Below are 57,671 nucleotides of genomic sequence, written 5' to 3'. Positions count from 1 at the left end.
CAATTACTTTTTGGGGTTCTAATTCCTCTACAAGTTGGTTCCAGGCACCACAATTGGGACAACGTCCTAACATTCTTGGCGAAATATAACCGCAATTTTGACAGACATATCTAGTTTTTACTTTGGCCACTTTATCTCCTTATTTACCTGATGAACCAAAACCGCCGTTACGCTTGATAGTATTTTGGACATCATCAGTAGTAATTAAATACTTCGTAAAAATACCTTGACAGATCCGCTCACCTTTATGAATCCAATAATCCTGCGAAAAGAAATTTAACATTTGCACAAAAATTTCGCCTTCATTATTTGGATTATTATAATAGTCAGCATCAATCACCCCCACAGAATTAGGAATAACTAATCCCCGCTTTAAAGGACCGCTAGAGCGGCTAACCAATAATAATACTTCATCTGAAGGTAAAAACACTTTAATACCGGTAGGCACCAGCACTGGTTTGAGAGCGGCTGGTGTAGGCAAAGCCCCTGAACGCCAGATAGAAGGTACTAAAAAATCTTCTGCTGCTTGCAGGTCATAACCGGCAGCAAATTGCGTTTGTCTTTGCGGTAACTGGATCTGCTGCTTGTCATAGCGAGAAACAATTTCAAAGCCACGTTTTTTCAATTAATTTTCTCCTTAATAGTAACATTAACATTATATTGAGGTATGATTAATATAGCAAGTTTTTGACTGGAGGTGAGCTTATTGCAGCTTAAGGCCGAACCAGGGTGCTTTTCTTATTTTGATTCGAAGCAGAAATTAATTGGTGAAATTACATTTACTTCAATTTCACCTACTTGTATTAGTATTGATCATACTTTTGTTCATCCGGATTATCGCAATCAAGGAATTGCTCGCCAATTGCTCCAATTTGTATTGCAGTTGGCAAAGCAAAAGCACTGGCAAATTGTTCCTGTTTGTCCTTATGCTAAAAAAGTCCTTCAATCGGAAATACAGCTCCACCCATTCTTGAAAAATTCAATAAATAACAGGAGGAATTCAAAGAATGATCCAAAACGAACTAAAAAAGGCTGTTGGAATTAAATCTGTGGATTTAATTCAGCCACACATGACTGTGGGATTAGGAACTGGCTCCACCGTTTATTACATGGTTGAAGAATTAGGCCGGCGTGTCCAAGAGGAAAATTTAGCAGTGGAATGTGTGACTACTTCCAACAGAACCTGGAAGCAAGCAGAAAAACTTGGTATTCCTCTGAAAAAGTTAGATGAAGTTCATACAATTGATTTGACAATTGATGGTGCTGATGAAATTGACCAAAACTATCAAGGTATTAAAGGCGGCGGTGGTGCCCATACTCGTGAAAAAATAGTAGCGCTGAATTCCCACCAAAATGTTTGGATTGTAGATCAATCCAAAATGGTTTCACATTTAGGAAAATTTCCCTTACCTTTAGAAGTCAATCCTTTTGGTTCGCAGCAACTCTTTGAGCGGCTGCAAGCTGAAAATTTACACCCGGTTTTTCGTGTGGATGATCAAGGCAATCAATTCTTAACTCACATGAAAAATTATGTGATTGATCTTCATTTAAAAGAAATAAAGCATCCCCATTTATTAGCTGATTGGCTGGATCATCAATCAGGTATTATTGAACACGGATTGTTTTTAGATGTCGTCAATACTGTAATTATTGGCAGCGATAATGGTCCTAAAATTATTGATCATATCCGCTAAGTAACTAGACTAATAAACAAAATTAATATAAAGTTAATTTACATTTATTTTTAAGTCTAAAGGAGGAATATTATAAATGGGACAAGCTATCGACTCAGCAGTTTTGAATAAATTCAATGCTGATTTCAATAAAATACCAGCTGCTCAAGTAATTAAAAACAGTGTGGCCAACAACGGTATTTATAAATCTAGTACTACTCTTCAATCCAAAATTGCAATGGACCCGACTTTTTCAATTGAATTGGAAACCGGCAAAGTGGCTGACCAAAAACAGTCCGGTTTGTGCTGGGTTTTTGCGGCCTTAAACACTCTGCGGCATCCAATGCAGGCAAAATTTAAAATTAAGGATTTTGAATTATCACAAGGCTACATCTTTTTCTGGGACAAGTTAGAAAAATCCAATTATTTCTATGAAAATGTTATTAAAACTGCAGATTTAAAAATCGGTGATCGCAAAATTGATTTTCTTATGACTACTCCTCAACAAGATGGTGGCCAGTGGGATTTAATCTGTGGTCTTTTAGAGAAATATGGTGTCGTTCCAAAAAGTATTATGCCGGATACAGCCAGCCGCATTAATTCATCCGAATTAAATCATGTACTCAACTCTAAATTACGTAAAGACGCCGTTCAATTACGCAAATTAGTCAATGATGGAGTTTCTTTGAGTGAAGTTGAGGCCACCAAAGAAAACATGCTTAGCGAAGTTTATCGTATGCTGGTTTATACAATTGGAGAACCTCCAACCAAGTTCAACTGGTCTTATCGCGATGATAATCAGCAATTTCATCAAGTAGAAAATATTACTCCCCAAGAATTCTATAAACAATATATTAATCTCAATTTAGCGGATCATATTTCTACTATCAATGCTCCTACCACTGATAAGCCTTATAATCATGTTTATACAGTAGAATTATTGGGCAATGTTGTTGGTGGACGGCAAGTACGACACTTAAATTTAGAATTACAAGATTTCAAACAGGCTGCAATTAAACAATTACAGGCTGGCGAAGCGGTTTGGTTTGGTAGTGATATTGCCCAAATGTCTGATCGCAAAACTGGAATTATGGATACCAAACTCTATGATTTAAATGGGCTTTTTAATATTGATTTAAACATGACTAAAGCTCAACGTTTAGATTATGGAGAAAGCATGATGAATCATGCTATGGTTATCACGGGTGTTGACTTAAACAACGATCAACAACCTACTAAATGGAAAGTTGAAAACTCCTGGGGAGAAAAAGTTGGCAACAAAGGCTATTTTGTAATGAGTGATGCCTGGTTTGACCAATTTGTTTATCAATTGGTAATAGATAAAAAGTATCTTCCAGAAAAATTACAACAAGTTTATGAACAAGAAAAAGATGCACCTAAAGTCTTAGCCCCTTGGGATCCTATGGGAGCCTTGGCTTAGAAAATGTCTCTTTTTCTAATAACCATGATTTATTAACCGTACGCTAACAAGATGGAACTCTTAATAATTTAAGAGTTCCATCTTTTTAATATCTAATCTCATCCAGGAACATTTAGAATACCTGTTGATAAATTTTCTTAACTAAATTAATGGTATTAGTACCATACGGATTATGCCGGTTGCTAAATAATATTATGGCATTTTGTGCATTATTGGACATCAAAAAGACAGTATCGAAACCTTGTTCTACGCCGTGTGCATAAAAATAATGGTTAGACTTATCATTATAGACTCCACCATTATAGCCATTAGTAGGATTAGTAGGCGGTACTTGCCGAAATTGACGAATAAAATGACGGTCAACAATTCTTCCGTTAACGATAGCAGCCTGTATCCGATAAAATTCTCCTACATTAGAATAGAGTTGGCCTGCACCTCCTTCAAAGTTTAAGCGCTGTTGATTTAAGCTTAGAGGGTGGCTGTAATCTACTGGCTGCTTATTGACTGCATAAGCTAATACATGATTGGGATTAAAAGCAAATTGATTATCAACATCAGTATCTTTTAAATGCAATCTTTGTTTAAAATAACGCTTAAATAAGGTTTGATAAGAACAATGATAAACCTGCACTAAAATTCGGGCTAACAAAATATAATTAACATCACTATAATGCCACCGATTCACGTAATGACTATCAAAACTAGTGTGAGTATTCAAATAATGATCTAATTTTTTACCCCGTAAATTAGAAGTAGGTTCTGTTGTCAAATTTAAACCTGATTGCATCTGCATTAAATGGGTTAAAGTTAAATTGGCACTGTAAGGTATTTGTGGAAAATATTGCTGTAAAGAATTAGTCAGTTCCAATTTATGTTGAGTTTGCGCTTTGATAATTAAAGTTGCAGTGATAGATTTTTCTAAGGAAGCTAATTGATAAACAGAATCTTTATTAAGTAAACGTCTCTGCGCATAATTGGCATAGCCGGACTGTTGCTCAAACCAATAATGCCCCTTTTTAACGATCAGTAAATTACCACTGAAATTATTTTTTTGCAAAAGATCGTCTATCTTTGGAGCCACTATATTGGCTGCCTGTGCTGGCGGCGTTGATAGATTTATAATAAAACTCACACACACCAACAAAAAGAGTATGATCTTTTCTTTCTTGAACATCAGAATGCCTCATTTTCCTTATATTTTGAAACACAGAACAAGCAGCCACTTCTAATTTTTTCTGCTATAATGCTAATAGTTTAATCTATTATATTTAAAATATAAATATCTCTGCATGGATAATAATTGGAGAAGTGTAAGAAGAAAATGAAATTACAAAATTCTTTGAATGCCCCGAAAAGTTCCCATAACAAAATGACGCTGGCTGGTATTCTTGTGGCCCTCGGTGTAGTCTATGGCGATATTGGAACTTCCCCCATGTATACTATGTCATCTTTAGTTGCTGGAAATGGTGGTTTGCAAAATATTTCTACAGACTTTATTCTAGGTAGTATTTCTTTAATTTTCTGGACGTTAACTATTATTACTACTACTAAGTATGTTCTGATTGCACTTCGCGCCGACAATAACGGTGAAGGTGGCATTTTTGCGCTGTACACGTTAGTCAGAAAAAAGGCTAAATGGCTTTTGATTCCCGCGATGATTGGCGGGGCCACTTTTCTTTCTGATGGTATGATGACTCCGGCGGTGACTGTTACTACTGCAATTGAAGGGCTCAAAGGGCTTAACATTAATAATCATGTTTTAATTACGAATCAACAAACTGTTGTTTTAGTAACCATTATTATTTTATCATGTCTTTTTTTTATCCAACGTTTTGGCACTGAAGCCTTAGGTAAAGCTTTTGGCCCCATTATGTTACTCTGGTTCACTAGTCTGGCTGTGGCCGGATTGTATCGTTTGGCTGGAGATTGGAGTTTTCTCCGTGCTTTAAATCCCTATTATGCTTTTCAAACTTTAATAAGCCCTGCTAATAAAAACGGCATTTTTATTTTAGGCAGTATTTTCTTAGCAACTACAGGTGCCGAAGCCTTGTATTCTGATATGGGCCACGTCGGCAGAAATAATATCTATGGCAGTTGGCCTTATGTTAAAATCTGTCTGTTAATTAATTACTTGGGTCAAGGCGTTTGGCTCAATCAAGTCAAGGATCTAGTCAGTTATCAAAATATGGATACTCTCAATCCTTTCTTTGAAATGGTTCCTGCTCCATTTCGTCTAGCAATGACTATCATCGCTACTCTAGCAGCAATTATTGCTTCACAAGCACTTATTTCCGGTTCTTATACCTTAGTTTCTGAAGCCACTAAATTAAAATTGCTGCCGCGTTTGCGGATGATTTATCCGACCAACTTTAAAGGTCAACTGTATATTCCCGCAGTTAATAATATTATTTGGGTTTTATGCATTGCGATTGTTATTTATTTTCAAAATTCTGAACGCATGGCTGGGGCCTACGGTTTAGTTATTACGATTACAATGTTAATGACTACAATTCTTCTAAATGCTTGGCTTCTAACAACTAAGCATAATCGTTTCCTTTCTGAATTAATCATTGTCTTCTTCTTAATAATTGAAACAATTTTTCTTATTTCCAATAGTGTGAAATTCTTTGAAGGCGGTTATGTAACTTTTACAATCGCCTGCATTTTAATCATGATTATGATCATTTGGCAGTATGGCGAATTGCTTAAAAATGATAATACCTTTCATCGCGAATACGTTTCTTTACTAGCTTATAAAAGACAACTAAAGAAATTAAGTGAAGATGATACACTGCCATTATATACTACGAATTTAGTCTACCTCACTAAAATTCATGAAGGCTATAAAGTTAAAAAAGACATTTTATATTCTATTTTGGATAAACGCCCTAAAAGAGCGAAAGTCTATTGGTTTGTCACTGTTAACGTCACGGATAATCCCTATACAACCGAATATAGCGTAGACACTTTTGGCACTGATTATATGGTCAATGTCCAGCTGTATTTAGGTTTTCGAATGGAACAAAAAGTGAATTTCTTCTTGCGGCAAATTGTTAATGAAATGATGATTAAAGGCGAATTGCCACGTCAGCCTCAGACTTATACAACCATTCCCGACCGCAATGTAGGTGATTTCTCGTTTGTGCTAATTCAAGAGGAATTATCACCAGATACTCAATTAAATAATATTAAAAAAAGTATTATCCAGGCCCGCTTGTGGCTGCAACGCTATACAGTGACTCCTGCCATTTGGTTTGGACTTTCTTATAGTGACGTTGTTATGGAACGAGTTCCTCTTATTCTTGGGCAATTGCGTTCTGACAGACTAAGATTAATCAAGCGAGATCCCATTATTAAATATTATGATGACGGGGATGATGATGAGTAACAAAAAAGCCGATGAGAATGATTCTTCTCACCGGCTTTTTAATATCAAATTCATTAAATCTTTTATGAATGTAATGTCCGTTTTGTTATGATTTGTAAATCATGATTAAATTCATAAATAATTGGTTGAGCATTTTTTACTTCAACACCATCGATATCCTGATCACTAATATTTTCTAAGTATTTAATCAGTGCTCGTAAAGTACTCCCGTGAGCCACAACCAACTGATTTTGATTGCTTTTTAAGCGTGGTGCTATCTGATCTTGAAAATACGGAATAGTTCTTTTTAAAGCCATCGCTAAACTCTCTGATCTTGGTAAAATGCTTTGGGGATAACGTTGATACGCGCGAATATGAGTATCTACTTGTTGCAATTTTGGCGGTATACTAAAATAACTACGCCTCCATAAAGCCACCTGATGGGCGCCATATTTTTGCCTGGTGTAATCTTTATTTAAACCGCGCAAAGCTCCATAATGCCGTTCATTTAACCGCCAAGACTTATAAATAGGAGTTGCTAGAGCTTGACACTGTTCTTGGATCAAATAGGCCGTAATAATTGCTCGTTGTAAAACTGAAGTGTGCACAGCCGCAAATGAAACTTGCGCCTGCTGTAATAAGCGTCCAGCAACAAGAGCTTCTTGACGCCCTCGTGTGGTTAAAGGCACATCTGACCAACCGGTATATTCATTTTGCGCATTGGCAACACTTTGACCATGACGCACTAAAATTAATTTAACCATTATTTTCCTCATCAAAAAATACGCGTAACTAAATTCATTAAAATGGGAACAACAATAAGACTTAAAATGGTAGTAGTGGTAACCATCACGGCAGCATAGTCTGAATCAGCATGATACAATTTAGCTACTACCGGGGCGTTAGTCATAACCGGCATCGCCGATTGAATCACAAAAACTTCTTTCATAATAACTGGAACTGGAGCTGATAAAACCAATGCAAAGGTCAATAGTGGCGCTAAGAAAAACCGGCCACAGCAAATTCCCAGCATATCACGGGAAAAATGAATATTTTTAATTCCGACCTGGGCCAATTTCATACCTATAAAAAACATTGATAAAGGAATTGTTAAATCTCCGATATACTTAGTATCAGTTAGGATAAAACTAGGTAAATTTATATTAAACAAGACTAATAATACCCCTAGTATAAAACCTAACAAGGGCGGCGAAAAGATTTTTTTTAAAATTTCCCCAATACTCATGCGCTCTTGGGAATCTCCATCTTTACGAATTAAATAAACTCCTAAAGTCCAAAAAAAGGTAGTATTAGCCATATAATAAATTAAAACGTAGGGCACACTTGCTTTTCCAAAAAGGGCCATATTCACTGGCAAACCTACAAACACCGTATTAGAATTGGAGAACATCGACTTAAATAACCCCCGATGCTCTGGCTCAATCTGCAATAAAAACTGTACGAAATAAGAAACCAGAAACAATAATGTCATTGACAGAATGGGAAATTTCAAATCCGGAAAAATACGAAACAGTTCTGCACGGGAAAATTTAGCAGTTATCGTGTTAATCATATAACAAGGAAGCGCAATTTGGGTAACTAATCTGGAAGTAATCCGACTATAGCGTTCATCAAACCATCCGACTCGTGTCAGAATATATCCCACTATAATCATAACTAAAATTATTAACACACCGCTAATACTATGAAATAACAACTTAAAAAACCTCGATTATGGTAATCTTTTTTCTTTTTTCTATGTTAACATTAATTTGATATTCTTACCGAGAATTTTTTACATATTATATTCGGAAAATCTTATAAGGAATAATTCTTATGTACAAGTTAAAAAAGTTGAGATCTTATCTTCAAAGTAAATTACACTCTAATCTTTATTTAATAGCAATAATAAGCGGTTTATTCATTACAGTAATTATTCTGACCTATCTGATTGTTAATGTAGTCTGGATTAATGGTGAAGTTCGAGGAAAATCAATGCAACCCAATTTTTACAACGGTGACCGCTATTTTGCCTCGCCCACCGCTCCTATTCATCGTGGAGATATTATCATTATTGATCCGCCTGGATCCACCGCAAATAAACCCTTTATCAAAAGGGTAATTGGTTTGCCTGGAGATAATATCACTTCCAAAAACGATGTTACTTACATCAATGGTAAAGCTTTAAATGAACCTTATTTAGATCCCTATAAAGCCAAGTTAAAACCAGGCCATCTCTTAACTCCTAATTTTAAGATGCAAGATGTTTTTGGTACTAAGAAAGTTCCGGCTCATTCCTATTTTGTTTTAGGAGACAATCGTCCCCGATCTGTTGATAGCCGTACTTTCGGTTTTGTCAGTCAGGACCGGATCATTGGAGTGGTCAAATTACGTTTTTGGCCTATACACCGTATCACTTTTTACTAACTTCTTTTACTAACTTCCTGATGATAGACTAAATGTTCATTAATTCCGCGCTGACATTCAGCCTGCAAAGTGACATGATTAATTCCATATTTTTCTTTTAATAGCTGCTCGATTCGTTGATACAATTCTTCCAATTGTTCTATAGTCTCATTGGAACGTACATTAATATGGGCATCAAATGCGACTAAATGTTCATCTATTCGCCATAAATGCACATGATGCACATTCACAATATCGGGAATCTGCATTAAAGTCTGCTGTACTTGCGGCAAATCTATATTAGGACCGGCAGCTTCCATTAAAATTGAAACCGTCTGTTTAATAACTCCATAGGATTCTTTCATGATCCAAGCCGCAGTAATTAAGGTCAACACCGGGTCGGCCCACATCCAATTAAAAAATTTAATCAGTAAAGCTGCAATGATTACACCTACTGAAGACAAAGTATCAGCAGCCATATGTAAAAAAGTAGCTTTAATATTAAGATTGTGATGTGAGTCAGCTTCCATTAATAACATTGAAAATAAATTAGCTGCTAAGCCGACTATCGAAACAATAAGCATAATCCCGCCGTCAATTTTTTGCGGATGACCTAAGCGTTGAATGCCTTCAATAATCAACACAATAGTAATAGCAATTAAAATAGCAGAATTAACAAAGGCCGCCAAAATTTCAGCCCGCTGATAGCCAAAGGTTTGACGCTCATTATTATCTTTTTTCCCAATTAAATGAGCCACAAAGGATAAGACAATTGAGAGCGTATCTTCCATATTATGAAAACCATCAGAAATCAAACCGAGACTGCCGGAAACAATTCCACCGACAAATTCTACTATCGTAATTATGGCATTTAGAGCGGTTACGCTTGCAAATTTAGTATCAGACATATTGCCGTTATGATGTTCATCCATCTTACTGCCTCCTATATAAACAGATTTTAGGCTATCTTAACTTTTATTGCAACGAGCAATTTTTATTTAATTCCAGATTATTTCTCAGAAAATTTTGCCAAAATAAAAGATGTACAAAATACTAAATTCTGTACATCCACTCTAAAGAATAATTTTAAAATATTCAACCTATCGGCTTCAAAAAGGCCGCTGTTTTTACTTTTCATTAACAGATTTAACAACTACTTTAATCGGGCGATTTAAATCTAAAGATTCATGATAACGATCTTGAATAATTTGTTTCATATGTTCCGCTGCCTCACGTTTAGAAACATTATGACAAATCCTTTTAACAATAACTTGCTCACCAGAAATCATCTTACACATTACAACAACTTCATAGTCACACACACGACGACCAATAAGGTCAGCAAATAACATGATTTATTCCTCCACAATTAAGTTCAATTATTGCAACCAGACTGTTATATCACTTTTAGAATCTTAATTCAACCGAATTAATAAAATATTTTTTAAATTTATTGTAGAAATAGTCCTCAGGCTTTCATTGACGCTGGAAATTGTATAATATTAGTAATAGATGAGGAGGTCTTGACATGCCTAACCAGAATTCCCGTGGACAACACCAGTTTAAAACACGGAAAAACAATATCAATCGCCAGTCGCCAATGCCACAAGGGGTAAATCCTAATAACCAGCTGCAACCGGGAAATAATTTTAATAATTATCCCCAGCCAGTTCCTACTAACTATCAAGGTGAAATACCGGAATCGACAGCAGCCGATAATTTTGTTCCAGCAAATAATACTGCTAATCATCCTGTAATCAATCCTAATGCCGGACAAATGCCGCAAACACCGGCCAATCAAACATCTTATCCTCCTGTTAATCAGCCCCAGCAACCCAATAATTCTAAATTTAATACTCATCAAGATCAAGTACCTTTTAGTCAACCGACCGTAACGATGCCTGTAATTAAACCCCATCAGTATAATGCTGCTGATGGTCAAACCGCAAAACCACCCTATCCGAGCAATAAACAGCCCCAATATCAACCCACAGTCAATCCTAATCTCCAATCTCCGCAACAAGCTAAAAAGACTGCGGTTCGTTTTTGGAAACGTCCAGTGGTGTGGATTGTTATTGCTATTATAGTATTGGCAGCAGTGGGCATCATCCTTTTCTTATTATTACAGCCACCTACCAAAAAAGATACTTCTAATTCTAGTAGACCTGTAAAAACTGAAAAAGTTACTGATTCTCCTGATAAGGCGCTTCATGCTAAAAAACATCCGGCTAAAGACGTTGCTAAAAAGCAAAACAGTTTGCAGGCGGATAAAAAAGCCCTGCAGCCAAAAGCACGCGAATGGAATAATTCTGGTTCTTATGATGATATGAAATACGATACAGATGACTTCACGATTCAATTGAATAATTCTTCTAATGGAGTGAAGTTAATACCTGATGCCAATAATAAGCCGGCCTTATTTATTGAATATACCTTTACTAATAAAAGTAAGCAACCGCAAAAACCCGCTGACATTGTTCATCAGGATATCCAGTTGAAACAAAACGACCAGGCCTTAGAGACAACCACGCCTGCCAGTGATAACCACGATGCACAAGACAAATTAAACGCGGGTCAAAAAGAAGTTGCCCCAGGGCAAAAGATTGACACAGCGATGATATATACTACGAAGGATACCAAAAATACAATTTCTATGTACTTCATGGATCTTAAGACCCATCAACTTTTAAATACTAATCAGCCTTTCAAGCTGTAGTAAAAAAACTCAAGATAAAATTTTATCTTGAGTTTTTTGGTTATTTTACTATTATGGTTTAATTACTCGAATTTTCTTTTGTAATAATCTGTAAAAGATCTTGTGGGTGTTGTAATTGATAATCAGCTTGCTCAAATTCTGAATGAAATTTTGCCCCCCAGGTAGCCAAAGCAAATTTAGTCCCGGCGGCTTTGCCGCTGCGTAAATCATAAACAGCATCGCCTACATAAATAGCTTGTTCGGCTAAAACCTGTAACTCGTCCAAACCCTTTAAGACCGGTTCCGGATTAGGTTTATGTTTGAGCGTGTCCGACGCTGTAATCACTGCTTGAAAATAAGAATTCAGTCCAAAAGGAGTTACTTCATCTACAAATTCTGATTTATTTTTAGAAGTAACAATCGCCAATAATAAACCCTTCTCTCGCAGTCCCTCTAACAAATCAATAATTCCGGGAAATATTTGAACATCTTTAAAATTAGTTTTCATCTTACTTTCCCAACTCTGAAGTAACTGGTCACTTTCAGAATCCGAGTCGGCAAAATCTGCTACTACTTGTTTTCCCGGGATCCCTAAAGTATAAAATAAATCCTCGGCAGCTACTTGAAATCCTTTTTGTTCGCGTAAGGTCTCTTGTAATCCGGCTATCACTTGCTTTTCTGTATCTAATAAGGTTCCATCAATATCGAATAAAACTGCCTTAATCATCAATAATCTCCTTTAATTTTGCATGAGGTAAGAAAGCTCTTCAACAAAATATTCTGTCTTCGATTGCGTTTATTATTAAATATAACAAAGCACTTTCCTGAAGGAAAGTGCTTAAATTATTAACAAGCTAAGTAAGCAGGAAAAATATCTGAGTGTTGAAAAAATGGTTTTATTTCTTACTAAACTTATATGACAAGCCAGAACCATCTTCTTTAGCACCAAAATTCCTTTCGACAATTAGATACTGGGATTAAGTAGTTTCATGAAAAACACTATCAAACTCCGACTCTCTGAATATACTTAGTGGATTCCCCACGCTACCAACATTAATTAGATTTTTATTAAATGGAAAAATTTGACTATTTAATATTTTTTCCACGTCAAAAAAATACCCACAACAGCTCCAATAAAAATAAAAGGGGATATGCGGACAAATAACTATTCGAATGCGTGAAATGCACTCAATACTTATTCTCATATACCTGAAAAAGCACAATGAAATGCGGCAGAAAAATTTATTACCTATATTGGCTTATAATCTGATGGAATACTGTCATTACCTTTTCCATGACCACAACGAAAAAAGACACCTTCTCGCAATGAGAAAGTGTCTGCAATCTTGATATAATAACGATTAACGTTTTGAAAATTGTGAAGCTTTACGAGCTTTCTTGAGACCTGGCTTCTTCCGTTCCTTCATTCGCGGATCACGAGTTAACATACCCGCACGCTTTAATGGTCCCCGAAAATCGGGATCAACTTCTAACAAGGCCCGTGCAATACCATGACGGATCGCACCAGCTTGACCAGAAAAACCACCACCACGAACATTAACTAAAACATCATAGCTATCTGTTGTTTCAGTAATATCTAGTGGTTGTTTCAAATCTTTGATTAAACTTGCAGAAGGGATATAATCTTTTGCATCCCGTTTATTAATAGTAACGTTACCTTTTCCAGGTACTAAACGAACACGAGCCACAGAGTCTTTACGACGGCCAGTTCCAGCATAAGATAATTGTGCCAAATTCTTTTCCTCCTTAAATCAACTGATTAATGTCTAAAACTTCAGGTTGTTGAGCCATATGATTGTGCTCTGCACCAGCATATACATGAAGTTTCTTAAATTGTTGACGGCCAAGGGAATTTTTTGGCAACATTCCGCGAACAGAAATTTCAATTAACTTTTCTGGAGTATTCTCGCGAATCTGACCAGCAGTTTTAACTTTTAAACCACCGGGATGATTACTGTGATGGTAATAAAACTTCTTTGTAGCCTTTTTCCCAGTTAATTTAATTTTATCAGCATTAATTACAATAACATGATCACCCGTATCAATATTTGGGGTAAAGATCGGTTTATTTTTGCCACGTAAAATTGTAGCAACAACAGTAGACAATCGTCCTAAAACGACATCAGTTGCATCTATAAGATACCATTTACGTTCAACTTCGCTTGGTTTAGCTAAAGGTGTTGTACGCATGTAATTTCCTCCAATATCTGTGTCTGTTTACACACTCAATAAGTTTTCCGGGGCCTATCGTGGGGTAAACAATACCATTTACAAATATACTACTTCTCTATATATTAGTCAATATTACTACTTGGATAAAAAACTTTTTTTAAATAAAGGCCGCTGGCAGGAGCGGTCAAACGTGCCTGTTGACGATCCTGAACTTGATAAAGACGCAAAAAATCATGCACATCCCGCCGACCACTGCCAATTTCCAATAAGGTTGCTACCATAATCCGCACCATGTTATATAAGAAACCATCACCGTGAAAAATAAATTTTATTTCTTGTGGATAGTTAGTAGTATCCAGATCGGCTGTATAAATGGTCCGCACCTTATTGCGAATAACTCCACCGCTAGCTTCAAAGCTGGCAAAATTATGCGTTCCTATAACATCTAACAACGCAGTTTGAATTTTTGATAAATCCAGTGCAAACGGATAGTGGCCTGTGTATAGCCGCAAAAAAGGATTCGTATAACGTCCCAAGGCAACCCGATATTCATAAATTTTACCTAAAGCATCAAAACGGGCATTAAAATCAGGTACAGCAATCACGCCGCCAACAAATAAAATATCTCGCGGCATTAAACTATTTAAGGCCTTTACCATCTTATCCGCGGGAATATTTCCCGGATACGCAAATGAAATCACCTGCCCTAAAGCATGAACACCAGCATCAGTTCTTCCAGCGGCCACCAAATTTACAGGTTGGCCTTTAGTCATAATTGCTAAAGCTTTCTCAATAGTCCCTTGAATAGTCAACAAATTAGGCTGACGTTGAAAACCATGATAACGAGTACCATCATATTGTACGGTCAATTTATAAACTGTCATCCAACTAACTCCGAAATATAATTAACAAAATTGTCAAAACTATAAATAATAATATTACTAAAGAATCAGCACCTTGCCAATGTAATTGCCGGTATTTACTGCGATGAGAACTGCTTTGATAGCCGCGTGATTCCATAGCAATCGATAGATCATAAGCAATATTAAAACTGCTCACAAACAAAGGAATTAAAATTGGAACGATAGCTTTCAGCTGTTGAAAAAGATTGCCATCACCAAAGTCCACTCCCCGCGCGCGTTGGGCATTCATAATTTTAGTAGTTTCATCTGATAATAAAGGAATAAATTGCAACGCAATTGAAAGCATTAAAGCTACTTCTTCTACAGGAAAATGCACCACTTTTAAAGGCTTGAGAATTGCTCCCACGGCGTCAGACATTTGCAGCGGTGTAGTAGTAATGGTTAATAAAGTAGAAATCAAAATGATCAGTAAAAAACGCATGAATATAAAGATACCGTTTTTAATGCTCAAATTTGATAACGAAAAAATCCACCATTGCCAAAAAGGTTGACCCCCTGGAGTAAACAGCACTTGTAAGGCCACAGTAAATAAAATCAAAAAAATCATGGGCCTGATTCCTCTAATAAAAAAGCCTAGGGAAACCTGTGAAAAAGCTACTGCTACTAAAACAAAAATACTCAAAATCAAATAAGTTAACCAATTATTAGCTAAGAAAACAATTGCTACAAAAATAAAAGTAGCAATAAATTTACAACGCGGATCCAATTGATGAATTATTGAGTTTCCAGGCAAATAACGGCCAATAATCATTTTACCCATAATGGCCTCCTAATTGGGGAATTAATTGCTGAGCCAATTGCTCTTCAGTAATCGGCAGTTTATTAAACTTAAATCCCTTTTGTGCTAACTGACGCGCAAATTGAGTGCTTTCCGGCTCCAATAAATTATGCGCCTGTAAAAAAGCACGATCATTAAAAATAGCTTGGGGCTGATCATCCCGAATTAAATGAGCTTGATCCATTACCAGGACTTGCTGGGCGTAGCGAGCCACATCTTCCATTTGATGAGAAATTAAAATAATTGTGGTCCCTTGTTGGTTCAATTGATAAAACAGATCCATTAATTCTTGATGCCCTTGTGGATCCAAACCAGCGGTTGGTTCATCTAAAATCAATACTGTTGGTTGAGAGGCCAGTACACCGGCAATGGCAACCCGGCGCATTTGACCACCTGATAAATCAAAAGGTGATTTTGAAGCCACACTTGCTGGTAAACGGACTAAGTCTAACATTTGATAGGCGGTTTTCTGTGCTTGTTGTTGGGTCATGCCAAAATTTTGGGGACCAAAACTGATATCATCCAGAACTGTTTCGGCAAATAATTGTTGTTCTGGTAGTTGAAATACCATGCCCACCTGTTGGCGCAAAGGTTTTAGATGCTTATTTTTGGTTTCCGATGTAATAATACGTTCGCCAATTTTTATTGTTCCGGAGGTTGGCTTCAATAAAGCATTGATATGTTGAACTAAAGTTGATTTACCACTACCTGTTTGACCGATAATAGCAGTAAAACAACCATCTGGTATTTCAAAGCTAACATTAGTCAGTCCTTCATATTCTAAAGGTCCTCCCGGTTGATACACATGTGTTACGTTTTTAAATGTAATTGCCATAATTCATCTGCCAATCTCTGTTTGGTTTGATAAGCTGTTGTTAACGGAATCCCGGCTTGCCGTAGCAATACTTGCAAACGGCTCGTAAAGGGAGGCTGTAAGCCAATATTGGTTAAACTATCTATATCGGAAAATAACTCCTGTACAGTCGTTTGCTTTTGAATTTTACCATCCTTTAAAGCTATAATTAGATCAGCTTGAACAATTTCTGCCATATCATGGGTAATCGATAAAATAGTTATTCCCAATTGCTGCTGCAAGTTTCTCATAATTTGTAGGATATCTTGCCGGCCGTTGGGATCCAACATACTTGTAGATTCATCCATAATAATAATTTTTGGTTGCAAAGCAATAATTCCAGCAATAGCTACCCGCTGCTTTTGCCCTCCGGATAAGGTTTGCGGAGCTTTATGAGCAAACTCAGTCATATGCACTTGGGCTAAAGCCCATTTAACGCGCGCAACCATTTTGGTTCGTGGCATATTTTGATTTTCTAATCCAAAAGCTACATCGTCTTCTACTGTGGCTCCGACAAATTGATGATCGGGATTTTGAAAAATAATTCCAATATCGCGGCGAATATTCCAGACCGTTTGTTCAGACAATACTTTTCCTGCAATTTTAATAGTACCAGAATCAGCCGGTAATAGCCCATTTATAAGTTTAGATAAAGTACTTTTGCCGCTTCCATTTAGGCCTACAATTGCTACCCATTGCTGCGGTTGTATTTGAAAAGTAATTTCACTTAAGGCCGGGTGTTGGGCATTTTCATATGTAAAAGTTACGTCTTGTAAAGATATTATTGGATCCATAATCTTCTCCGTCAATAATAGTTTTCTAAAGTATAATATCATAGTCTTAAGTTAAGGAGTAGAACTATGTCGCTTTTTGATCCCCTAAACATACTGGTCAAAGTCTATCAATCTGAAATTTCCGGATGGTGGCAATATGATAATCCCAATCAGATTTTAATGGAAGCCATTTTAATCCAGCAAACTACCAGCCATAATGTCGAACAGGCTATTAAAAATTTGCAGGCCTATCATATCTTTGATCAACCCTATAATCAAACTTGGGTTCGGTTGCAAAAATTGAACAAGGAACAATTAGAACAGGCCCTTTACCCCAGTGGTTTTTATCATGTAAAAGCTGCACGTTTGCAGAGTTTTGCCCATTGGCTGGCACACTACTACTACGATCTCAACTTATTCAAGGACGCAACTACAATCCAACTGCGCCAAGAACTAAATAAAATTAAAGGGATCGGACCGGAAACTGCCGATGTCATGATTCTCTATGTCTTTAAACGACCGGTTTTTGTACCTGATAAATATTGTCTGCGTTTTTATAGCACACTAAATCTTCTTCCGCCAAAAATAACATACTTAGCTGCCCAAAAATATTTTGAAAATCAGCCTGACATGACAACTGATTATCAACAAGCTCAACAATGGCATGCGGCTTTAGATGAATACGGTAAAAATCCTCAGAAGTTACAAAAAACCAGATATAAAAAAATCATTCCCGAAAAGTAGCGCAGAAGCATTAGAGCTAGACTTAGTTTTTGACCAACATCGTTACGCTCACTACTAATCGAAAGAATGATATTAAATAACTATTTCAAATAATTAAATAAGACTAAACCAACTCAATAATTGCCATTGGTGCTGCATCTCCACGTCTTGGAGCAGTCTTTAAAATACGGGTATAACCACCTTGACGCTCTTTATAACGTGGTGCAATGTCACTAAACAACTTTTGCAAAGCTGATTGAATAACAACGGCGTCATCTTCTTCGCTAATATTAGCTACTTCTTTACGAATGTAACTAGAAACTAAACGCCGAGAATGTAAGTCGCCTTTTTTTGCTAAAGTAATCATTTTTTCAGCAGTTTTTCTGACTTCTTTTGCCCGTGTTTCAGTAGTAACTATTCGTTCATGAATGAATAGATCTGTCGTCAAATCACGTAACATTGCATTACGGACATCGGAAGATCGCCCTAATTTACGATAACTCATTGTCTCTTTGCCTCCTTTTCAACTAATCATCCTGACGTAATGACAAACCTAAATTAGCCAATTTTTCCTTAACTTCTTCTAAGGACTTGCGGCCCAGATTTCTCACTTTCATCATGTCTGATTCAGTTTTATCAGTTAGTTCTTGAACTGTATTGATACCGGCACGCTTTAAGCAATTATAAGAACGTACAGATAGATCCAGCTCTTCAATAGTCATTTCGAGTTTTTTCTCTTTACGAGTTTCCTCTTTTTCGATCATCATATCTGCATTTTTGGCTTCATCAGTCAAGTCGACAAAAATAGTCAAATGTTCAGTTAAGACTTTAGCAGCCAAACTAATTGCTTCACGTGGATCAATCGAACCATTTGTCCAAACGTCCAGAGTTAATTTATCGAAATCGTTACGTTTCCCTACTCGAGTATGTTCAACCTGATAGTTGACACGAGAAACTGGGGTAAAAATTGAATCTACAGGCAAAACACCAATTGGAGTTTCATCAGTTTTATTCTGTTCAGCAGGAGTATAACCCCGACCGGTTTTCACAGTCATTTGCATATGAAAATGCCCGCCATCGGCTACAGAACAAATATACTGATCAGGATCTAAAATTTCTAAATCTGCATCAGTTTCAATATCTGCTGCTGTCACCCGCTTAGGTCCATCAACATTAATTTCAACTTTCTTTTCATCGCTGTGCAATTTTAGAGATAACTTTTTAATGTTTAAAACAATTTCTGTTACATCTTCTAAAACGCCATCAATAGTTGAAAATTCATGCAAAACTCCGTCAATTTGAATATCTGCCACTGCAGAACCAGGGAGCGAAGCCAATAAAACTCGTCTTAAGGAATTACCTAAGGTCGTTCCATAGCCGCGTTCCAAAGGCTCAATAACATATTTGCCATAATTATCTGTTTCATCAATTTTTGTAATAACCGGTTTTTCGAATTCAATCATTATTTATGTTTTGCCCCTTTCAACAACGATTTTTAGCAACAAAAAATTTTATGCTTAAGGTCAAAACTATACTCTACGGCGCTTTGGAGGACGAGAACCATTATGTGGCACAGGAGTAACATCTCTAATAGCAGTAACTTCCAAGCCAGTTGTCTGCAAAGAACGAATAGCAGCTTCACGACCAGAACCAGGCCCCTTAACAGCAACTTCAACTGTCTTCATACCTTGTTCCATAGATTCCTTAGCAGCTGCTTCCCCAGCCATTTGGGCTGCAAAAGGTGTTGATTTACGACTTCCTTTAAAGCCCAATGCTCCAGCTGAAGACCAAGAAATCGCGTTTCCACGAACATCTGTGATCATTACGATCGTATTATTGAAAGTGGAATGAATATGTGCTACACCAGATTCAACATGCTTTTTCACACGACGCTTACGCGTAGTTTTCTTATTTGGCATATTTTTACCTCCTTATCTATTTTTTCTTACCAGCAATACTCGTCTTTTTACCTTTACGCGTGCGAGCATTATTTTTCGTATTTTGTCCGCGTACGGGCAAGCCACGCCGATGACGCATACCACGATAAGAACCAATTTCTTGAAGACGTTTAATGTTTAAGCTAACTTCACGGCGTAAATCGCCTTCCACTTTGATATTATCAACCTCGGCCCGGATTTTTTCTTCCTGATCGGGTGTCAAATCACGTGTTCTTATATCTTCAGAAATTTGGGCATTTTTTAAAACCTTTTGAGCAGTAGTATTTCCAATACCATAAATATAGGTAAGCGCAATTACTATTCGTTTATCACGAGGTAAGTCTACACCTGCAATACGTGCCATATGCTATTAACCTCCTTTTACTAACCTTGTCTTTGTTTATGCTTAGGATCAGCTGAACAAATAATCATTACGCGACCCTTACGCTTGATAACTTTGCAATGCTCACACATTGGTTTAACTGATGGTCTTACTTTCATATTAAATCCTCCCATCTAAAACTGACGGATCTGCTTTATACTAACACTATTATCTGAAACGGTAAGTGATACGTCCCTTAGTTAGATCATAAGGAGACAATTCAACAGTAACCTTATCACCAGGAAGAATTCGAATATAATGCATCCTGATTTTCCCTGAAACATGAGCTAAAATAGTTGCTCCATTTTCTAACTTAACCTTGAACATTGCATTTGGCAAAGTATCAGAGACAGTTCCCTCAACTTCGATTACATCATCCTTAGCCAAAAAAGTATCCTCCTCGTTCCTCTTTGAACACAAAAATAGTGAGAGCTTGGCACTCACTAGTCAATATACCAGCTGAGTATACCACACAATAATGATATTGCCAAGTATTAATTGATTTTACTTAAAACAGCATCAATTTCCGCAAATACCTGATCAATTTCTTGTGCACCATTTATTTTATTTAACAACCCTGCTTTTTGATAATAACTAATAAGCGGAGTATTCATTTCAATATTCACATGCAAGCGGTTCTTAACAGTTTGGGGCTGATCGTCTTCACGCTGATAAAAATCATGTTTTCCACAACGATCACAAGTACCAGCTACTTTAGGTGGATTATACAATTTATGATAAGTTGCACCACAATTTTTACAGATGAAACGTCCAGATAAACGTTCTACTAATAATTGCGGATCAACTTCAATATCAATCACTGCGTCTAATTTTTTGTTTAAATTAGCATTAATCTCATCTAAAGCTTGCGCCTGCTCTAAATTCCGTGGAAAACCATCTAACATATAACCAGCTTGATTGATATCAGCTTGGGCTAATCTTTCCTGAACGATTTGATTAGTAACTTCATCGGGAACCAATTCCCCCTTATCAATAAAAGACTTGGCCTTTAAACCTACTTGGGTCTTATTAGCTATTGCCTCTCGGAACATATCTCCAGTTGAAACATGAACCACATGATATTTGTCAACAATTCTTTCTGCCTGTGTACCTTTACCGGCTCCAGGCAAACCCATAAGCATTAAATTCATACTAACATCTCCTCATTTTCTACTATTACCGAATGAAGCCGACATATTCCCGCTTCATTAATAGTCCTTCTAATTGGCGATTAGCTTCAATTGCTACCCCGACAACAATTAATAAACTCGTTCCGCCCAAACCAATTGATTGGGGCAGACCAAAGATATTAGTTGCTAATTGTGGTAATAAAGCAATTAAACCTAAGAATACAGAACCGACAGTTGATAGACGTAATAATAGACCTGAGACATACTTAATTGTTTCATTTCCAGGCCAGATACCTGGGATATAAGCTCCCTGCTTTTGTAAGTTTTCAGCTAATTTTTCGGGATTAACTTGAACAAAGGCATAAAAGAAAGTAAACAAAACAATTAAAGCAGTATAAACTAACGCTCCTGTTGTTGTTTGTAAACTAAAGACGTTTTGCAAAACTTGGAACCAAGTATCACCGGCATGCGATTTTTGAAAAGCAGTTAAAATAGTCGCCGGTGTAACAATCAACGAACTGGCAAAGATAACAGGAATAACACCCGCTACATTAACTTTTAATGGTAAATAACTTTCAGAACCACCACTAGTAGCACGGCGAGTATATTGAATTGGCACTTTACGATTGGCCTGCTGTACATAGGTGGTAAATTGTGTTACTAACAGAACTAAAACAAGAATAATAACAATGAAAAGAATGTTTAACCAAATTTCATTACCTTTGGCACTAACAACTTGTTCACGTATTAACTGATAAAGTCCTTGAGGTAACCGCGCTACAATACCAGCAAAGATAATCATCGAAACACCATTACCGATACCCTTATCAGTAATCTGTTCACCCATCCAAGTGAGCAGCATTGAACCACCGGTCATAATAATCCCTAGAGTAATGAAAGTTTGGACACTAGGTTTAGAAACCAACCCCATTCCACTAAGGGCATTAAAACCAGCAGTGATTCCGATTGATTGCACAAATGCTAAAACAATTGTCAAATAACGAGTAACTTGATTTAATTTTCTGCGACCAACTTCACCTTGTTTGCTCCACTCAACAAACTTAGGAACAATGTCAGTTTGCAGAAGTTGAATAACGATTTGGGCAGTAATATAAGGGGAAACCCCCATCGAAAAAATAGAGTAATTAGCCAAACCGCCACCACTAACAGTATCTAGTAATGGAATTAAACCTGTAGAACTAAGTTTTTCCATTGCAGAAATATTAATACCTGGAACTGCAATCTGTGCTCCCAAACGATAAATAGCCAAAATAAATAATGTGAAAAAGATTTTCTTTCTTATTTCTTTAACCTTGAGAGCATTCCTCAGTGTTCCTAGCATTAAATCACCTCGATTGTTCCACCCGCAGCTTCAACGGCTTCTTTAGCAGCCTTTGATACTTTATTTACTTTAACAGTCAATTTCTTCTTTAATTCACCATTAGCTAACAACTTAATACCGGACAATTCTTTCTTAATAACACCGGCTTCCAGCAAAACCCGTGCATTAACTTCACTGCCGGCACGAAATTGATTTAAATCATCAAGGTTAATAATAGCATATTCTTTACGATTAATGTTATTAAAGCCTCTCTTAGGCATACGCCGGAATAAAGGCATTTGTCCACCTTCAAAACCAAGGCGAGTTTTACCACCACTACGTGCTAATTGGCCTTTTTGTCCACGACCGGCAGTTTTGCCGTAACCAGATGAAGTACCACGACCAACGCGTTTACGGGGACGACGAGATCCAGGACTTGTTTGTAATTCATGCAATTTCACTTTCAGGGCACCTCCTCTTTGTCTTATTTTACTTCTTCAACATCAACTAAATGAGCAATCTTCAAAACAGCACCACGAATGGCCGCGTTATCCGGCTTAACAACAGAACTATTTATCCGGCCAAGGCCCAATTCTTTAGCAACTTTACGTTGAGCGGGAATTCGGTGTGCAACACTACGCTTTAAAGTAATTTTAATTTTATTAGCCATTGTACACTCTCCTAACCTTGTAAATCTTCTATTGAAATACCGCGTAAAGCAGCAATTTCTTGTGATGTTTTCAATTTTGATAAACCATCAATTGTAGCACGAATCATATTAATTGGTGTATTACGGCCTAAAGATTTAGTCGTAATATCATCAATTCCGGCTAATTCCATTACGGCACGTACAGAATCACCAGCAGCAATTCCAGAACCAGCAACAGCTGGTTTTAACAGCACGCGGCCGGCACCAAATTCACCGATGATTTCATGAGGAATAGTTGTACCGACTTTCGGTACTTCAATTAAATTCTTTTGCGCATTGTCAACACCCTTGCGGATAGCTTCCGGAACTTCTTGTGCTTTACCTGTTCCTAAGCCAACGTGACCATTTTTATCACCTACCACAACAATAGCAGCAAAGCGCATGCGGCGACCACCCTTAACAACTTTAGTGATACGATTAATAGCCACCAAACGGTCTTCCAATTCTAATTGAGATGGATCTACAAAAGCCATAAGTTTTATTCCTCCTTTCTAAAATTTTAATCCATTTTCCCGAGCAGCTTCAGCTAGGGCTTGAACACGCCCTTGATAAATATAACCGCCCCGATCGAAAATAACATTTTCTTTACCAGCAGCAATTGCTCTTTGCGCAATCATTTTGCCCACTGCACTGGCTTGTTCAGTCTTATTAGTAGCAGTAATTTCTTTATCCAAAGTTGAGGCACTTGCAAGCGTGACACCCGCTACGTCATCAATTACTTGAGCGTAGATGTTTTTATTAGAACGAAAGACATTTAAGCGTGGGCGCTCAGCAGTACCAGAAATTTTATTGCGGACACGTGCATGACGTTTAATCCGGATTTTATTTCTATCTGGTTTTGTAATCACAATTTTCACCTCATAAATTTAATCAGTTAACCGGCTTATTTACCAGTCTTACCTTCTTTACGACGAACATGTTCATCAGCGTATTTAATACCCTTGCCCTTATAAGGTTCAGGTGGCCGAACATCACGAATTTCAGCAGCAAATTGACCAACTGCTTGCTTGCTGATACCACTAACATTAATTTCTGTATTGGAAGGTACATCAACGTCAATGTTATCTGGAGTAGTTATTTCCACAGGGTTAGAGTAACCAACATTCAAAATTAAGGTAGTACCCTTCTTTTGGGCACGATAACCAACCCCGACTAATTCCAAACTCTTTTTAAAGCCAGTAGTAACGCCGACGACCATGTTATTCACATTAGCTCTTGTAGTTCCATGAATAGCTTTATCGTTGTCGTTATCACGTTCAAATTTCAATTGATTACTGTCTTGTGTAATCTTAATTTTAGGACTAACTTGTCTTGTTAATTCACCCTTGGGGCCCTTAACTGTCACATTATGATTATCTTCATCTACCGTAACAGTGACACCCTCTGGTAAATCAATAAGTTTATTTCCGATACGACTCATACTAGACGCACCTCCTTATTCATGATTTGAATTACCAAACGTAAGCAATAACTTCGCCGCCAACGTCCTTAGCCCGTGCTTCCTTATCAGTAATTACACCTTCAGAAGTGGAGAGGATGGCGATACCCAAGCCATTTAAGACTTTCGGGACTGCATCAGCCTTAACATAACTACGTAAACCTGGTTTAGAAATTTTCTTCAAGCCTGAGATTACACGTTCGTTATCTTTACTATATTTCAAGTAAATCTTGATCATACCTTGTTTATGATCGTCAATTACTTCATAATCACGAATAAAGCCCTCACGTTTGAGGATTTCTGAAATACTCTTCTTCATGTTAGAAGCTGGAACTTCAACTGAAGCATGACGTACCATATTCGCATTGCGAATCCGAGTTAAATAATCCGCAATTGGATCTGTCATAGACATTTGCTGACCTCCTATTTAAAATTTTTACCAGCTAGCTTTTCTCATACCAGGAATTTGACCCTTATGTGCTAATTCACGAAGGCAAATACGGCAAAGTCTAAACTCACGATAAACTGAACGGGGACGACCGCAGCGTTCACAACGTGTGTAAGCTTGAGATGAAAACTTTGCTGGACGATGATTGCGAGCAATTTGTGATTTCTTAGCCAATAGCTTGACCTCCTAATTTATTTAGCAAACGGCATTCCAATTTGAGTTAATAATTCTTTAGCTTCTTCATCAGTAGCAGCAGTGGTAACAATAACCACATCAAGACCGCGTACTTTATTAACTTTATCATAATCTATTTCTGGGAAAATCAATTGTTCTTTAATTCCTAAAGTATAGTTGCCCCGACCATCAAATGCACGAGCACTTACACCGTGAAAATCTCTTACTCGAGGTAAGGAAACATTGATTAACTTATCCAAAAAATCATACATCCGCTGACCACGTAAAGTAACTTTAGCACCAATGGCCATTCCTTCACGTAAGCGAAAACCGGCAATAGACTTTTTAGCCTTAGTAATTAACGGTTTTTGGCCAGAGATAAGTGTTAATTCTTCAACAGCACTATCTAAATTTTTGGAGTTTGAAACAGCATCTCCAACTCCCATATTCAAAACGATTTTTTCAATATGAGGTACTTGCATAACTGATGAATAGTCAAATTTCTTAACTAAACTAGGAACAATTTCTTTAACATACTTAGTGTGCAAAGCATTATCCATTTTCACTAAGAACCTCCTTTCCTACTTATTTCTCTTTATCTTCTGTTTTGGTTGATTTTTTAGTTGCAGCTTCCTCAGCAGCACTAACAACTTTAACATTAGATGCATCAAGTGGAGCTTCTACATCTTTAATGCCACCATTAGGTTCTGTTTGGGAAGGTTTTTGATGCTTTTTAATCATATTAACACCCTTAACAGTTACCTTATTGGTTTTAGGGAAAGCTTGAACAACAGTTCCAGTCTTACCCTTGTCTTTTCCCGCAATGACTTGAACATTATCGCCAGTTTTGACAAACACTGTTCGAGCACCTCCTTTTAAGCTTCCAAATTATAATACTTCTGGTGCTAATGAAACAATCTTCATAAAGTTATTATCACGTAACTCCCGCGCTACAGGTCCAAAAATACGTGTACCTTTAGGAGTCTTGTCAGCATTAATAATTACAGCAGCATTATCATCAAATCTAATGTAGGAGCCATCAGGACGATGGGAGCGAGCAACTGTACGCACAATAACTGCCTTGACCACGTCACCTTTTTTGACAACGCCACCTGGTGTTGCTTGTTTAACAGTTGCAACAATGATGTCACCAACACTAGCGACCTTGCGACCTGAACCACCTAAGACTTTAATGGTTAAAATTTCTCGTGCTCCTGAGTTATCAGCTACACGAAGACGGGTTTCTTGTTGAATCAAGATTGGATCCTCCTCTCATAGTTTTTATGGATAAATAGAGCCTAAACCCTAACACCCTTCTGAACAATTTCTAATAGACGAAACCGTTTCAAACGGGATAACGGACGAGTCTCCATAATTCGAACAATATCGCCAACATTAGCTTCATTTTTATCGTCTTGAGCATAAAATTTCTTGGAGTATCTGAAGCGTTTGCCGTAAACAGGATGTGTCTTGTAAGTTTCTACAGAAACAGTAATAGTTTTATCCATCTTGTCAGAAACTACACGTCCTTGATATACCTTACGATGATTACGAGTATTATCTGTTGTGCTCAATTAGTTTCGCTCCTTTCTTATTTACTCTCTAATTCCTGCTGATGCAATACTGTCTTAATGCGGGCAATATTTTTCCGAACTTTTTTAATTCTTGCAGTATTTTCTAATTGCCCAGTTGCCTGTTGAAAATGAAGATTAAAAAGTTCTTCTTTGTATTGCTTTTCTTTATCATGCATTTGAGCAGTGGTTAATTGTCTAATTTCACTAGTTTTCATCAGATTCGCCACCTACTTCCTCACGCTTAACAAACTTGGTTTTAATCGGTAGTTTGTTGGATGCAAGCCTCAAAGCCTCACGAGCGACTTCTTCGGAAACACCGCCAACTTCAAACATGATTTTTTCACGTTTAACGGCAGCAACCCATCCAGCTGGGGCACCTTTACCAGAACCCATCCGGACTCCAACACCTTTAGCAGTATAGGATTTATGAGGAAAAATCTTGATCCAAACTTTACCGCCACGTTTCATATAACGAGTCATTGCAATCCGGGCAGCTTCAATTTGGCGATTAGTAATCCAATGAGATTCCAAGGCTTGTAAGCCGTATTCACCAAAAGCTACTTCGCGGCCGCCCTTCGCTGCACCACGCATTTTACCACGAAATTCACGGCGGTGTTTTACACGCTTAGGTACTAACATTGATTAGTTTCCTCCTTTCGCTCCATTATTGTTACGGCGATTATTGACTCTCGGTTTGTCAGGTAAAACTTCTCCACGGTAGATCCAAGTTTTTACACCCAAATTACCATAAGTTGTAGCAGCTTCAACCCATGCATAGTCAATATCAGCACGCAAAGTATGCAACGGCACAGTTCCTTCAGTATGCCATTCCACTCGAGCCATATCCGCACCATTTAAACGACCTGAAACTTGAGTTTTCACACCCTTAGCACCGGCACGCATGGAACGTTGTGTAGCCTGTCTTTGAACCCGACGAAAAGCAATACGAGCTTCTAGTTGTCGAGCCATACTTTCACCGACTAATTTAGCATCTAAATCTGGCTTTTTAATTTCCACAATGTTAATGTGAATGTTTTTGCCTGTTAAAGAGTTGATTTCTTTACGTAACTTTTCAACTTCTGATCCGCCTTTACCAATGACCATTCCTGGCTTTGCAGTATGAATTGAGACATTGATTTTTTTGGCTGCACGTTCAATTTCAATTCTGGAAACTGAAGCGTTAGCTAATCTTTTTTCAATAAAACGGCGAATTTTAATATCTTCTAGTAAAAATTTTGAAAAATCCTTTTTATCAGCGTACCACTTAGCATCCCAATCACGAACAATGCCAAGACGAAATCCGATAGGATTAATTTTCTGACCCACGTTTTTCCCTCCTTATGAAATTTATTCTTCTTCTGATACAACAATCGTAATATGGCTGGTACGTTTATTGATTGGTGATGCTGAACCTTTGGCCCGTGGGCGGAAACGCTTCAAGGTTGGTCCTTCATTAACGTAAGCCTCACTGACTACTAAGCTTTGCGAATCCAAATCATAGTTATGTTCAGCATTGGCAATTGCTGATTTTAACACTTTAGCAACAATTGGTGAACCTGAACGCGGTGTAAATTGCAAAATTGCCATAGCTTCAGCAGCACTCTTGCCTTTAATAAGCTCTAGGACAAGGCGAGCCTTACGAGGCGCGATTCGAACTGTCTTAGCAGTAGCTGATGCACTGGTTATTTGTTCTGCCATCGTGTAATCTCTCCTTTCTATGCTCCAGTTTTCTTATCATCTTTACTGTGACCGTGGAATGTCCGTGTCGGTACGAATTCACCCAATTTATGACCGACCATGTCTTCTTGTATATAAACCGGGACGTGCTTTCTTCCATTGTAAACAGCAATTGTATAACCTACGAAGCTAGGAAAAATAGTAGAACGCCGTGACCAAGTTTTAATGACTGATTTCTTTTCTTGGTCAGCTTGTGCTTCAATCTTTTTCATCAAATGAGCATCAGCAAACGGTCCCTTTTTCAAACTACGACTCATCAGACAACCTCCTTTTTTGTTATCTTTTACAAAAAATTATTTTCTCTTATTCTTACGATGACGTACGATAAACTTCTCAGATTGAGCACGTTTAGAACGGGTCTTCTTACCAAGAGTCTTCTTACCCCAAGGTGACATTGGAGATGGATGTCCGACTGGTGCTTTCCCTTCACCACCACCATGCGGGTGATCATTAGGGTTCATTACGGAACCACGAACGGTAGGACGAATTCCCATCCAACGCTTACGACCAGCTTTACCAATATTAATTAATTCATGTTGTTCATTACCAACTGCTCCAATGCTGGCCCGTGCAGCAGATAAGATCATCCGTACTTCACCAGAAGCCAGGCGCACCAAAGTGTATTTACCATCACGGCCCAAAACTTGAGCAGAGGTTCCAGCTGAACGAACTAATTGTCCACCTTTGCCAGGTTTCATCTCAATATTATGAATAACTGTACCTACAGGAATGTTGGCTAAAGGCAATGCATTGCCGACTTTAATATCAGCATTAACGCCAGATTGAATTTTTTGACCTACTTCTAACCCTTTAGGAGCCAAAATATAAGACTTAACACCGTCATCATAATGTAATAATGCAATGTTAGCAGAACGGTTGGGATCATATTCAATTGCCTTAACTGTTGCTACTACATCATCTTTATTACGCTTAAAGTCGATCATACGGTACTTTTGCTTATGACCACCACCACGATGACGAACAGTAATCTGACCATAAGAATTACGTCCAGCAATGCGTTTTTGGGATTCAAGCAAGGTCTTTTCCGGTTTTGTTTTTGTGATTTCAGCAAAATCAGAAGCGGTCATATTCCGACGTCCGTTTGTAGTCGGTTTATATTTAACAATACCCACGCTTTTTTACCTCCTATTTTATTATTCGTTTTCGAAAATCTTTATTTCCTTAGAATCTTCAGTTAATTTAATAATTGCTTTACGTCTTTTATTAGTTTTCCCAACATAGCGTCCTACACGCTTTTTTTTGGGTTTAACATTCATGATGTTGACTTTTGCTACTTTTACATCAAATAATTCTTCAATAGCTTGGCGAACTTGAATTTTGTTAGCATTAACTGCAACATCAAAAACGTACTTTTTATCATCCATATCTGCCATGGAAGCTTCCGTGATTACAGGACGTAAAATGATATCTTGTGCTGCCATTATCCAAGCGCCTCCTCAATTTTGGCTAATGCTTTTTGAGTAACAATCATTTGCTGATTATTAATTACATCTAAAACATTAACATTTTCTACAGTAATTGCTTTAACTTTATCAATATTACGAGCCGATAAAATTGCATTATCATTACCGGATTCAACAACCACCAAAGTACGACCCTTGGCTTCTAATTTATCCAATAACTGTTTAAAAGTTTTAGTGCTTGGCTTATCAAAATCCAAACTGTCAACAACGATCATTTCTTGATCAGCAACTTTTTGTGATAAAACAGATTTCAATGCCAAACGCGCCACTTTACGGGGCAATTTATAAGCATATGATCTTGGTGTTGGTCCAAAAACGACACCACCACCGCGCCATTGTGGAGCTCTGATAGAACCTTGACGCGCACGACCAGTTCCCTTTTGCCGCCATGGTTTACGACCACCGCCACGAACAGCTGAGCGGTTCTTAACTGCATGAGTTCCACGACGTAAAGAGGCTTGTTGCATAATCACCGCATCGGCAACAACATGGTTATTAGGTTCAATCCCAAAGACTTCCGCTTTCACTTCAGTTGTACCATTTTTAGTACCAGTTTGTTGATATACATCTAATTGTGTCATTAACTAATTGCCTCCTTTCCTATTTTTCTGTAGCTTCGGCTTCTTGTGCAGAAGCTGTTGTATCTGAAATTATTGAACCAATATTCTTTTTACCCTTAATACCTTTAAGAGTTGTTTGAATTTTAATTAAAGATTTGTTTGCACCAGGAACATTTCCACGAATCATCAATAGATTGTTTTCGGTATCAACCTTAACAATAACAAGGTTTTGAGTAGTAACTTGGTTGCCACCCATTCTACCAGGTAACATTTTGCCTTTGAAAACGCGATTAATGATCGTACCCATTGAACCTGGGATTCTATGGTAGCGAGAACCGTGTGTTTCCGGACCCCGTGATTGTCCAAAACGTTTAATATTGCCTTGGAAACCATGGCCCTTAGTAATTCCAGTCACATCCACTACATCGCCACTGGTAAATGTATCTACTTTTACTTCGTCACCGACTTTATAATCACCCAAGTTTACATCACGAAATTCGCGCAGATAATGTTTGGGAGTTGTATCGGCTTTTTTTGCATGACCTTGTTGAGGCTTATTAGTTAGAACTTCACGACGATCTTCAAAGCCTAATTGCACAGCTTCATAACCATCATTTTCTTTAGTTTTAAGCTGCATCACAATATTGGGCGTTGCTTGAATCACAGTTACTGGAATCAGTTCGCCTTTGTCAGTGAACAACTGTGTCATTCCAACTTTTTTGCCAAGAATTCCTTTTCTGGTCATGATCACACCTCCATTAATTGATTTTAATTGTTAATAAAAATTATAATTTGATTTCAATATCAACACCGCTTGGCAGATCTAACTTCATTAATGAATCAACTGTCTTTGGTGATGGATTTATAATGTCAATTAGACGCTTATGGGTCCGGATTTCAAACTGTTCACGTGAATCTTTAAATTTATGTGGTGAACTGATAACTGTGTATAAAGCCCGTTCAGTAGGTAATGGAATTGGTCCAGAAACTTCTGCTCCAGTTCTCTTTACTGTTTCAACAATTTTATCAGCTGATTGATCAATAATCCGATGTTCATAAGCTTTTAAACGAATACGAATCTTTTGACTTGCCATGGAATTCCCTCCTTTTTGCATCTTTTAAGATACCGGCTCTGCGAAAATTACCGACCACCCTGTCGTGGCAAAGCTCCCGGGCGTGTCGCAACCTCTCGCCTCAACACCGCTCATTGCCGTCAGTTTCAGGGCAAACTTTCCCCTCAAAATTCAGCACTCCTACAATAATACACGCTCTAGCTATTAATTTCAAGGTTTTTTCATTAATTTTTTCTAGATAATCTGAGCTCCCAAACTGTTTTTAAAATGCTCTAAAGCCCACTTTTGACCAGCAGGATTAAAGGTGGCTACACAGTCTTGGTGAATGACTAATTTATAGTTTAAATTATAAGCATCTATGGCTGTATGCAAGACACAAATGTCAGTACAAACACCAGTTAAATGCAGTGTATCAATGTGCCGTTCCCGTAAAAAATTATCCAAGTTAGTGTTAGCAAAGGCTGAATATCTATTTTTAGGATAATAATAAATATGAGAATTATTCTGATTATTTTCATACCACGGCTGTAATTGCCCATAAAATTGGCGACCCCAACTGTTAGCTAAATTATGCGGCGGAAATAATTTAGTTTCAGGATGATAAGGATCATTCTCTTGATGCAGATCAGTTGGCAGTATTACCCAATTTTTTTGACTAAGAAAACTATCAGCTAAGTTAACCAGCGGTTCTGCCAGTTTTTGTGCTGGCTCTCCTGCAGTTAAAGCACCTTTATCAGCAACAAAGTCATTGGTATAATCAATAATTAATAATGCTTCTGAATTCATATCTATAACCTTCTTTCTCCATATCTTATCTGAAAATATTTATTAATAAGTATTATTTTTAATAATAGCAAAACAATAAAGAAATTTGGTAGCTTTTTCATTAAAAAAAATCTGCCACAAACATAGTTGCAGCAGATTTTTTAAATTTATTTAGCATTACCGCCATTTTTCTTAATAATATCTTCTTGAATACTCTTTGGTGTCTTTTCATAATGATCAAAAGTCATTGTGAATGTACCACGGCCTTGAGTAGCTGAACGTAAAGTAGTAGCATAACCAAACATTTCCGCTAAAGGTACAAAGGAATTGATTAACTGAGCATTGCCACGTTCTTCCATACCTTCAATACGTCCACGACGAGCTGTTACTTGGCCCATAACATCACCCAAGTAGTCTTCTGGGGTTACAATTTCTACTTTCATAATCGGCTCTAAAATTACTGCTCCAGCATCTTTAACTGCATTGTGTAAAGCCATGGAAGCCGCAACTTTAAAGGCTGCCTCAGAAGAGTCAACTTCATGATAGGAACCATCGTATAATTTAGCCTTAATGTCAATCAACGGATAGCCTGCTAACACACCGTTAGCCATTGCGTCCTTAAGTCCAGCTTCAACAGATGGAATATATTCCCGAGGAACTACACCACCAACGATGGCATCTTCAAATTCAAAGCCTTTACCTTCATCGTTAGGTTCAAATTCGATCCAAACATCACCATATTGACCTTTACCACCAGACTGACGCACAAATTTACCTTCTGCTGATGCCTTCTTAGTAAAGGTTTCACGATAAGCAACTTGAGGCTCACCCACACGAGCATCAACTTTAAATTCACGCCGCATCCGATCAACCATGATATCTAAGTGCAACTCACCCATACCTGCAATTAAAGTTTCACCAGTTTCCGGGTTAGTTTCAGCTTGAAAAGTAGGATCTTCTTCTGCTAATTTTTGCAAAGCAACGTCTAACTTGTCACGATCTTCTTTAGATTTAGGTTCAATCGATACTTGAATAACTGGATCAGGAATTTCCATTGATTCCAAAATCAAAGGATGATCCGGATCAGTTAAAGAATCACCGGTAGTAGTGTTCTTTAAACCAATTGCGGCCGCAATATCACCTGAAAAAACTTCTGGAATTTCTTTACGGTGATTAGAATGCATCTGCAATAAACGACCTACACGTTCACGTTTATCCTTTGTAGCATTTAAAACATAAGAACCTGATTCCAAAGTACCAGTATAAACCCGTAAATAAGTTAAACGACCTACAAAAGGATCTGTAGCGATCTTAAATGCTAAACCTGCAAACGGCTTGCTGTCATCAGCCTTTAATTCTACATCATCACCAGTATCAGGGTCTTTAGCATTATAAGGACGAACATCCAAAGGTGATGGTAGATAATCGACTACGGCATCCATCAACATTTGCACACCCTTATTCTTAAAGGCAGAACCAGCCAAAACTGGAAACAGCTCTAATTTAATTGTTGCCTTACGAATAGCTGCCCGAATTTCATCATTCGAAATTTCTTCACCCTCTAAATATTTGTCCATGATATCATCATCAACATCAGCCAGGGTTTCGATCATTTGGGAACGACGTTTTTCAGCTTCTTCACGGTAATCATCCGGCACGTCCACAGTATCCCATTTAGAACCTAATTCATCTTCATCGTAAAGATCAGCTTTCATCTCAATTAAATCAATGACGCCTTCAAAAGAATCTTCCGCACCAATAGGCATTTGAATTGGTAATGGCAAAGCATCTAGACGATCTTTAATAGTCTGTACAGAATAATCAAAATCAGCACCGATTTTATCCATTTTATTAACGAATACAATCCGTGGAACATGATAAGTTGTTGCCTGCCGCCAAACATTTTCTGTCTGTGGCTCAACACCTGATTGACCATCTAAGACAGTGATTGCCCCATCTAAGACCCGCAAAGAACGCTCCACTTCAATAGTAAAGTCTACGTGTCCGGGAGTATCAATAATATTGATACGATGATCTTTCCACTGAGCAGTTGTAGCAGCTGAAGTAATAGTAATACCACGCTCTTGCTCCTGAGCCATCCAGTCCATTTGCGAAGCACCATCATGGGTTTCACCAATCTTATGAATCTTACCAGTATAATACAAAATACGCTCAGTTGTCGTAGTTTTACCGGCATCAATATGGGCCATGATTCCGATATTACGTGTTTTTTCTAAAGGAAATTCACGTTTATTAGCCATTAGATAATAGTACTCCTCTCAAATAATAACTATAAATTACCAGCGATAATGCGCAAAGGCCCGATTGGCATCGGCCATTCTATGCGTGTCTTCACGCTTTTTAACAGCAGCACCAGTATTATTAGCTGCATCCATGATTTCAGCAGCTAAACGTTGCTCCATTGTATGTTCACCTCGTAAACGAGCATAGCTAACAAGCCAACGGAGACCTAAAGTGGTTCTTCTTTCAGGACGTACTTCAATAGGCACTTGATAGTTAGAACCACCAATTCGACGAGCCTTAACCTCTAAAACCGGCATTACATTTTTCATAGCTTCATCAAAGACATCAACCGGATCATTGCCGGTTTTATCCTTAATAATATCAAAAGCATTATATAAAATTGTTGAAGCTTTCCCACGTTTTCCATCAATCATCAAATGATTAATTAAACGAGTTACAAGTTTTGAATTATAAATTGGATCTGGCAAAACATCACGTTTTGCAACGCTACCTTTTCTTGGCATGTGTATCCTCCTCTAGAATTGGTTTGATTGGATTATTATTTTTTTGGTCTCTTAGCGCCATATTTAGAACGACCTTGCATCCGGCCATCAACACCCGCAGTATCCAAAGCGCCGCGAATAATATGATAACGAACACCAGGCAAGTCTTTTACACGGCCACCACGAATTAAAACAACACTGTGTTCCTGTAAATTATGACCAATGCCAGGAATATAGGCAGTAACTTCAATTAAATTAGATAAACGCACACGCGCATATTTACGTAACGCAGAGTTTGGCTTCTTCGGTGTCATAGTACCTACACGAGTTGCAACTCCCCGTTTTTGTGGTGCTGGATTATCAGTAGCCATCTTTTTCATACTATTATATCCAAAATTTAAAGCTGGCGAATCTGACTTTGAAGTTCTTGATTTACGGCCTTTACGTACCAATTGATTAATTGTTGGCATTCAAAGTTCCTCCTTGATTTTTTAAGTACACACATCCAGGTGGTTCTTTTTTATAGAAAGAAAAATACCACAGATGTGGTTAATCGCTCATTGCGGTAAACATTACCTCTAAAAAGCACAGTCTCCAGACTAACATCACTTATGCCCGTTGTCAACCCCATTTAACTATTAAATAATTAATTATCTAAAAATCTGTTTTTAGGGTAATTACAATATGAGGTGCAAAATGTTTATTTTTAACATATTATTTAGTATTTGCTTAGCTTCTTTTGGAGGTGTGGTCGCCTTAAGAGTGCCCCAGCAAGAGTCGATTATTTGGGGACATTCTCACTGTGATTATTGCCAACACCAACTTGCTTGGTATCAAATGCTGCCCATTATCAGCTATTTATGCTTACATGGACGTTGTGCTTATTGTAAACAGCCTATTAAACCAGTTATTTTCCTGATTGAAATTACGGGTTTAATTGCTGGAATCGAAGCTAGCCACCAGCAACTTGTTAATCCTTATGTGCTCATTATTTTTATTATTACTTTAGCCGTCTGTGCCATTACCGATTGGTATTATTTAGCAATTTGGCCGGTTATTCTATTGCCTAGTTTCATCAGCATTTTATTTGTGGCCTCATTCACCGCTAGAGATGGATGGGAATGGTTGTTCTTTAATCTTACCTTACTAATTCTATACTTTTGCCAACGCCAAAAATTAGGCTGGGGTGATCTGGAGATTCTGGCGCTTATGTCATTGTTTTTAAAATTAAAAATAACTTTAGAAGTTATTATCATCGCCACAAGCTTAATCGTAATTAAAATTATCTTTTCTAAAAAGCGCTTGGTCTCACTTAAGGTGGCTATTCCTCTAGTACCATATTTATTAATCGCTCTATTAGTACGTTTAGCCTTTATCTAATACTTTACTTAGACCAGTGGGAGGCAATAAAATCTTTTCGACCTCCTGCTTCTTCCAAAGCTAAACGCCGCGGATTTTTTTGATAAAATTGCTGATGTTCTTCTTCTGCAGGATAAAAAGCTTGGGCAGCTTCAATCTTTGTTACAATCGGCTCACTGAATCTTCCACTATTTTCTAATGAACGCTTAGATTCTTCAGCAATTTGGCGCTGAATTGAATCTTTAACAAAAATTACCGGGCGATAATTATCTCCTCGATCTTGAAACTGTCCCATAGCATCGGTAGGATCCGTTTGCTGCCAGTAAATTTGAACTAATTCTTTATAAGAAATAATTGTCGGGTCAAAAATTATTTTAACAGCTTCTGTATGTCCGGTTTCATGCCGACAAACTTGTTCATAAGTAGGATTAGGAACAAAACCACCAGTATAACCTGAAATTACTTTTTTTATTCCGGGACGTTCTTCAAACGGCTGTACCATGCACCAAAAGCATCCGCCCGCAAAAATTGCTGTTTCTTCATGTTCGTTCATATTAATTCCTCCTAGATCATTATTATTATAAATCTATTTCTCTAAAATGATATTTTTACGCCTCTAATTTTAATTAATGCTACAATATTTATAATTAAGGAGGCAGGAAAATGTGTACTAGTATTGCTATTGAAGCCGTTAATCATGATGTCTTTTGGGGAAGAACTATGGATTTTACTTTTGATCCATTCAAGCCCAGTGCCGACAGCAAAATTACTGCATATCCTCAAGGCTACACATTAAAGGGTTTGCAGCAGGAATGGACCACTAAATATGCTTTTGCTGGTGTGAACGTTAATGATTCTCTCTTCTTTAATGATGGTATTAATAGTGCCGGCATTGTCGGCGATGCCCAATTTTTAGAAGAAGCAAGTTGGGATACTCTTGATAATTTACAACAGCGTTCTTTAAAACCCATTATTGGAGAAGAGGTAGTGGCGTATGTTCTCAGTAACTTCGGCAGTATTGCAGAAATTAAAAGTGCTTTTACGCATTTTGGTCAAATAAAGACTAATTATCCCGATTGGGATGATGCCGATACCGGCATACCCACTCCTATTCCGATGCACTATACTTTTTTTGATGACGCTGGAAATAGTGTCGTTTTAGAACCAGTGAACCAAGGCGCTTTTAAAATTTACGAAAGTATTGGTGTTATGACCAACAGTCCTGAATATCCTTGGCATTTAGACAATTTGCGTAACTATGTTCAATTAACCAATCATAATTTAGGACAACAGCAACTCAATTCCCAATTAAATATTAAACAAATTGAAAGTGGTTCGGGTTTATTAGGCTTGCCTGGAGATTATACTGCTCCCTCTCGTTTTGTAAGAAGTACTTTTCTCTCTAATTTTTTGGCTCCTTTTAAGCGTGAACAGGGCATTTGCCAATTATATAATGTGTTTAAAGCAGTTACTCTTCCAAAAGGAATTGAACATGTTAATGCTCAAAGTGAAAAATGTGACTACACTGGCTATTGGTCAGGATATGATCTTACCCAAAGAACTTTCTATGTCCAGCCGGAAGATTGTCCAACCTTAACCAAGTTTACTTTAGAAAAAAATATTGATTCTAAAATTACCAAAGCTATTAGCCACGAATTATTAACCAAATAATTCTATTCAAGCTAATTAAAAAAGCCCGTTTATCTAAAAAGATAAACGAGCTTTTATTTTCTTACATTTAATGCTGTTTTTCCTGATAAGCTTTTAACTTCTCTTCAACATCGGCAATACTAATTTTACTATCAGTTGTTTTTGGTAAACTTGGACCAACCTTTTCCGGCTCCATATGCCGATACTTGGCCATCCCTGTACCTGCAGGAATAATTTTACCAATCATAACATTCTCTTTTAGACCAACTAAGGGGTCATTTTTGCCGCGAATAGAAGCATCAGTTAATACACGCGTTGTTTCTTGGAAAGAAGCAGCTGATAAGAAACTATTAGTTTCCAAAGAAGCCTTGGTAATCCCCAGCAATACCGGCGAACCAGTAGCTGGTAACTTACCATCAATTAAAGCCTCTTTATTCTCATCAGTAAACTGTCCAATATCTACCAATGAACCTGGAAGAATATCAGTATCTCCCGGATCAAGGATTCTAATCTTGCGCAACATTTTGCGAATCATAACTTCGATATGCTTATCACTGATATCTACACCTTGCATCCGATAAACTTTTTGAACTTCCGATAAGAGATAATTTTCAGTGGTTTGCACATTGGTAACCTTAATTAATTGTTTAGGATCAATTGATCCAGCAGTTAATTTACTACCTCTTTGGACTTCATCGCCCTCAGCTACGGCAACACTAGCAGTATAAGGAACGCTATAAGTTCTAGTATCAGTTTTACCTTCAACTGTAATCTCTCGCGTATGTTCAGCCGGATTTTCATCAACAGCAGTAACTACACCGTCAACCTCAGAAATTATGGCTAAACCTTTAGGATTACGGGCCTCAAAAATTTCTTCAACACGAGGTAAACCTTGAGTAATATCTTCACCACCAGCAACACCACCGGTATGGAAGTTCCGCATAGTTAATTGTGTACCTGGTTCACCAATTGATTGCGCAGCTACTACACCAACAGCTTCTCCTACTTCTACTTCTTCACCAGTAGCTAGATTACGGCCATAACATTTTTGACAGATACCATGACGCGTATTGCAGGTAAAGGCACTTCTAATAGTAACTTTAGTGACACCCGCATCAATAATTTTTTGAGCCTTATCTTCGTCTAACAACACATTTTTATCTACCAGCAGTTCATTGGTTTGTGGATCACGGACCGCTTTTTGCGTATAACGACCTACCAAACGATCAAATAACGGCTCAATAACTTCATTACCATCGCGAATCACGCTGACTTCCACTCCGCGATCAGTGCCACAATCTTCTTCACGAACAATAACATCTTGTGCCACATCAACTAGACGCCGTGTTAAATAACCTGAGTTAGCAGTCTTCAAAGCCGTATCGGTCATACCCTTTCGAGCACCGTGAGTCGACATGAACATTTCCAAAACTGATAAACCTTCACGGAAATTAGAAGTAACAGGAATTTCCATCATTCCGCCGTTAGGAGCAGCCATTAATCCCCGCATACCTGCTAATTGGGTAAAGTTGGAAATATTTCCCCGCGCTCCAGAATCAGACATCATGGAAATTGGGTTTTTCGGATCAAAACTATCGACTAATTGTTGTTGAATCTCATCTTTGGCATCATTCCAAATGCTGATAACTCGATTATGCCGTTCTTCATCGGTAATTAATCCCCGCCGAAATTGCTTAGAAACAGTAGCTACTTTTTGGTGCGCTGCATCAACAATTTCCTGCTTATCATCCAATTCGGGCACGTCGGCAACTCCAACGGTTAGTCCCGAAATAGTACAAATGGTATAGCCTAACTCTTTAATATCATCCAAGAGCTCTGAAGTGCGTTGAACTTTATAAAGCTTAAAGACTTGAGCAATAATATCACTCAGATAACCCTTTTTAAAAGGAGCAGTTAACGGCATGTCTTTGAGACGTTGATGAATATCTTCGCCCTCTTTTAAGAAATACTTTTCGGGCACTTTATTGGTTAAGTTCTCCTGAGTCGGCTCATTTAAAAATGGCATTCCCTTCGGTAAAATGCGATTAAAGACCACTTTACCAACACTGGTAATCATAATCCGATTTTGATTATCGTCAGACCAATCAAAATCAGTTAATGACTTAGTAGAAAGCCCAATCCGCGTATGCCAATGAACGACTCCATTTTGAAAGGCCATTTCGACTTCATCCATGTCTTTAAAGATCATACCTTCGCCTTCACGGCCACGCTCTTCCAAGGTTAAATAATAATTACCTAAAACTACATCTTGGGAAGGAGTAACAATTGGTTTGCCATCTTTAGGAGCTAAAATATGATGAGCCGCCAGCATTAACATTCGGGCCTCGGCTTGAGCTTCATCGGACAGTGGTACATGGACCGCCATTTGATCACCATCAAAATCCGCATTATAAGCTTCGCATGCCAACGGATGAAGCCGAATAGATTTACCATCAACTAAAACTGGTTCAAAAGCTTGGATACCTAACCGGTGCAAAGTTGGTGCCCGGTTTAAAAGCACGGGACGTTCTTTAATTACATCTTCTAAGACATCCCACACAGCATCGTCTTGGCGTTCAATTTTACGTTTAGCATTTTTAATGTTAGAAGCCAATTCCCGTTTTACTAATTCATGCATTACAAATGGCTTGAATAATTCCAGTGCCATTTCACGTGGTAATCCACATTGATAGAACTTCAAGGTCGGACCCACATCAATAACAGAACGTCCGGAATAATCAACCCGCTTACCTAAAAGGTTCTGACGAAATCTACCTTGCTTACCTTTAAGCATATGAGAAAGCGACTTTAAAGGCCGATTACCAGGTCCGGTAACTGGGCGTCCACGACGACCATTATCAATCAAAGCATCTACTGCTTCTTGCAGCATCCGCTTTTCATTTTGCACAATAATATTAGGTGCATTTAAATCTAACAAACGTTTCAAACGGTTATTACGATTAATAACGCGGCGATATAAATCGTTCAAATCAGAAGTCGCAAAACGTCCGCCTTCCAATTGCACCATCGGCCGCAAATCGGGCGGAATAACTGGAATACAATCCATTACCATCCATTCGGGACGATTACCAGACTTTTTAAAAGCATTTAAAATATCTAATCGACGAATCGCCCGGGTCCGCTTTTGTCCAGTGGCAGTTTTTAAAACTTCTTTTAAATGGGCCACTTCTTTTTCTAGATCGACTGCTTCCAGTAATTCTTTAATTCCTTCAGCACCCATTTTGGCTACAAAAGCATTGCCGTATTCTTCTCGTTTTTGCCGATATTCAGTTTCTGTTAATAATTGCTTATTTTCTAAATCGGTATTTCCCGCTTTAATAACAACATATGCGGCAAAATAAATAATTTCTTCCAAAGCTCGTGGGCTCATATCCAAAACCAAACCCATACGGCTAGGAATACCTTTAAAATACCAAATATGAGTTACAGGAGCTGCCAATTCAATATGCCCCATCCGTTCCCGGCGTACTTTAGACTTAGTAACTTCTACGCCGCAGCGATCACAAACAATCCCTTTATAACGGATTCGCTTATACTTTCCACAAGCACATTCCCAATCTTTGGTGGGTCCAAAAATCCGCTCATCAAAAAGTCCATCGCGTTCAGGCTTTAAAGTCCGGTAATTGATGGTTTCAGGCTTTTTAACTTCACCATAAGACCAGCTGCGAATTTTATCTGGGGATGCCAGACCAATTTGCATACTTTCAAATTTATTGACATCTATCAATGGGCAACCTCCTCTTAATTGTCACTGTTACTATTATCAGAACTCAAACTATTAATTTTATCCATTAAACTATCTAAATTTGGTTGCTGTTCTTCTTTTTTATTTTCTTCATTTTGAGCTTGTTCTTGGGCCCGCTTTTGTTCCTGCTGTTCAGCTAAACGAGACAGTGCGTCAACACCATTACTTGTGCTGTCTTCATCCATATCGCGTAACTCTAACTCATGATGTTCATGATCCAAAATCTTCATATCCAAGCCTAAAGACTCTAATTCCTTAACCAAAACTCTAAAAGATTCAGGTACTCCAGGTTTAGGAATAGTTTGACCTTTAACAATGGCTTCATAGGTATTGACCCGACCAGTAACATCATCAGATTTATAAGTTAAAATTTCCTGCAGGGTATAAGCCGCACCATAAGCTTCCAAAGCCCAAACTTCCATTTCACCAAAACGCTGGCCACCAAACTGAGCTTTACCACCTAAAGGCTGTTGTGTAACTAAGGAGTAAGGTCCAATTGAACGGGCATGAATCTTATCATCAACCATGTGTGCTAATTTCATATAGTACATTACACCCACGGCTACCCGATTATGGAAAGGCTCACCAGTACGGCCATCGTACAAAATAGTTTTGGCATCAGAAGCCATATTAGCTTCTTTGACAGCAGCCCAGAGGTCATCATCAGTAGCTCCATCAAAAACTGGTGAAGCAATATGAATTCCTAAAGTTCGAGCCGCCATTCCCAAATGCAGTTCCAATACTTGTCCAATATTCATTCGCGAAGGAACACCCATAGGATTTAATAGGACATCAATTGGTGTTCCATCAGGCATATAAGGCATATCTTCTTCTGGCACCACAATTGAAACTGTACCTTTATTACCATGACGACCGGCCATTTTATCGCCCACCTGAATTTTACGTTTTTGAGCAATATAGACCCGTACCATTGTATTTACACCGGGACTGAGTTCATCGCCAGCTTCCCTGGTAAAAATCTTAACGTCTTGGATAATTCCGCCGCCGCCATGAGGCACACGTAAAGAAGTATCGCGGACTTCGCGCGCTTTTTCACCAAATATTGCATGTAACAGCCGCTCTTCAGCGCTTAATTCAGTAACTCCTTTAGGGGTTACCTTTCCGACTAAGATATCGCCATCCCGCACTTCGGCGCCAATGCGCACAATGCCGCTTTCATCTAAGTCTTTGAGCGCATCTTCACCTACATTAGGAATTTCTCGAGTAATCTCTTCCGGTCCTAATTTGGTATCCCGTGCCTCTGATTCATACTCTTCAATATGAATCGAAGTATAAACATCATCACGAACTAAGCGTTCCGATAAGACAATCGCGTCTTCGTAATTGTACATGTTCCAAGTCATAAATGCGATCAACGGATTTTGCCCTAGTGCTAACTCACCAGCTTGCATTGCTGGGCCATCGGCAATAATTTCGCCTTTATCAACATGGTTGCCCTTTTCCACAATTGGGCGCTGATTATAGCATTTACCCGCATTGGAACGTTGGAATTTAATCAGGTCATAATTGTCCATTGTTCCATCAGCACGCTCTACTTGAATTTTTTGCGCATCTACATATTTAACAGTACCGGGATCATGGGCTAATAAGGCGGTCCCTGAATCGTGGGCAGCTACATATTCCATGCTCGTTCCTACTAACGGAGAGTGTGGCTTAATTAAAGGTACTGCTTGGCGCTGCATATTAGCTCCCATCAAAGCCCGGTTGGAATCATCATTTTCCAAGAAAGGAATACAAGCACTCGCAACCGAAACTACTTGTTTAGGAGAAACATCCATATAATCAACTTTGTCAGAGGTAGTTTCAATATTATCATCTCGATGACGGGCCAAAATACGTTCTTCCGCAAAAGAACCGTCATCATTTAAAGGTGTATTGGCCTGGGCAACAACATAATTATCTTCTTCATCAGCAGTTAAATAATCAATTTTATCCGTAACTTTGTGAGTATCCCATGAAACACGCCGATAAGGAGTTTCAATAAAGCCATACTTATTAACGACCCCGTAAGTAGCCAAATTATTAATTAAACCAATATTTGGCCCTTCAGGAGTTTCAATGGGGCACATCCGACCATAATGGGTATAGTGAACATCCCGAACCTCATAACCGGCGCGATCACGAGTCAAACCACCCGGTCCTAAGGCTGACAAACGGCGTTTATGAGTTAATTCACCTAAAGGATTATTTTGATCCATAAACTGGGACAATTGAGAAGATCCAAAGAATTCTTTAATTGCTGCGACAACGGGGCGAATATTGATTAATTGTTGTGGAGTTACAGTGGCTGTATCTTGAATTGACATCCGCTCACGAACCACCCGTTCCATTCTTGATAAACCTAAACGAAATTGGTTCTGTAATAACTCGCCGACAGAACGAATTCGCCGATTTCCCAAGTGATCGATATCATCGACTGTCCCGATACCTTCTTGTAAGTTAAAGAAGTAATTAATTTCAGCTAGAATATCTGCGGGTGTAATGTGTTTAACTTTTTCATCAATATTATCATTACCAATAACATTGACAACTTTATCTTCGTCTTCTAAAGAATATACTTTAATAATTTGTAATTTGACAGGGTCACCCAAGATTCCTTCATCTGAAGGCTGGAAAGTTACCGCCTTAAAATCAGGATTCTTTAAATAAGGTGATAATTTATTTAAGGCTTCACGATCCAATTTGGTATCTTTTCTGAGAATAATCTCCCCAGTATCCGGATCAGCTAAGGTTTCAGCTAAGGTTAAGCCCTGTAACCTAGTTTTCAAATTTAATTTCTTATTAACTTTGTAACGCCCAACAGGAGCGGTATCGTAACGTTTGGGATCAAAAAATCGAGCATACAGTAAAGACCGCGAACTTTCAGCTGTCTTTGGTTCACCAGGACGGAGACGTTCATAAATATCCTTTAAAGCCTCAGTCACTCTTGAGTCAGAAGGATCTTTATGGACATCCTTCTCTAAGGTTAAATTCAAAAAGTCGCTATTATTACCAAAAATATCTAAAATCTCACTGTCAGAACCGAAACCTAAGGCACGAATTAATTCCGTAATCGGTAATTTCCGTGTCCGATCAATGCGCACATACACAATATTCTTGGCATCATTATCAAATTCTAGCCAAGCACCGCGGTTAGGAATAACTGTCGTACCATAAATCATACGGCCGTTTTTATCAGCTTCTGCTGTGTAATAAACTCCAGGAGAACGTACCAATTGTGAAACTATAACCCGCTCAGCACCATTAATAATAAAAGTACCTTGCTCTGTCATCAATGGAAAATCGCCAAAGAAGACATCCTGTGTCTTAATCTCTCCAGTTTCATGGTTAGTTAAACGTAAAGTTACATGCAATGGTGCAGAATAATTAGCATCATGATTACGTGCTTCACTGACAGTGTATTTGGGTTTCAAAAGCTTATAATCAACATAATCCAAGGATAAGGTGCCAGCAAAATCATCAATAGGCATAATATCTTGGAACATTTCCTTTAAGCCTTCATCTAAAAACCAATTATAAGAATTGGTTTGAATGTCAATTAAGTTGGGTAACGGTAAAACCTCTTTAATCCGGGCATAACTCCGTCTTGTCCGATGCTTTCCGTAATTGACATTATGGAAACGAACTTTTTCTTCCGTCAAGCTGTTCACCCTTTCAATAAAATTTGAACACCAAATATTACAATTTGATTACAAATTAGCAAATGATACTTTTTAAGCAAAAAAAAACCAAAAATAGCTAATTAACTATTTTTGCCTTTTTATAATTCCTTATCGGACAATATTTCGATAAAGAATACGCTTTTCATACCACGCTAACTAATCACGATAAATGATACAATAAAAGCTCATCTTTGTCAAGATATTATGATTTTACAGTCTCTAAATTGCGAATATTAAATTTTAACTGCTTTTTGGCGACTCCCACGGATAGATTATCTCCCGTCTGTAATTGATGAGATAATAACAAATCACTGATTTTATCTTCTACTTCAACTTGAATAGTCCGTTGCAACGGCCGTGCCCCTAATTGGGGGCTATAACCCTTTTCTACCAAATAATCTAAAGCCCGCGGAGTAATCCGTAATTTAATTTGCTGTTCTCGTAGTCTTTGCACCAGTCCTTGGGACATAATCCGGATAATTTGATGCAGATCCTTTTTCGTTAATTCATGAAATACCAAAATGTCATCGATCCGATTCAAAAATTCTGGGCGGAAAAACTGCTTAGTTTCTGTCAAAATTTGTTGTTTCATATTTTCATATTGATTGGTATTGGTTGCTTCATTAAAGCCAACTGTATGGGTGTCTCTTAGTGTTGTCGCACCCAAATTAGAGGTCATAATAATAATGGTATTTCGAAAATCAACCCGGCGCCCTTTAGAATCAGTTAAAAAACCATCATCCAAAACTTGCAACAGTAAATTAAACACATCACGATGTGCCTTTTCTACTTCATCTAATAAAATAACTGAGTAAGGGTGATTACGTACTTGTTCAGTCAGTTGGCCCCCTTCTTCATAGCCGACATAACCGGGAGCTGAACCAATCAGCCGTGAAGTACTAAATTTTTCCATATATTCGGACATATCAATGCGAATAATATCTGTTTCACTACCGAACATGCTTGCAGCTAAAGACTTCGCTAATTCTGTTTTACCAACACCAGTCGGTCCCAAAAACATAAATGAGCCAATTGGACGCCGTGGATCTTTCAAACCACTACGTGCCCTTCTAATAGCACGAGCAACTGCACTAATTGCTTCTTCTTGACCAACCACTCTTTGATGCAGCTCTTTTTCTAAGTTCAATAATTTACGTGATTGTTCATCAGTCATTTTAGTTACAGGCACACCGGTCCATTGGGAAACAATCACGGCAATATCGCCCGGACCTACCTGCGGCTGTTGCTCACTAGATTGTGCCTGCTGTTCTTGTTGAGCTAAATTAGCTTTAAGATTCATTTCTTCTTGGCGATACTGTGCTGCCTGTTCAAAGTTTTGCTCTACAATAGCCTGATCCTTGGCTTGTGCAGTAGCATTTAACTGTGCTTCCAACTGATCTAATTTAGTGGGAGAATGTTGTGAACTGGCCTGAATGTGCACCCGTGCACTGGCTTCATCAATTAAATCAATCGCTTTATCAGGCAAAAAACGGTTGGGTAAATATCTCTGCGATAATTTAACCGCTGCTTTTAAAGCTGCATCAGTAATTTTTAACTGATGATGATTTTCATATTGTGCACGTAATCCCTGTAAAATTAATAGACTATCTTCACTGGAAGGTTCATCAACCTGAACTTTCGCAAACCGCCGTGCAAAAGCTGCATCTTTTTCAATATATTTTTGATATTCATCCAAAGTCGTAGCACCAATCATTTGTAACTCACCCCGTGAAAGAGCAGGTTTCAAAATATTGGATGCATCAATAGCTCCTTCTGCACCGCCAGCACCAATCATCGTATGCAATTCGTCAACAAATAAAATTACTTGTCCATCACGATAGATTTCATTAATAATTTTTTTCAAACGATCTTCAAATTCACCACGATATTTAGTTCCCGCTACCAAAGATCCCATGTCCAAAAGCATTAAGCGCTTCTCTGCCATTTCTTGAGGGACCTCGCCCGCAGCAATTTTTTGAGCCAAACCTTCCACAATGGCGGTTTTGCCGACACCTGGCTCACCTAATAAAATGGGGTTATTTTTGGTGCGCCGACTTAAAATTTGAATAGTCCGTTTAATTTCCGCATCACGCCCAATAACCGGATCTAGTCGTTGTTCTTGAGCGGACTGAGTTAAATCACGAGCTAAAGAATCAAGTGTGGGCGTTAAGCTTTTGCCGTTAGCAGACCGTACTTTTGATAAAGACGTGGGCTTCTTATTAGAATTCTTAGTGGATAAACCCATTTTTTGTAATAATAATTTTCGTGCTTTAACTATGCTGACACCTAAATTGGCTAAAATACGTGTAGCCAAAATTGTCGGGTCTTGAAGCAACACTAATAAAATATGGCTAGTACCAATCTGGGGAGCCTCTAAAATCTTAGCCTGCTGAGCTGCCTCTTCTAAAATTTGGCCTGCTCGCGGCGAATAAGGTAAATAAATCAAGTTTTGTGCTTTAGAATCATCTGTACCATAACCAGTCACAGCTTCAATTTCTTCTTGAATGTCTTCCGCTGATACCGCTAAATCGGTAATCGTCTTTGCCGCAACTCCGGAGCCTTCTTTTGCCAATCCGTAAAGAATGTGCTCACTGCCGACTGTATGATGGCGAAATCTTTTAGCTGCTTGTTGCGCCAACCTCAAAGTTTCCTTAGCACTTGCAGTAAATATCTCATTCATGAACAGCCCTTCTTTCTTGTATGTTTGGAAAGTATACCACAATCAAATAAATTATGATAAATGATGTCCTAGTTGAAATCATCATTAAACAATAGCTTCTTTAATATTTGGTAACAAATTATAACAACTAACTTACCTGTTCTTCAAATAATACTTTAGTTATTATTATAAACAAAGACAAACAAAAAGCCCACAAAACAGCTACAAGCCGAGTTAATATTTCGAGTTAATATTTGCGGACAAAATCAGCTTACACAAAAAAATCGGGAAAACAAGATTCGAACTTGCGACCTCTGCGTCCCGAACGCAGCGCTCTACCAAGCTGAGCTATTTCCCGAATTAAAAAGCGGAAGACGGGATTCGAACCCGCGACCCCCACCATGGCAAGGTGATGTTCTACCACTGAACTACTTCCGCAAACTATAAATTTTTACTAATGCACCCAGTAGGAGTCGAACCTACAACCTTCTGATTCGTAGTCAGACACTCTATCCAATTGCGCTATGGGTGCTTATTCATTATAATGCCGAGGACCGGAATCGAACCGGTACGGTAATCACTTACCGCAGGATTTTAAGTCCTGTGCGTCTGCCAGTTCCGCCACCCCGGCAAAATAATGAAAGCGGAAGACGGGATTCGAACCCGCGACCCCCACCATGGCAAGGTGATGTTCTACCACTGAACTACTTCCGCAAAGTATAGACCATTTATCAAAATTTTGCTTGCTTAACTTTTGCACATGTAAACAATCATCTGCAAAATGAGTCGCGTGGGGCTCGAACCCACGACCCACGGCTTAAAAGGCCGTTGCTCTACCAACTGAGCTAGCGACTCAACAGCTATCAACTATCTGACAACTGTTATAGTATAACAATTTATCCCACAAAATTCAACCACATTTTAGTTTTTATCCAGATTACTTTTTATGGTCGGTCCTCAGGACGCAAAGTAGGAAAAAGAATGACATCACGAATAGAAGGAGCATCTGTTAATAACATAACCAAACGATCAATACCAATTCCTAAGCCACCAGTAGGCGGCATGCCGTATTCTAAAGCCTCGACGAAGTCTTCATCAATGCTTTCTGCTTCATCATTTCCCGCAGTTTTTTCGGCAGCTTGGGCTTCAAAACGTTGACGTTGATCAATCGGATCATTTAATTCTGTGAAAGCATTTGCGTATTCATTTCCCAAAATAAACAACTCAAACCGATCAACAAAACGGGGATCTTTTTCACTTTTTTTAGCCAAAGGAGATATTTCAATTGGGTGACCATAAATAAAAGTTGGCTCTTTAATAGTGTCTTCCACAAACTCTTCAAAGAAAGCATTAATAATATGGCCTACTTGCCAATAGTCTTCATAATGGACTTGATGCTCATCTGCCAACTGACGTGCTTTTTCCAGAGTCATTTGCGGCCAAAAATCAACTCCGGTGGTTTCTTTAATTGCATCTACCATATGCATCCGTTTAAATGGTTTAGATAGATCAACGTTTTGCCCTTGGTAAACAACTTGTTGTGTACCTAAAGCAGCTTGAGCTGCATAACGGAAAATACCTTCAGTTTCATCCATTACATCTTCAAAATTAAAATAGGCTGCATAAGATTCTAATTCTGTAAATTCGGGATTATGCTTTGTATCAATACCTTCATTCCGAAATACTCTTCCAATTTCATAAACACGTTCCATACCACCAACAATTAATCGTTTTAAATGAAGTTCAAGCGCAATTCGCAAATAGAGATCGACATTTAATGCATTATGATGGGTCATAAAGGGTCTGGCAGCTGCCCCACCCGCTTGATTATGCAGAACCGGGGTCTCCACTTCCAAAAAACCATTTTGGTCAAGATATTCCCTTACAGCAGCGATAATTTTGGTCCGTTTAATGAAACGATCAAAACTGTCTTGGTTACTAATTAAATCCAAATAGCGTTGGCGATAACGCTGTTCAACGTTAGTTAAGCCATGATATTTATCCGGTAAAGGCCGCAGTGCTTTAGTCAACAAAATTACATGGTTAGCTTTAACGGTCAGCTCCCCCATGTCTGTTTTCATAACTTCGCCTTCGATACCATAAATATCACCTAAATCAGCCTTCTTGAAAAGTTGATAGTTATCATCACCGACAGTATCTTTACGCACATAAATTTGAATTCTTCCAGTACGATCTTTTAAATCAGCAAAGCCAACTTTTCCTTTACCCCGTTTAGACATCATTCTGCCCGCAATTTTGACAGATTCATTTTGCGCAGCAATTTTGTCTTTATCTAACTGATCATATTTTTGATGTAATTGCAAAGCTGTAATTGAAGGTTCATAACGATGTCCGAAGGGATCAATTCCTGCTGCTCGTAAGTCCTCCATTTTTTGGCGACGCACTCGTAATTGATCATTCATTTCTTCTTCAGTTTTAGCCATTTTATATCTCCCTTACAAATTTATTTAGTAGAAATCGTACTCAGTTTGGTTGCAAAATCATCTAGAAGTTGATTTACTTCTTGTTGCGTTTCAGCCTCATTAACCGCCGCTTTTGTTCGAGCAGAACGAGGAATTCCTTTTAAATAGTAAGATAGTTGTTGCCTAAATTCCGGCACACCGATTCGCTCCCCCTTGAGCATTACTAGGCGTTCCAATTGCTCTTTTGCAATTTGAATTTTTTGGATAGGAGTCGGTTCCGGTAACAGTTCACCCGTATCTAAATAATGGGCCATTGCTTTTAAAGCCCAAGGATTACCAATAGCTCCGCGCGCTACCATCACAGCATCAGCTCCGACATCTTCAATCATTGTTTTAGCATCTTGCGGTGTACGTACATCACCATTACCCATAAAAGGAATACTTAAGTGCTGTGCTACTTCATGCAGCAGCTCCCAGTCCGCTTGGCCACTGTACATTTGAGCCCGTGTCCGGCCATGCATAGCAATGGCATCAGCTCCACCTTCTTGGGCAGCCAGCGCATTTTCCACGGCCAAAATATGATCTTGATCCCAGCCGGTACGCATTTTAATAGTCAGTGGCTTGTCGATCACTGCCTTGACAGATTTAACCAAGTCATAAATACTATCGGGATCCAAGAGCCAATGCGATCCTGCTCCAGTCTTGACCACTTTTTTTACCGGGCAGCCCATATTAATATCAATTATATCTGCCGCCGTATTTTCTGCCACATACTGAATTGCGGGGACTAATGTTTGTTTTGAACTTCCAAAAACTTGAATACTAATTGGATGTTCTTCTTTATTCACATACAGCATGGATAAAGTTTTTTGATTTTTATATAAAATTCCGCGATCATTAACCATCTCACAAACAACTAAGCCAGCTCCGAATTCTTTAGCAGTCATCCGAAAAGAATAATTAGAAATTCCGGCCATAGGTGCCACTACAATTTGGTTAGGTATAGTTACTTTTCCGATTTTCCACTCCATTAATTTCTTCCTTTCTTGTGGAGCTAATTAATTACATAATAGCAAAACAATAGTCTGAGTTGCAATTACTTCTCGCTAATAATTTGATAAATCTCAGTTAAAACCTGCCCAGTCTTTTTCTTAAAATAACAAAGCAGTTTATCAGTTGAAAATAGCTTGAATATTCCTTAGTCGACCTGATAAAAATTCAGTTTAGTAAATTTTTTAAAATCTCAGTATAACTGTACGGTTAACTTCTGTAAAGTTTGGCAATCTCCCCAAAGTAATATTAAGCAAAATAAAAAGCTGAGATTAGAGATCCCAGCCTTAATTATTGCAACTTTCACTATGATTTTAAAAACTAGCTATTTATAAAGAGTTAATCTTTATCATTATTTTCATTATCATCAGAGGTTGTTGGTTGATCATCATTCTTCTGATTTGGATCTGATTGTTGATCAGATTTCTCACTTGGAGTTTCCAATGGCGCCGACGGATCAAAATTATGGCCTTCTTTGGCTTGCTTTTTCTCATCGCGCAATTGAGCAATTTTTTTAGCTTCCTCAAATGTAGAAGCCTTTTCTGAAGGAAATTCTTCCTGATTATTTACCGGCATTTTACCAGTATTATATAGACTTAGAATTTGTCTTTCATCCAAGGTTTCATATTTCAACAGTGCTTCGGCAATTGCTTTGTGTTGTTCACGATGACTCTGAATAATGTCAATAGCAGTCTTATGCGCCTCATCCAAAATCTTGCGAACTTCATCATCAATAATTGTAGCAGTTTCTTGAGAATAATTAGGCTGCCCGTAAGCACCGACAGGAGCACCGCCTTTTTCCAGCTGGGTCATTCCCAAACGTTCTGACATACCATATTCAGTTACCATGGCCCGAGCAATCTGGGTTGCTTGTTCAAAGTCATTAGAGGCCCCTGAAGACTGGCTATGGAAAATAATTTCTTCAGCTGTTCTTCCGCCCATTAAACCTGCTACTTGCTCCATCAAATCTTTTTTGGTCAGCAAGTTTTGATCTTCTTTAGGCAGCATAATTGCATAACCGCCTGCACGCCCCCGCGGAATAATTGTTACTTTCCGAACTACCCGCGAATCACTGAGGACAACCCCAATAATTGCGTGGCCAGCTTCATGATAAGCCACCATTTTTCTTTCTTCAGGAGAAATAATACGATCTTTTTTAGCCGGACCGGCAATAACCCGATCTTCGGCCTCATCAATATCGGCTGCATCAATTTTAGTTTTATTTCGCTCAGCAGCTACCAATGCTCCTTCATTGAGAACATTCTCCAAATCTGCCCCCACAAATCCTGGGGTTTGCTGAGCAATGACTTTCAAATCAACATCTTCAGCTAAAGGCTTGTTTTTCGCATGCACCCGTAAAATAGCCTCCCGGCCTTTGACGTCGGGTTGGCCGACAAGAATTTTACGGTCAAATCTGCCTGGACGCAGCAAAGCTGGATCTAAGACATCCGAACGGTTAGTAGCAGCAATAACAATGATTCCTTCTTTGCCAGTAAAACCATCCATTTCTACCAACAATTGATTAAGGGTTTGCTCACGTTCATCATTACCGCCGCCAGTCTTGCCATTGCCCCGCTGCCGACCGATAGCATCAATTTCATCAATAAAAATAATCGCCGGAGCATTCTTTTTAGCGTTAGTAAATAAATCACGAACCCTGGAAGCTCCGACCCCTACGAACATCTCCACGAAATCCGATCCGGAAATTGAATAAAATGGTACTTTGGCTTCTCCAGCAACTGCTCGTGCTAATAAAGTTTTACCAGTTCCCGGAGGTCCTTCTAAAAGCACACCTGAAGGTATCCGTGCTCCCAACGCTAAATATTTACGAGGATCTCTTAAAAAATCTACAACTTCGACTAATTCCTGTTTTTCTTCTTCGGCACCTGCAACATCAGAAAAACGAACCTTATTTTTCTTAGGATCTACCGGCTTAGTTTGGGATTTGCCAAAACTCATAATTTTCCCGGCACCACCACCGCCTTGACCAGCTTGACTCATCATGGAATACAAGAAGAAGAAAAATATCAAAAACGGAACCACGGTAATGGCTAAATTCAGCCACATTCCATTTTGGGATTCCTCATGAGTATTCATTTGGGTCTTAGTTTTCTGAGCTGCTTGACTGATTTGATTGAGAGAAGCATCATTGGGCAAAACTGTTGCAGAAAATTGCTTGGAACTACTGGTTTGCCCAGAATTTTTACCAAAAAGGCTTAAATTATTATTGGACGACTTTTGTTTTTCAGCCCTTTTTAAGGTTCCACTGACTTTATAGACACCATTTGAAGGTTGTAATGAGAATTTTTCTACTTTATTATCACGTAACTGCGTGATAAATTCATTAGAGGTTAAATTTTCTGTTGCTGAGGAACCTTGGCCTCCAACAAACCAACTGGTTGCTAAAATTAATAATATAAAAATAATGATATAAAACAGACTGTTATTCCGCAGTCCATTTCGATTATTTTTCAATCTGGTTTTCCTCCACGCACATGACTTAGTCTATGTTAATACATTAACACAATAATTTAATTGCTTCTATAAATAAACTTCAGGTTTCAAGACCCCAATATAAGGTAAATTACGATAACGATCTTGATAATCCATGCCGTAGCCGACAATAAATTTATCCGGGCAACTAAGGCCCACATAATCAGCCTTTACACTCTGATTACGATGAGCTGGTTTATCAACAAGTGAAACAATTTTAACAGATTTGGCTTTGCGGGAAGCAAATAAATCTCCCAAAGCTTTTAAGGTATTGCCCGTATCAATAATATCTTCAACAAAAATGACATCTCTACCAGCTACAGAAACATCCAAATCCTTAATAATTTTGACATCTCCTGAAGAAGTTGTGCCGCCATGATAACTAGAAACATCCATAAAGTCAATTTCTACACTCTCAGGAATTTGCCTAATTAAATCTGTTAAAAATAAAATTGCTCCCTTCAATACACAAACTAACAAGGGATTTTTGCCTTGATAATCATGAGCTATTTGTTGCCCTAAACGTTGATTAGCAGCAGCAATTTCCTCGGGTGTAAATAATACTTCTTGAATATCTTGATTCATACTCATTTTTATTCTCCTATAATTATTTCAAATAAATATGGCGTTGGACTAACTTGATAGCGATAAACTCCAGGGATCCAAACAATTTGTCCATCAAAAACCAATACCCATAATTGCTCACGCTGATCTTGTGGAATTTTTTGATCGATTAACCTTTTTTTTAATTTCTGATAATGACCGTCAAATAATCGCACTTGATCCCCCGCGTGGCGGGTACGTAGAACAATTTGATGTGGCAAATGGTCAAAGTAAAAGGAAGATGCACTCTTTTGAGTGGACTGTTTTATTGTAATCTTTTGTTGCTCATTTGCCAATATTGGCTGGTCTAATTTTAAGAATAATTCTTTAGAAGAATTAAAAGGCAAGCGCTGCGGCTGAATAACCAGCCGCTGATAAAATTTATCCAATCCCCAACCCTTGGCTACATCTAAATGACCTTGAGGTTTCGCCAAGAGCTGCTGTACTTGCAGTAATTGTTGCTGATTTAATTCTAAATTTAAATTTAAATGAATAAAATTCTGCAGAAATAAAGCTATCATTAAAGGTGGTAATTTTTGTAAACCTAATAAATTTACTTGCCATCCTTGAGCTTGCGACTGAACCACTTGCTGCGCCAAGTTTTGAAAATAAGCTTGTACAAATTTTTGTAAAGTTTGCTGCTGTTCAACAAAAGCCGCAACGTGCTGATTTAAATGAGGATTCTCAGCTTGCAATAAAGGAACGACCTCATTGCGGAGACGATTGCGCATCGTAATATCTTGAAAATTACTCTCATCAACGGCAAATTTAATATGCCGTCTTTGCAAATAATCCTTTAATTCTGACTTGGAAAAATTTAACAACGGCCTTATTAGCTGACCCTGGGCAAACGAACGCTGCGGCAAAATACCGCCACTTTCCCAAAAGCTGCCACTACGAATGAGTTTCATTAAGACTGTTTCTACTTGATCATCATTTTGATGAGCAGTTACCAATTTGTTCAAATGGTATTGGTGCATCAGTTCTGCAAAAAAGTTATAACGAAATATCCGGGCCTGCACTTCCATCGCCTTTAGATTAGAATTATGCTGCCACACAGTAGTATGAAAAGGCACCTGCTGTTGAGCACAAAAGTGGCGCACTAATTCGACTTCTTGTGAACTATGCGCGCGTAAATCAAAATCAACAGTGGCTACTTCTACATGAGCCTTTAAGGCTGCTGGCAGTTTTAATAATAAAGCTAATAAAGCTAAAGAGTCGCTTCCTCCCGAAACCGCTACTAATAAACGATCTTGAGCAGTAAAAAAAGGTTTGTTTTTGATTTGTTGAATAAATTTTAATTCAGTTTGATCCATTTTTAATAAAAAAGTCCGAGGACTAGCTCGAACTTAACCTCGGCGGCCACCACGACCGCCGCGTTTTCCTTCAGTATTTTTTTTCAAAGTGGATAAGCGATCTTGGCTCTCTTTCATAAAGTCGGCCAATAAATCATCAAATCCCTCACTACTGGTTTTTTTCGCAGTTGGTTTGTCATGATGATAAGTCTTTTTACCCGCTTTTGACGGTTGCGGAGATTGTGCTTGCTTAATTGATAAAGCTATTTTGCCATGATTATCGCCCACCACAACAGCAGTTACAATATCTCCCACGCTCAATTTGTCATGGATATCTTTAACATAGTCATTAGAAATCTGGCTAATATGCACCAGACCACTTTGACCATTACCAATATCAACAAAAGCCCCGAAATCTTTTATTCCGGTAACTTTACCTGTTACTTTTGTTCCTACTGATACGGTCATATCTTTTTTCTTACTCCTTAAAAATTAAGATTTTTATTAGCTTCATTGGGAATATTATAAATTATCTCACCATCATGTGAATAGTTAAAACGATACCGAATCAAATTATCTAAGTATTCCGCATCATGCAGTTGACGGACCTGATTAGATAAATCACGATATTGGCTACGGGCCCGCTGCAATTTGTGCTGCTGTTGAACCCACTGCACCTGGGTTTGCGCCTTAGTTTGATGGCTTTGATATAGCTGACTACTAAAAGCCGTTACTATTACAAACATCACCAGCGACAAGGCTGTTATCCGACGGCGATGGATTCGTTTTACCCGTAGTTTAAACTTTTTTTCAGCAGATAAATCACTATTACTCAAATTAATTGGGCGAATATTGTGTGAACGTTGTGTTTGTGGCAAAATAACCCCCCCAAAAAAAGCCTCTAAACTGAGTATAACAACATCAATATTGACTGTCTAGAATTTATTACAGGTTTTTGCGGTTATTTTGCAAGTATTTTATAAAGATCGGTAGCCGCATTTTTCTTTACATTTTCTGCTATCTGTAAAACTTCTACTGCCACAATTTTATCACCGTAGTGAATCGTGATTTTATCACCAACGTTAACTGCCGTAGAAGATTTTGCCGGTCGATTGTTGATCTCAATTCGACCCTTATCGGCAATTTCTTTAGCAAGAGTTCGCCTTTTAACTAATCGCGAAATTTTTAAATATTTATCTAAGCGCATGTTTTTCTCCTAATTTTTGTAAAATTCGTTGACCGCCAGGTAATATTTTCCATTCTTGACCCGTTAATAATTGCCAACGATAACTTAAGATTACCACTAAAATCACCGAACAAATAATTGTTACACTAACTTCCCATAAAGCACTTAGGCGCGAGAGCGGTGCGAAAAAACGCCAAAAA

Annotated in this window: 69 protein-coding genes and 6 tRNA genes (2 of these 75 only partly in view); 9 read left to right on the top strand and 66 right to left on the bottom strand. The window is 38.1% G+C overall.

Annotation, left to right across the window (positions count from 1 at the left end):
• Nucleotides 1-130, bottom strand: the 5' portion of a protein-coding gene (radA, locus tag JG29_RS01960) for a DNA repair protein RadA (RefSeq protein WP_045922272.1). Its footprint begins 1,247 nt before the window's first position; 130 of the gene's 1,377 nt are visible here — the first part of the coding sequence; its start codon is at nt 128-130; the stop codon falls past the left edge of the window.
• 9 nt (nt 131-139) lie between these two features.
• Nucleotides 140-625: a dCTP deaminase/dUTPase family protein gene (locus JG29_RS01955; protein WP_045922271.1), complete on the bottom strand. Its 486-nt coding sequence runs from the start codon at nt 623-625 to the stop codon at nt 140-142.
• A gap of 81 nt (nt 626-706) precedes the next feature.
• Between JG29_RS01955 and JG29_RS01950 the strand changes: the two genes are divergently transcribed.
• The 3 genes from JG29_RS01950 (at nt 707) to JG29_RS01940 (ending at nt 3,114) form a co-directional block, all read left to right on the top strand.
• Entirely contained in the window at nt 707-1,045 is a 339-nt protein-coding gene (locus JG29_RS01950; RefSeq protein WP_045922270.1) for a GNAT family N-acetyltransferase, read from the top strand.
• Entirely contained in the window at nt 1,008-1,694 is a 687-nt protein-coding gene (rpiA, locus tag JG29_RS01945; protein WP_045922269.1) for a ribose-5-phosphate isomerase RpiA, read from the top strand. The genes JG29_RS01950 and rpiA overlap by 38 nt, the downstream gene beginning before the upstream one ends.
• A 76-nt stretch (nt 1,695-1,770) precedes the next feature.
• Nucleotides 1,771-3,114 (top strand): C1 family peptidase, encoded by a 1,344-nt coding sequence (locus tag JG29_RS01940; protein WP_045922268.1) that lies wholly within the window; start codon nt 1,771-1,773, stop codon nt 3,112-3,114.
• Nucleotides 3,115-3,226: 112 nt separating this feature from the next.
• Here the strand turns inward: JG29_RS01940 and JG29_RS01935 are convergent, their stop codons facing one another.
• Nucleotides 3,227-4,288 (bottom strand): serine hydrolase domain-containing protein, encoded by a 1,062-nt coding sequence (locus JG29_RS01935; protein WP_045922267.1) that lies wholly within the window; start codon nt 4,286-4,288, stop codon nt 3,227-3,229.
• Between the two features lie 147 nt (nt 4,289-4,435).
• Between JG29_RS01935 and JG29_RS01930 the strand changes: the two genes are divergently transcribed.
• Nucleotides 4,436-6,502, top strand: a complete 2,067-nt coding sequence (locus JG29_RS01930; protein WP_045922266.1) for a KUP/HAK/KT family potassium transporter — start codon at nt 4,436-4,438, stop codon at nt 6,500-6,502.
• 62 nt (nt 6,503-6,564) lie between these two features.
• Here the strand turns inward: JG29_RS01930 and JG29_RS01925 are convergent, their stop codons facing one another.
• A complete protein-coding gene (locus tag JG29_RS01925) occupies nt 6,565-7,245 on the bottom strand; it encodes a 2,3-bisphosphoglycerate-dependent phosphoglycerate mutase (RefSeq protein WP_045922265.1) in 681 nt (226 codons plus the stop codon).
• A gap of 11 nt (nt 7,246-7,256) precedes the next feature.
• Entirely contained in the window at nt 7,257-8,198 is a 942-nt protein-coding gene (locus JG29_RS01920) for an AEC family transporter (RefSeq protein ID WP_282431997.1), read from the bottom strand.
• A 119-nt stretch (nt 8,199-8,317) separates the two neighbouring features.
• On the opposite strand from JG29_RS01920, the gene lepB reads away from it, so the two are divergent.
• The gene (gene lepB, locus JG29_RS01915; RefSeq protein WP_052696270.1) at nt 8,318-8,908 is read left to right on the top strand and encodes a signal peptidase I; all 591 of its coding nucleotides are present in this window, start codon (nt 8,318-8,320) and stop codon (nt 8,906-8,908) included.
• Here lepB and JG29_RS01910 read toward each other — a convergent pair.
• Nucleotides 8,905-9,819 carry a cation diffusion facilitator family transporter gene (locus JG29_RS01910; RefSeq protein ID WP_045922264.1) on the bottom strand — a complete coding sequence of 305 codons (915 nt, stop codon included), beginning with the start codon at nt 9,817-9,819 and terminating at the stop codon, nt 8,905-8,907. The two genes, lepB and JG29_RS01910, sit on opposite strands and share 4 nt — an antisense overlap.
• A gap of 195 nt (nt 9,820-10,014) precedes the next feature.
• Nucleotides 10,015-10,239, bottom strand: coding sequence for a hypothetical protein (locus JG29_RS01905; protein WP_045922263.1), 225 nt, complete (start codon nt 10,237-10,239; stop codon nt 10,015-10,017).
• A gap of 176 nt (nt 10,240-10,415) precedes the next feature.
• Between JG29_RS01905 and JG29_RS01900 the strand changes: the two genes are divergently transcribed.
• The gene (locus tag JG29_RS01900; RefSeq protein ID WP_045922262.1) at nt 10,416-11,603 is read left to right on the top strand and encodes a DUF5067 domain-containing protein; all 1,188 of its coding nucleotides are present in this window, start codon (nt 10,416-10,418) and stop codon (nt 11,601-11,603) included.
• Nucleotides 11,604-11,661: 58 nt separating this feature from the next.
• Here JG29_RS01900 and JG29_RS01895 read toward each other — a convergent pair whose 3' ends face one another.
• From JG29_RS01895 to JG29_RS01865, 7 genes are all read right to left on the bottom strand, one after another.
• Entirely contained in the window at nt 11,662-12,309 is a 648-nt protein-coding gene (locus JG29_RS01895; RefSeq protein WP_045922261.1) for an HAD family hydrolase, read from the bottom strand.
• A 634-nt stretch (nt 12,310-12,943) separates the two neighbouring features.
• Complete coding sequence (rpsI, locus tag JG29_RS01890) at nt 12,944-13,336, bottom strand: 30S ribosomal protein S9 (protein WP_045922260.1); 393 nt, start codon at nt 13,334-13,336, stop codon at nt 12,944-12,946.
• A 13-nt stretch (nt 13,337-13,349) separates the two neighbouring features.
• Nucleotides 13,350-13,793: a 50S ribosomal protein L13 gene (rplM, locus tag JG29_RS01885; RefSeq protein WP_045922259.1), complete on the bottom strand. Its 444-nt coding sequence runs from the start codon at nt 13,791-13,793 to the stop codon at nt 13,350-13,352.
• Nucleotides 13,794-13,897: 104 nt separating this feature from the next.
• Complete coding sequence (gene truA, locus JG29_RS01880; protein ID WP_045922258.1) at nt 13,898-14,659, bottom strand: tRNA pseudouridine(38-40) synthase TruA; 762 nt, start codon at nt 14,657-14,659, stop codon at nt 13,898-13,900.
• Between the two features lie 4 nt (nt 14,660-14,663).
• Nucleotides 14,664-15,461, bottom strand: coding sequence for an energy-coupling factor transporter transmembrane component T family protein (locus tag JG29_RS01875; RefSeq protein ID WP_045922257.1), 798 nt, complete (start codon nt 15,459-15,461; stop codon nt 14,664-14,666).
• Nucleotides 15,451-16,311 (bottom strand): energy-coupling factor transporter ATPase, encoded by an 861-nt coding sequence (locus tag JG29_RS01870; protein WP_045922256.1) that lies wholly within the window; start codon nt 16,309-16,311, stop codon nt 15,451-15,453. Before JG29_RS01870 ends, JG29_RS01875 begins: the two co-directional genes overlap by 11 nt.
• A complete protein-coding gene (locus JG29_RS01865; protein WP_045922255.1) occupies nt 16,287-17,123 on the bottom strand; it encodes an energy-coupling factor transporter ATPase in 837 nt (278 codons plus the stop codon). The genes JG29_RS01870 and JG29_RS01865 overlap by 25 nt, the downstream gene beginning before the upstream one ends.
• A gap of 66 nt (nt 17,124-17,189) precedes the next feature.
• Here JG29_RS01865 and JG29_RS01860 point away from each other — a divergent pair, with 66 nt between their 5' ends.
• Nucleotides 17,190-17,846, top strand: coding sequence for an endonuclease III domain-containing protein (locus JG29_RS01860; RefSeq protein ID WP_045922254.1), 657 nt, complete (start codon nt 17,190-17,192; stop codon nt 17,844-17,846).
• Nucleotides 17,847-17,949: 103 nt separating this feature from the next.
• Here the strand turns inward: JG29_RS01860 and rplQ are convergent, their stop codons facing one another.
• From rplQ to rpsL, 33 genes are all read right to left on the bottom strand, one after another.
• Complete coding sequence (gene rplQ, locus JG29_RS01855; protein WP_045922253.1) at nt 17,950-18,330, bottom strand: 50S ribosomal protein L17; 381 nt, start codon at nt 18,328-18,330, stop codon at nt 17,950-17,952.
• 22 nt (nt 18,331-18,352) lie between these two features.
• Nucleotides 18,353-19,288: a DNA-directed RNA polymerase subunit alpha gene (locus tag JG29_RS01850; protein ID WP_045922252.1), complete on the bottom strand. Its 936-nt coding sequence runs from the start codon at nt 19,286-19,288 to the stop codon at nt 18,353-18,355.
• A gap of 66 nt (nt 19,289-19,354) precedes the next feature.
• Nucleotides 19,355-19,744 (bottom strand): 30S ribosomal protein S11, encoded by a 390-nt coding sequence (rpsK, locus tag JG29_RS01845; protein ID WP_045922251.1) that lies wholly within the window; start codon nt 19,742-19,744, stop codon nt 19,355-19,357.
• 16 nt (nt 19,745-19,760) lie between these two features.
• The gene (gene rpsM, locus JG29_RS01840) at nt 19,761-20,126 is read right to left on the bottom strand and encodes a 30S ribosomal protein S13 (RefSeq protein WP_045922250.1); all 366 of its coding nucleotides are present in this window, start codon (nt 20,124-20,126) and stop codon (nt 19,761-19,763) included.
• A gap of 20 nt (nt 20,127-20,146) precedes the next feature.
• Nucleotides 20,147-20,263: a 50S ribosomal protein L36 gene (gene rpmJ / locus JG29_RS01835; protein WP_045922249.1), complete on the bottom strand. Its 117-nt coding sequence runs from the start codon at nt 20,261-20,263 to the stop codon at nt 20,147-20,149.
• A gap of 49 nt (nt 20,264-20,312) precedes the next feature.
• Nucleotides 20,313-20,531, bottom strand: a complete 219-nt coding sequence (infA, locus tag JG29_RS01830) for a translation initiation factor IF-1 (protein WP_045922248.1) — start codon at nt 20,529-20,531, stop codon at nt 20,313-20,315.
• 107 nt (nt 20,532-20,638) lie between these two features.
• A complete protein-coding gene (locus tag JG29_RS01825) occupies nt 20,639-21,295 on the bottom strand; it encodes an adenylate kinase (protein WP_045922247.1) in 657 nt (218 codons plus the stop codon).
• A gap of 25 nt (nt 21,296-21,320) precedes the next feature.
• Nucleotides 21,321-22,616, bottom strand: a complete 1,296-nt coding sequence (gene secY, locus JG29_RS01820) for a preprotein translocase subunit SecY (RefSeq protein ID WP_045922246.1) — start codon at nt 22,614-22,616, stop codon at nt 21,321-21,323.
• Nucleotides 22,616-23,056, bottom strand: coding sequence for a 50S ribosomal protein L15 (gene rplO, locus JG29_RS01815; RefSeq protein WP_045922245.1), 441 nt, complete (start codon nt 23,054-23,056; stop codon nt 22,616-22,618). The genes secY and rplO overlap by 1 nt, the downstream gene beginning before the upstream one ends.
• Before the next feature lie 23 nt (nt 23,057-23,079).
• Nucleotides 23,080-23,265, bottom strand: coding sequence for a 50S ribosomal protein L30 (gene rpmD / locus JG29_RS01810; protein WP_045922244.1), 186 nt, complete (start codon nt 23,263-23,265; stop codon nt 23,080-23,082).
• A gap of 11 nt (nt 23,266-23,276) precedes the next feature.
• Complete coding sequence (rpsE, locus tag JG29_RS01805; RefSeq protein WP_045922243.1) at nt 23,277-23,777, bottom strand: 30S ribosomal protein S5; 501 nt, start codon at nt 23,775-23,777, stop codon at nt 23,277-23,279.
• Between the two features lie 18 nt (nt 23,778-23,795).
• Nucleotides 23,796-24,161, bottom strand: coding sequence for a 50S ribosomal protein L18 (gene rplR, locus JG29_RS01800; RefSeq protein WP_045922242.1), 366 nt, complete (start codon nt 24,159-24,161; stop codon nt 23,796-23,798).
• 26 nt (nt 24,162-24,187) lie between these two features.
• A complete protein-coding gene (gene rplF / locus JG29_RS01795; RefSeq protein WP_045922241.1) occupies nt 24,188-24,724 on the bottom strand; it encodes a 50S ribosomal protein L6 in 537 nt (178 codons plus the stop codon).
• Between the two features lie 31 nt (nt 24,725-24,755).
• On the bottom strand, nt 24,756-25,154 hold the full coding sequence (gene rpsH / locus JG29_RS01790) for a 30S ribosomal protein S8 (RefSeq protein ID WP_045922240.1): 399 nt from the start codon (nt 25,152-25,154) through the stop codon (nt 24,756-24,758).
• 24 nt (nt 25,155-25,178) lie between these two features.
• Nucleotides 25,179-25,364, bottom strand: a complete 186-nt coding sequence (locus JG29_RS01785) for a type Z 30S ribosomal protein S14 (protein WP_045922239.1) — start codon at nt 25,362-25,364, stop codon at nt 25,179-25,181.
• A gap of 17 nt (nt 25,365-25,381) precedes the next feature.
• The gene (gene rplE / locus JG29_RS01780; RefSeq protein ID WP_045922701.1) at nt 25,382-25,924 is read right to left on the bottom strand and encodes a 50S ribosomal protein L5; all 543 of its coding nucleotides are present in this window, start codon (nt 25,922-25,924) and stop codon (nt 25,382-25,384) included.
• Nucleotides 25,925-25,949: 25 nt separating this feature from the next.
• Nucleotides 25,950-26,222, bottom strand: coding sequence for a 50S ribosomal protein L24 (gene rplX, locus JG29_RS01775; RefSeq protein WP_045922238.1), 273 nt, complete (start codon nt 26,220-26,222; stop codon nt 25,950-25,952).
• Nucleotides 26,223-26,252: 30 nt separating this feature from the next.
• Nucleotides 26,253-26,621, bottom strand: a complete 369-nt coding sequence (gene rplN / locus JG29_RS01770) for a 50S ribosomal protein L14 (RefSeq protein WP_045922237.1) — start codon at nt 26,619-26,621, stop codon at nt 26,253-26,255.
• Nucleotides 26,622-26,662: 41 nt separating this feature from the next.
• Entirely contained in the window at nt 26,663-26,938 is a 276-nt protein-coding gene (rpsQ, locus tag JG29_RS01765) for a 30S ribosomal protein S17 (RefSeq protein WP_084232486.1), read from the bottom strand.
• Nucleotides 26,939-26,955: 17 nt separating this feature from the next.
• Nucleotides 26,956-27,153: a 50S ribosomal protein L29 gene (gene rpmC / locus JG29_RS01760; protein ID WP_045922236.1), complete on the bottom strand. Its 198-nt coding sequence runs from the start codon at nt 27,151-27,153 to the stop codon at nt 26,956-26,958.
• Nucleotides 27,143-27,577 (bottom strand): 50S ribosomal protein L16, encoded by a 435-nt coding sequence (gene rplP, locus JG29_RS01755; protein WP_045922235.1) that lies wholly within the window; start codon nt 27,575-27,577, stop codon nt 27,143-27,145. Before rplP ends, rpmC begins: the two co-directional genes overlap by 11 nt.
• Nucleotides 27,578-27,580: 3 nt before the next feature.
• Nucleotides 27,581-28,264, bottom strand: a complete 684-nt coding sequence (gene rpsC, locus JG29_RS01750; protein WP_045922234.1) for a 30S ribosomal protein S3 — start codon at nt 28,262-28,264, stop codon at nt 27,581-27,583.
• Between the two features lie 21 nt (nt 28,265-28,285).
• Nucleotides 28,286-28,636: a 50S ribosomal protein L22 gene (gene rplV, locus JG29_RS01745; protein ID WP_045922233.1), complete on the bottom strand. Its 351-nt coding sequence runs from the start codon at nt 28,634-28,636 to the stop codon at nt 28,286-28,288.
• 17 nt (nt 28,637-28,653) lie between these two features.
• Nucleotides 28,654-28,932: a 30S ribosomal protein S19 gene (gene rpsS, locus JG29_RS01740; protein ID WP_045922232.1), complete on the bottom strand. Its 279-nt coding sequence runs from the start codon at nt 28,930-28,932 to the stop codon at nt 28,654-28,656.
• Nucleotides 28,933-28,968: 36 nt separating this feature from the next.
• Nucleotides 28,969-29,808 (bottom strand): 50S ribosomal protein L2, encoded by an 840-nt coding sequence (gene rplB / locus JG29_RS01735; RefSeq protein ID WP_045922231.1) that lies wholly within the window; start codon nt 29,806-29,808, stop codon nt 28,969-28,971.
• Nucleotides 29,809-29,829: 21 nt separating this feature from the next.
• Complete coding sequence (rplW, locus tag JG29_RS01730) at nt 29,830-30,117, bottom strand: 50S ribosomal protein L23 (RefSeq protein WP_045922230.1); 288 nt, start codon at nt 30,115-30,117, stop codon at nt 29,830-29,832.
• Nucleotides 30,117-30,740: a 50S ribosomal protein L4 gene (gene rplD, locus JG29_RS01725; protein ID WP_045922229.1), complete on the bottom strand. Its 624-nt coding sequence runs from the start codon at nt 30,738-30,740 to the stop codon at nt 30,117-30,119. Before rplD ends, rplW begins: the two co-directional genes overlap by 1 nt.
• 19 nt (nt 30,741-30,759) lie before the next feature.
• Entirely contained in the window at nt 30,760-31,464 is a 705-nt protein-coding gene (gene rplC, locus JG29_RS01720) for a 50S ribosomal protein L3 (protein ID WP_045922228.1), read from the bottom strand.
• Nucleotides 31,465-31,504: 40 nt separating this feature from the next.
• Nucleotides 31,505-31,813 (bottom strand): 30S ribosomal protein S10, encoded by a 309-nt coding sequence (rpsJ, locus tag JG29_RS01715; RefSeq protein WP_045922227.1) that lies wholly within the window; start codon nt 31,811-31,813, stop codon nt 31,505-31,507.
• Between the two features lie 213 nt (nt 31,814-32,026).
• Entirely contained in the window at nt 32,027-32,578 is a 552-nt protein-coding gene (locus tag JG29_RS01710) for a cysteine hydrolase family protein (protein WP_045922226.1), read from the bottom strand.
• Between the two features lie 146 nt (nt 32,579-32,724).
• Nucleotides 32,725-34,818: an elongation factor G gene (fusA, locus tag JG29_RS01705; RefSeq protein ID WP_045922225.1), complete on the bottom strand. Its 2,094-nt coding sequence runs from the start codon at nt 34,816-34,818 to the stop codon at nt 32,725-32,727.
• A gap of 36 nt (nt 34,819-34,854) precedes the next feature.
• Nucleotides 34,855-35,325 (bottom strand): 30S ribosomal protein S7, encoded by a 471-nt coding sequence (rpsG, locus tag JG29_RS01700; protein WP_045922224.1) that lies wholly within the window; start codon nt 35,323-35,325, stop codon nt 34,855-34,857.
• Between the two features lie 35 nt (nt 35,326-35,360).
• Nucleotides 35,361-35,774, bottom strand: coding sequence for a 30S ribosomal protein S12 (gene rpsL / locus JG29_RS01695; RefSeq protein WP_045922223.1), 414 nt, complete (start codon nt 35,772-35,774; stop codon nt 35,361-35,363).
• Between the two features lie 226 nt (nt 35,775-36,000).
• Between rpsL and JG29_RS08535 the strand changes: the two genes are divergently transcribed.
• The gene (locus JG29_RS08535) at nt 36,001-36,684 is read left to right on the top strand and encodes a prepilin peptidase (protein ID WP_052696269.1); all 684 of its coding nucleotides are present in this window, start codon (nt 36,001-36,003) and stop codon (nt 36,682-36,684) included.
• 4 nt (nt 36,685-36,688) lie between these two features.
• On the opposite strand, the gene msrA is transcribed toward JG29_RS08535, so the two are convergent.
• On the bottom strand, nt 36,689-37,216 hold the full coding sequence (gene msrA, locus JG29_RS01685; RefSeq protein WP_045922222.1) for a peptide-methionine (S)-S-oxide reductase MsrA: 528 nt from the start codon (nt 37,214-37,216) through the stop codon (nt 36,689-36,691).
• Nucleotides 37,217-37,326: 110 nt separating this feature from the next.
• Between msrA and JG29_RS01680 the strand changes: the two genes are divergently transcribed.
• Nucleotides 37,327-38,334 carry a linear amide C-N hydrolase gene (locus tag JG29_RS01680; protein WP_045922221.1) on the top strand — a complete coding sequence of 336 codons (1,008 nt, stop codon included), beginning with the start codon at nt 37,327-37,329 and terminating at the stop codon, nt 38,332-38,334.
• Nucleotides 38,335-38,401: 67 nt separating this feature from the next.
• Here JG29_RS01680 and rpoC read toward each other — a convergent pair whose 3' ends face one another.
• The 18 genes from rpoC to JG29_RS01595 all read right to left on the bottom strand — a co-directional run.
• Nucleotides 38,402-42,061: a DNA-directed RNA polymerase subunit beta' gene (gene rpoC, locus JG29_RS01675; protein ID WP_045922220.1), complete on the bottom strand. Its 3,660-nt coding sequence runs from the start codon at nt 42,059-42,061 to the stop codon at nt 38,402-38,404.
• A 14-nt stretch (nt 42,062-42,075) separates the two neighbouring features.
• Nucleotides 42,076-45,741, bottom strand: a complete 3,666-nt coding sequence (gene rpoB / locus JG29_RS01670) for a DNA-directed RNA polymerase subunit beta (protein WP_045922219.1) — start codon at nt 45,739-45,741, stop codon at nt 42,076-42,078.
• 223 nt (nt 45,742-45,964) lie between these two features.
• Nucleotides 45,965-48,442: an ATP-dependent Clp protease ATP-binding subunit gene (locus tag JG29_RS01665; protein ID WP_045922218.1), complete on the bottom strand. Its 2,478-nt coding sequence runs from the start codon at nt 48,440-48,442 to the stop codon at nt 45,965-45,967.
• A gap of 263 nt (nt 48,443-48,705) precedes the next feature.
• A tRNA-Pro gene (locus JG29_RS01660) sits at nt 48,706-48,779 on the bottom strand.
• An 8-nt stretch (nt 48,780-48,787) separates the two neighbouring features.
• Nucleotides 48,788-48,859 (bottom strand) — tRNA-Gly (locus JG29_RS01655).
• 20 nt (nt 48,860-48,879) lie between these two features.
• Nucleotides 48,880-48,953, bottom strand: a tRNA-Arg gene (locus JG29_RS01650).
• A gap of 13 nt (nt 48,954-48,966) precedes the next feature.
• A tRNA-Leu gene (locus JG29_RS01645) sits at nt 48,967-49,052 on the bottom strand.
• An 11-nt stretch (nt 49,053-49,063) separates the two neighbouring features.
• A tRNA-Gly gene (locus tag JG29_RS01640) sits at nt 49,064-49,135 on the bottom strand.
• Between the two features lie 68 nt (nt 49,136-49,203).
• A tRNA-Lys gene (locus JG29_RS01635) sits at nt 49,204-49,276 on the bottom strand.
• An 89-nt stretch (nt 49,277-49,365) separates the two neighbouring features.
• Nucleotides 49,366-50,787 (bottom strand): lysine--tRNA ligase, encoded by a 1,422-nt coding sequence (gene lysS / locus JG29_RS01630; RefSeq protein WP_376890640.1) that lies wholly within the window; start codon nt 50,785-50,787, stop codon nt 49,366-49,368.
• 98 nt (nt 50,788-50,885) lie between these two features.
• A complete protein-coding gene (gene dusB, locus JG29_RS01625; protein WP_045922216.1) occupies nt 50,886-51,875 on the bottom strand; it encodes a tRNA dihydrouridine synthase DusB in 990 nt (329 codons plus the stop codon).
• Nucleotides 51,876-52,233: 358 nt separating this feature from the next.
• A complete protein-coding gene (gene ftsH / locus JG29_RS01620; protein WP_045922215.1) occupies nt 52,234-54,369 on the bottom strand; it encodes an ATP-dependent zinc metalloprotease FtsH in 2,136 nt (711 codons plus the stop codon).
• 66 nt (nt 54,370-54,435) lie between these two features.
• Nucleotides 54,436-54,972: a hypoxanthine phosphoribosyltransferase gene (gene hpt / locus JG29_RS01615; protein WP_045922698.1), complete on the bottom strand. Its 537-nt coding sequence runs from the start codon at nt 54,970-54,972 to the stop codon at nt 54,436-54,438.
• A gap of 8 nt (nt 54,973-54,980) precedes the next feature.
• Nucleotides 54,981-56,306, bottom strand: coding sequence for a tRNA lysidine(34) synthetase TilS (gene tilS / locus JG29_RS01610; protein ID WP_045922214.1), 1,326 nt, complete (start codon nt 56,304-56,306; stop codon nt 54,981-54,983).
• Between the two features lie 33 nt (nt 56,307-56,339).
• Nucleotides 56,340-56,753 carry a S1 RNA-binding domain-containing protein gene (locus tag JG29_RS01605; RefSeq protein WP_045922213.1) on the bottom strand — a complete coding sequence of 138 codons (414 nt, stop codon included), beginning with the start codon at nt 56,751-56,753 and terminating at the stop codon, nt 56,340-56,342.
• 17 nt (nt 56,754-56,770) lie between these two features.
• Nucleotides 56,771-57,163: an FtsB family cell division protein gene (locus JG29_RS01600; protein ID WP_045922212.1), complete on the bottom strand. Its 393-nt coding sequence runs from the start codon at nt 57,161-57,163 to the stop codon at nt 56,771-56,773.
• A gap of 83 nt (nt 57,164-57,246) precedes the next feature.
• Nucleotides 57,247-57,492, bottom strand: coding sequence for an RNA-binding S4 domain-containing protein (locus tag JG29_RS08635; protein WP_084232555.1), 246 nt, complete (start codon nt 57,490-57,492; stop codon nt 57,247-57,249).
• Nucleotides 57,479-57,671 carry the final stretch of an oligosaccharide flippase family protein gene (locus tag JG29_RS01595; RefSeq protein ID WP_084232480.1) on the bottom strand. It continues 1,358 nt past the right edge of the window, so only the last 193 of its 1,551 coding nucleotides appear in the window; its start codon lies off the right edge, out of view — the gene reads right to left on this strand; its stop codon occupies nt 57,479-57,481. The genes JG29_RS08635 and JG29_RS01595 overlap by 14 nt, the downstream gene beginning before the upstream one ends.

This window comes from Bombilactobacillus mellis (assembly GCF_000967245.1).
Classification (GTDB): Bacteria; Bacillota; Bacilli; order Lactobacillales; family Lactobacillaceae; genus Bombilactobacillus; species Bombilactobacillus mellis.
This window is presented reverse-complemented; position numbering and strand designations above follow the sequence as displayed.

Bases quoted from the DNA above. Each gene is read 5' to 3' on its own strand.
- JG29_RS01605 (WP_045922213.1), bottom strand. From the start codon at position 56,753: ATGACCGTATCAGTAGGAACAAAAGTAACAGGTAAAGTTACCGGAATA.
- rpmD (WP_045922244.1), bottom strand. From the start codon at position 23,265: ATGGCTAATAAAATTAAAATTACTTTAAAGCGTAGTGTTGCACACCGA.
- rplC (WP_045922228.1), bottom strand. From the start codon at position 31,464: ATGACCAGAAAAGGAATTCTTGGCAAAAAAGTTGGAATGACACAGTTG.
- JG29_RS01850 (WP_045922252.1), bottom strand. From the start codon at position 19,288: ATGATTGAATTCGAAAAACCGGTTATTACAAAAATTGATGAAACAGAT.
- JG29_RS01905 (WP_045922263.1), bottom strand. From the start codon at position 10,239: ATGTTATTTGCTGACCTTATTGGTCGTCGTGTGTGTGACTATGAAGTT.
- JG29_RS08535 (WP_052696269.1), top strand. From the start codon at position 36,001: ATGTTTATTTTTAACATATTATTTAGTATTTGCTTAGCTTCTTTTGGA.
- lepB (WP_052696270.1), top strand. From the start codon at position 8,318: ATGTACAAGTTAAAAAAGTTGAGATCTTATCTTCAAAGTAAATTACAC.
- rplW (WP_045922230.1), bottom strand. From the start codon at position 30,117: ATGGCAGCACAAGATATCATTTTACGTCCTGTAATCACGGAAGCTTCC.
- tilS (WP_045922214.1), bottom strand. From the start codon at position 56,306: ATGGATCAAACTGAATTAAAATTTATTCAACAAATCAAAAACAAACCT.
- JG29_RS08635 (WP_084232555.1), bottom strand. From the start codon at position 57,492: ATGCGCTTAGATAAATATTTAAAAATTTCGCGATTAGTTAAAAGGCGA.
- rplV (WP_045922233.1), bottom strand. From the start codon at position 28,636: ATGGCAGAACAAATAACCAGTGCATCAGCTACTGCTAAGACAGTTCGA.
- rplP (WP_045922235.1), bottom strand. From the start codon at position 27,577: ATGTTAGTACCTAAGCGTGTAAAACACCGCCGTGAATTTCGTGGTAAA.
- rplQ (WP_045922253.1), bottom strand. From the start codon at position 18,330: ATGAGTTATCGTAAATTAGGGCGATCTTCCGATGTCCGTAATGCAATG.
- JG29_RS01910 (WP_045922264.1), bottom strand. From the start codon at position 9,819: ATGGATGAACATCATAACGGCAATATGTCTGATACTAAATTTGCAAGC.
- rpsL (WP_045922223.1), bottom strand. From the start codon at position 35,774: ATGCCAACAATTAATCAATTGGTACGTAAAGGCCGTAAATCAAGAACT.
- JG29_RS01825 (WP_045922247.1), bottom strand. From the start codon at position 21,295: ATGAATTTAATGCTTATGGGTTTGCCTGGAGCCGGTAAAGGTACACAG.
- rpmC (WP_045922236.1), bottom strand. From the start codon at position 27,153: ATGAAAACTAGTGAAATTAGACAATTAACCACTGCTCAAATGCATGAT.
- JG29_RS01895 (WP_045922261.1), bottom strand. From the start codon at position 12,309: ATGATTAAGGCAGTTTTATTCGATATTGATGGAACCTTATTAGATACA.
- JG29_RS01900 (WP_045922262.1), top strand. From the start codon at position 10,416: ATGCCTAACCAGAATTCCCGTGGACAACACCAGTTTAAAACACGGAAA.
- rpiA (WP_045922269.1), top strand. From the start codon at position 1,008: ATGATCCAAAACGAACTAAAAAAGGCTGTTGGAATTAAATCTGTGGAT.
- rpsG (WP_045922224.1), bottom strand. From the start codon at position 35,325: ATGCCAAGAAAAGGTAGCGTTGCAAAACGTGATGTTTTGCCAGATCCA.
- JG29_RS01925 (WP_045922265.1), bottom strand. From the start codon at position 7,245: ATGGTTAAATTAATTTTAGTGCGTCATGGTCAAAGTGTTGCCAATGCG.
- JG29_RS01865 (WP_045922255.1), bottom strand. From the start codon at position 17,123: ATGGATCCAATAATATCTTTACAAGACGTAACTTTTACATATGAAAAT.
- JG29_RS01930 (WP_045922266.1), top strand. From the start codon at position 4,436: ATGAAATTACAAAATTCTTTGAATGCCCCGAAAAGTTCCCATAACAAA.
- JG29_RS01680 (WP_045922221.1), top strand. From the start codon at position 37,327: ATGTGTACTAGTATTGCTATTGAAGCCGTTAATCATGATGTCTTTTGG.
- JG29_RS01665 (WP_045922218.1), bottom strand. From the start codon at position 48,442: ATGAATGAGATATTTACTGCAAGTGCTAAGGAAACTTTGAGGTTGGCG.
- msrA (WP_045922222.1), bottom strand. From the start codon at position 37,216: ATGAACGAACATGAAGAAACAGCAATTTTTGCGGGCGGATGCTTTTGG.
- rpsH (WP_045922240.1), bottom strand. From the start codon at position 25,154: ATGTCTATGACAGATCCAATTGCGGATTATTTAACTCGGATTCGCAAT.
- rpsM (WP_045922250.1), bottom strand. From the start codon at position 20,126: ATGGCACGTATTGCAGGTGTAGACTTACCTCGTGATAAACGAATAGTA.
- rpmJ (WP_045922249.1), bottom strand. From the start codon at position 20,263: ATGAAAGTAAGACCATCAGTTAAACCAATGTGTGAGCATTGCAAAGTT.
- rpsJ (WP_045922227.1), bottom strand. From the start codon at position 31,813: ATGGCAAGTCAAAAGATTCGTATTCGTTTAAAAGCTTATGAACATCGG.
- JG29_RS01940 (WP_045922268.1), top strand. From the start codon at position 1,771: ATGGGACAAGCTATCGACTCAGCAGTTTTGAATAAATTCAATGCTGAT.
- JG29_RS01710 (WP_045922226.1), bottom strand. From the start codon at position 32,578: ATGAATTCAGAAGCATTATTAATTATTGATTATACCAATGACTTTGTT.
- rplF (WP_045922241.1), bottom strand. From the start codon at position 24,724: ATGAGTCGTATCGGAAATAAACTTATTGATTTACCAGAGGGTGTCACT.
- secY (WP_045922246.1), bottom strand. From the start codon at position 22,616: ATGCTAGGAACACTGAGGAATGCTCTCAAGGTTAAAGAAATAAGAAAG.
- rplE (WP_045922701.1), bottom strand. From the start codon at position 25,924: ATGGATAATGCTTTGCACACTAAGTATGTTAAAGAAATTGTTCCTAGT.
- rpsE (WP_045922243.1), bottom strand. From the start codon at position 23,777: ATGGCTTTTGTAGATCCATCTCAATTAGAATTGGAAGACCGTTTGGTG.
- rpsK (WP_045922251.1), bottom strand. From the start codon at position 19,744: ATGCCAAATAAGAAAACTACGCGTAAGCGTCGTGTGAAAAAGCATGTT.
- JG29_RS01860 (WP_045922254.1), top strand. From the start codon at position 17,190: ATGTCGCTTTTTGATCCCCTAAACATACTGGTCAAAGTCTATCAATCT.
- truA (WP_045922258.1), bottom strand. From the start codon at position 14,659: ATGACAGTTTATAAATTGACCGTACAATATGATGGTACTCGTTATCAT.
- rpsS (WP_045922232.1), bottom strand. From the start codon at position 28,932: ATGAGTCGTAGTTTGAAAAAGGGACCGTTTGCTGATGCTCATTTGATG.
- rplD (WP_045922229.1), bottom strand. From the start codon at position 30,740: ATGACACAATTAGATGTATATCAACAAACTGGTACTAAAAATGGTACA.
- JG29_RS01870 (WP_045922256.1), bottom strand. From the start codon at position 16,311: ATGGCAATTACATTTAAAAACGTAACACATGTGTATCAACCGGGAGGA.
- JG29_RS01935 (WP_045922267.1), bottom strand. From the start codon at position 4,288: ATGTTCAAGAAAGAAAAGATCATACTCTTTTTGTTGGTGTGTGTGAGT.
- dusB (WP_045922216.1), bottom strand. From the start codon at position 51,875: ATGGAGTGGAAAATCGGAAAAGTAACTATACCTAACCAAATTGTAGTG.
- hpt (WP_045922698.1), bottom strand. From the start codon at position 54,972: ATGAATCAAGATATTCAAGAAGTATTATTTACACCCGAGGAAATTGCT.
- fusA (WP_045922225.1), bottom strand. From the start codon at position 34,818: ATGGCTAATAAACGTGAATTTCCTTTAGAAAAAACACGTAATATCGGA.
- rplM (WP_045922259.1), bottom strand. From the start codon at position 13,793: ATGCGTACAACACCTTTAGCTAAACCAAGCGAAGTTGAACGTAAATGG.